Below are 44,522 nucleotides of genomic sequence, written 5' to 3'. Positions count from 1 at the left end.
TTTTTTTTTTAGGAAATATGATATGATAATTTCATAAATAAAAGGAGATTCTATTAATGAATAATGTAAAAAAAGTTTGTCGTTTAGCTTTACTATGTCTGTCCGTTTCTACTCTAGTTGCTTGTAGTTCTCTGTCTGAAAAAACAAGTAATTCATCTAGTGATAGTAAAACGGAAAGTTCTGGGAAAAAAGGATTTTTAGATAAAGCAAAAGATAAATTAGGTTCTAGTGACTTTAATCCACAAGATGTCAGTGATGAGACAATTGAATCTATCAAAACTTATGAAGATTATTTGACTATGTATGAGAAAATTGTTAATAATTACTATACCGAAGCAGATGAAGCCTTTAAGGGAACTGTTTTAGAAGATAGTGCTTCTATCCAAGAATTAAAAGATAGTACTAAAAAAGAAATGGAAGAACAGAAAAAACAATATGGTCCATTGAAGAAAGCACCTATTCAAGGAAAAGAGGAAATAATTAAGTTTTTAAAGGAATATCGTGATTCTCTACACGAACAAGTAGAACAATGGAAAGCTAGTCTTTAAAAATAAGAATGGAGTTCGGGATGGACTATCAATTGTTACCTCATGAATACATGGTTATGAATAGTGATCATGTGAGTTTTGGGAAAAATGGTTTGTCTACAGATGAATTAATTTTAACAAATCTACACTTGATACATATCAAAAAAGGTATTTTTGGAGGAAAAAAAGATCAAACTATTATACCAATTAACCAAATTAAGGTTTTTGAGGGGAAACCACAAGTTTCAGTTACAAAATCCAATGGTATGAAACGATTAGAAATCTATTATAATGGTGGACAAGTTATCTTCTCATTCTCTAATACTAAGGATACTGAAAAGTGGGCAACGAATATTATTAAATTAATCTCTGGTGATACAAGCAACTTTGCAACCTTGGGTGATAATAGCTTATTTGGTGTAGAAATTTTAGCAGAGACTCTAAAAGATACGTTTGACACTTTCAAAGCAGGGCTTGGTATTAAGGATTCAGAACCAGAGAAACTATCTACTAAATGCAGTTTTTGTGGAGCTCCTCTATCTGGAACCGTAAAACAAACTGTCAAATGTAGTTTTTGTGATATGGAACAGACCTTGTAGGAGATGAAATATGGGAATAATTAAAGCATTTACAGATTCAATTAGTGGTACTTTTGCAGATCAATGGAAGGAAATTATTACAGTTCAGGCTTTTGATGAACATACAGCTGTAAGTCCGGGTGTTCTTCAAGTCAGTAATAATGGTAGAGGGGTTAATAGTCAGGGGTCTATAGGTGTCATTTCAAATGGGTCTAAGATATTTATTCCTGAAAATACTGCTGCTTTTATTTTTAGTCAGTCTGGAATAGAAGAAATTATCACTGAACCAGGTGGATATGAATATCAAAATGGGGTGAGTAGTGTTTTTAATGGTGATGGGCTAAAAAAATCACTGTTTGATAATGTTGTTAATCGTGTTGGATTTGGCGGACAAAGTGATCAGCAAAAACAGATTTGTTTTGTCAATTTGAGAGAAATTCGCGATATTAGGTTTGGTACTCGTGGTCCGGTTATGTATAACGACTTGTTTTATGGTACAGACTTAGAAGTACGTGCTTTTGGAACTTTTTCTATTCAAATTACAGACGCTATCAAGTTTGTAAAAAATTTCCTTCCTGCAAATGTAACCTACTATAGCTTTGATAGTGCTCAAGCAAGGGCTCAGATAGTCACGGAATTTCTTCAATCCTTTACCGTTGCCCTTAATTCGTTATCAACAACTTATCGTATCTCACAACTACCATCACAAGCATCAGTACTTGCAAAACAAGTATCGAATGATGAACAGTATGCTGGTACTTGGAAAGATCGTTTTGGATTTGAAATTATAAAAGTTGCGATTGCTAATATAGAATTCTCACCAGAATCTAAGGAATTAGTTAAGAACTTTTCATCAAATAAGATGAATTTAAAGGCCTTTGATGATGTATCGCAGAAAGCTTCTAATATTGCTGCACAACAAAAAGTCGCATCAGGGATCGAACAACATGGGCTAGGAGATGGTGCGGGGATGATTTTTGGTATGAATATGGCACAACAGTTAGATGAAAAAGCAACTAAACCAAGTTTATCTTTTGATGAGCAAATCGAAGCTCTTACTAAACTCAAATCACTTTTAGATGCAGATATATTATCTCAGGAAGAGTTTGATCGAAAGAAAAAAGAAATTATGGACTTATAAGATTGACGAGATGCTACGCAATCTGGATAAACATTAAGCAGAAAGAGGGGCAACCCTCTTTTTTGTGGCTATAAGTCGGTCATTGTCTAGTCAGATTATATAAATAGAAATTCAGAAAATAAAATAAATCTTGAAAATATCATTTATTCCATAAATATGATAAGATAAAGCTTGATATGAATGAAAAATGGAGATAGAGATGGCTAAAGAAGATGTGGCGATGCAAGTGTTGCAACAGGTAGTAAAACTTCCTGTTGTCAAAGTGAACCGGTCAAAATTTTTAATGGACAAATTCTCTAAGGAAGTGGCTTCAAAGGATATTCCTAGATTATTGGAAGAAGGGCCGACAGCTTTATTACCTCAGGAAACCTTAGATCGAGTAGCTAATGCATGTATTAGAGATAATGTATTGCTAGCAAGTGGGACATCTGTTTTGGCTGGATTACCTGGAGGTATTGCCATGGCCGTTACAATTCCGACAGATGTAGCCCAGTTTTACGCATTTTCACTGAAACTAGCTCAGGAGCTAGGATATATTTACGGCTATGATGATCTCTGGGCTTCGCGAAATGAGCTGAGCGAAGAAGCTAAAAATACCCTCTTGCTCTATCTGGGAGTGATGTTGGGAGTAAATGGTGCGGGCGCTCTACTTCGTTCTGGTGGTGTTACAGTTGCTAAGCAAGTGATGAAAATCGTGAATAAAAAGGCTTTAACAAAGACTCTTTGGTATCCAATTTTGGAAAAAGTTCTGAAAATCTTTGGAGTGAATCTGACCAAGGGAGGATTGGCTAAGGGGATGGGGAAAGTTATTCCTATCTTAGGTGGAGTCCTATCAGGTGGCTTAACCTTTGCGACCATGAAACCCATGGGAGAAAGATTGCAAAAAGAATTGTCCAAATTGATTAACTACGATGAAGCACAATATCAAAGAGATGTTGCCACTATCCGAAAAGAAGTGGAAATCATAGAAGGAGATTGACATGGGGATCATAACAGTACTGGCTAAAACCTACGGTAATTATCTTCTAACAAGGCAAGCTTTAAAAGTTGCAGAAACCATAAAAAAAGATGAAAACACAGTCGTTAGTTTGGGAAAATTATTTCTCGTAGATAAGCTTATGGATACAGCTACTTGGTTGATGAAGCCGGAGGATAAAGAATGAAATCTTTTTGGAGGTTCTTTACTCTTCTTTTTATAACACCAATTGTTGGTTTGATAAAAATTCTCTGGTTTCTAATCTCTTTCGCCTTCCAATTACTGTTCTATAAGATTCTTTTCAAGATCATAGATTGGTTTTTCAAACTTCTCTGATGATCATGGTAAGGATAAGACTTTGAGGTTTTACTAGGAAAAGTCTATATAATTGGAAATAATGAAATTATACGAAATAAACTAGCAAGTCTTCTACTGCTAGTTTTTTAATCTTTGCCCTTGTGGTATAATAAAAAAGAAAAAACTGTTAGAGAATATGATGGAGGTTATGATGGACAATATCATTGATGTATCTATTCCTGTTGCGGAAGTTGTGGACAAGCATCCAGAAGTTTTAGATATCCTAGTAGAACTCGGTTTTAAACCTCTTGCAAATCCTTTGATGCGAAATACAGTCGGACGAAAAGTATCGCTCAAACAGGGGTCTAAACTGGAGGGAACTCCTATGGATAAGATTGTGCGCACACTTGAAGCAAATGGTTACGAAGTGATTGGAATAGACTAATGGCAGATGAACGTATTCATATCCTACGGGATATTTTATTAGAATTGCATAATGGAGCCTCCCCTGAATCCGTTCAGGAACGCTTTGATGCAACCTTTACAGGTGTATCAGCTATCGAGATTTCTCTCATGGAGCACGAGTTGATGAACTCTGACTCAGGTGTGACATTTGAAGACGTCATGGAGCTCTGTGATGTGCATGCTAATCTCTTTAAGAATGCTGTTAAGGGTGTCGAAGTTGAAGATACCGAGCATCCAGGTCATCCTGTACGTGTTTTTAAGGATGAAAATCTAGCCCTCCGTGCTGCCTTGATTCGTGTTCGAAGATTGTTAGACACATATGAGTCTATGGAAGACGAGGAAATGCTTGCAGAGATGCGTAAGGGGTTGGTTCGTCAGATGGGGCTTGTAGGTCAGTTCGACCGTCACTACCAGCGTAAGGAAGAACTCTTCTTTCCTATCATGGAGCGTTATGGACATGATTCGCCTCCAAAAGTCATGTGGGGAGTCGATGACCAGATTAGGGAACTCTTTCAAACAGCTTTAGCGGCAACTAAGTCGCTCCCAGAAGTGCCAATTTCCGCCGTAAAGGAAGCTTTTGAAGCTTTTGCGACTGAATTTGAGAGTATGATTTTCAAGGAAGAGTCCATCCTCCTCATGATTCTGCTCGAATCCTTCACCCAGGATGACTGGATTCAGATTGCAGAGGAAAGTGATGCTTATGGCTATGCCATTATCCGTCCGTCTGAGAAATGGGTTCCTGAACGTCAAAGTTTTGTTGAGGAAAAAAGTGTAGAAGAACCAACTCAGCCAGAAACTGTAGATGGACAGGTTCAACAAGTGATTGATACGCCAGAAGGTCAGTTTACTATCACCTTCACACCTAAGGAAAAGGAAGCGGTAGTAGATCGCCATAGTCAACAGGCTTTTGGTAATGGCTATCTCTCAGTCGAGCAGGCTAATCTTATTCTCAACCATCTGCCAATGGAAATTACCTTTGTTAATAAGGATGATATTTTCCAGTATTACAATGACAATACGCCAGCAGATGAGATGATTTTCAAGCGGACACCTTCTCAAGTCGGGCGCAATGTTGAGCTTTGTCACCCGCCCAAGTACCTTGATAAGGTAAAGACCATTATGAAAGGTCTTCGTGACGGGGTCAAGGACAAGTATGAGATGTGGTTCAAGTCCGAGTCACGAGGTAAGTTTGTCCATATCACCTATGCTGCAGTACACGATGAAAATGGAGAATTTCAAGGTGTATTGGAGTATGTTTAGGATATCCAGCCTTACCGTGAGATTGATACAGACTATTTCCGTTGATTAGAATAAGGAGAAAAAATGAGTTACGAACAAGAATTTATGAAAGAATTTGAAGCCTGGGTTAATACCCAAATCATGATTAATGATATGGCGCTCAAGGAAAGCCAAAAGGTCTATGAAGAAGATCAAGATGATCGTGCTAAAGATGCCATGATTCGCTATGAAAGTCGCTTGGATGCCTACCAGTTCTTGCTAGGCAAGTTTGAAAATTTCAAGACAGGCAAGGGGTTCCATGAATTGCCAGAAGGTTTATTTGGAGAGAGAAACTACTAAGTTTTCAATAATGGTAAAGGGGAGGGGAACTCTCTTTTTCATTGTTCCTTGAGCCTTTTTGTGTTACAATGTTAGCATGAAAACGAAAAATATTATTAAAACAGGTTTAGTCGTGGCAGGGCTTGGAGCACTTGCCTTTGGTGCTAAGAAAGTCGCTGATGATCACAAACTCATGAAGACACAGGAAGAGTTAACTGCTATTGTGCGTGACTATTTCTCAGAAATGGGTGAGATTGGGACTCTCTATGTCCAAGTGTACGAAAGTAGTCTAGAACGTCTTGTTGGTGGTGTCATTTTTGAAGATGGTCATCACTATACCTTTGTCTATGAAGATGAAGATCTCATCTACGAGGAGGAAGCCATATGATTTCTCCTAAGAGTATAGAAGAATTAGCAAATCTAGTAGAACAGGATGGCAAGAAGGTCTTCCTTTTTGTTGCGGATTGGTGTGGCGATTGTCGCTATATCTATCCAGCTCTACCAGAGATTGAAGAGACCAATCCAGAGTTTACCTTTATACGAGTAGACCGAGATGAGTACATGGAACTTGCAAAACTATGGGATGTATATGGGATTCCAAGTCTTGTTGTCTTAGATAAGGACAAGGAGATTGGACGCTTTGTTAATCGTGACCGTAAAACCAAGGCACAAATAAACGACTTTTTAGCAGAATTAAAATAGGAGAAAAGAAAGAATGATTTTTACATATAACAAAGAACATGTCGGTGATGTCCTTATGGTCATCGTGAAAAACAGTGGCGATGCCAAACTAGATGTTGAGCGTAAAGGCAATGTGGCACGTGTTTTCCTAAAGGAAACTGGTGAAACTGTTGCTTGGAATATTTTTGAAGTTTCTCATTTATTTGAGATTGAGAAGCGAGGCCAAGTATTCTTAACAGATGACCAAGTAGCTCGTTTGAACCAAGAATTGCAAGCTCAAGATTTTACCGAAAAGATTATCAATGACAAGGAACCGAAATTTGTCGTTGGTGAAATCGTAGAAATGGTGGCACATCCAGATAGTGATCATCTCAATATCTGCCAAGTGGCAGTTGCGAGTGATAAGACAGTGCAAATCGTTGCAGGAGCTCCTAATGCGCGTGTCGGTTTAAAAACCATTGTAGCTCTTCCAGGAGCTATGATGCCAAAAGGGAATCTCATTTTCCCAGGGGAACTTCGTGGTGAAAAGAGCTTTGGGATGATGTGCAGTCCTCGTGAACTTGCCTTACCAAATGCTCCACAAAAGCGTGGTGTCATTGAATTGTCAGAAGACCAAGTTGTCGGAACACCATTTGACCCAGCAAAACACTGGATAGCTTAAATTTGTTAAGTTAGATAGGAGAAAGTAAGATGGCAAAAAATGTTGTGATCACAGGTGCAACATCAGGTATTGGTGAAGCTATTGCGCGTGCCTATCTAGAAAAAGGTGAAAGTATCGTTCTTATAGGGCGTCGAACAGAAAGACTCGAATCTCTTAAAACTGAGTTTGCAGAAGCCTTTCCAAATCAAAAAGTTTGGACCTTTCCCCTTGATGTGACCGATATGACAATGGTTAAAACTGTTTGTTCAGAAATTCTTGAAGCAGTAGGTTCAATTGATATTTTAGTTAATAATGCTGGGCTGGCTCTTGGTTTAGCACCCTATCAGGACTATGAAGAGTTGGATATGCTGACCATGCTGGATACCAATGTCAAGGGCCTGATGGCTGTTACTCGTTGTCTCTTGCCTTCTATGGTGACTGCAAATCAAGGCCATATCATTAATATGGGTTCAACCGCAGGTATTTACGCTTACGCTGGTGCAGCAGTCTATTCAGCAACCAAGGCTGCAGTCAAAACCTTTTCAGATGGACTACGGATTGATACCATCGCAACGGATATCAAGGTGACAACCATTCAGCCAGGAATCGTAGAGACTGACTTTTCTAAGGTCCGTTTCCATGGAGATGAGGAACGGGCGGCGACGGTCTATCAGGGACTCGAAGCCTTGCAGGCACAAGACATCGCAGATGCTGTAGTTTATGTGACCAGTCAGCCACGTCGTGTGCAAATTACAGATATGACCATCATGGCCAATCAACAAGCAACTGGATTTATGATTCATAGAGAATAACATTATTTTTAAAAAAGTTACAAATTTTGTAACTTTTTTCTTTTACCTTCGAATAGATAAGTAGGAGGATGAAAAAATGTATAATAAAGTTATTATGATCGGACGTTTGACGTCTACACCAGAGTTGCACAAAACCAACAATGATAAGTCTGTTGCACGAGCAACTATCGCAGTGAATCGCCGTTATAAAGATCAAAATGGGGAACGTGAAGCAGACTTCATCAATATTGTGGTCTGGGGAAAATTGGCTGAAACCTTGGCTAGTTATGGAAGCAAGGGTAGTCTCATTTCTGTGGATGGGGAACTTCGTACCCGTAAGTTTGAGAAGAATGGCCAGACCAACTATGTAACAGAAGTTCTCTGTACAGGTTTCCAACTCTTAGAAAGCCGTGCCCAACGTGCTATGCGTGAAAATAATGCAGGACAAGACTTAGCAGATTTGGTCTTGGAAGAAGAGGAACTTCCATTTTAATATCAATCAAATAGAAGAGCTGGTTCGCCTATAGACCAGCTTTTTCTATTGTTTTTGTGCTATTGTTCGGAAATTAATTCTTAAATAGGTCAAATAAATGCACTTGTACAATAAAATCAAGCACTTTTTTTGAAAAAGTAGTAGAATAAAGTAATATATATTCAAAATTTTCAGAAAAGGAATGAAATTTGACGAAAAATAAAGAGAAAATAGAATTGTTGAAATGGCTGATAAAGCGTCTATTACTGCTGATTCCAGTGGTCTGTGTTCTCTTATGGGTTTTCGGCCGTTGTCAAACAAGTGGCATCAAGGATCAGACTAAAATTGGTGTCACCTATATGACCATGAACAATGGGTTCTATAAAAGTATTCATTCGGAAATTAGTCGAATTGCCGATGAAAGAGGAGCTCTTGTTTATGTCCGAGATCCAGAATTGGACGAAGAAAGACAGAGCCAACAGATTGATGATTTTTGTGCTCAAAAAGTTGATATGATAGTGATCAATCCGATCAAGGGGGATAGCCAGTCAATTTTAACTGCTCTTGAAAAAGCTAGAAAACAAGGAATTAAAATCATTGCGGTCGATACCCAACTGAAGAATTTTAAGCCAGATGCAAGTATTGTATCCGATAACTACCAAGCGGGAGTATTGATTGCTAAAGAGTTGATGAAACGTTCTTCTAGTGCTCGGGTCCTCCTTTTGGAACATAAGGGGACTGTTTCAGCAGATACGCGGATTCAGGGCTTTAAAGACACTATTGAGGGGCACAGTTCTTATCAGATTGTATCGGAACTGGAAACCAAGGGGCAAACGGAAATCGCCATGCCGGCTGTCCAGAATTTTTTACAATCAGGGGTTGAAATTGATACCTTGGTTGCCTTAAATGATCGCTCAGCTATAGGAGCTCTGGCTGCAATTAAGGAGCAAGGAATAACTTACCCCATTGCGATTTATGGAATCGATGGTTCACCAGATATGAAATCTTTGTTGCACTCGACGGATGATGTTGTGGGAACCGTTGCTCAGTCTCCTTTGAAAATGGGAGACCGCGTGATGGAGGTCATTCAAGATATTGCTGAAGGGAAGAGCTATACCAAAGAGGTGAGCATTCCAGTTGAAATGATGACAAAGGAAAACATTGATCAGTTTGATGTGAATGGGTGGCAGTAATGAGAAAGTTTAGAGGTGTTCGATACAGTTTGGCCATTCTTATGGTCGTCAATTTTATCGCTGTTATGCTAAACAGTATCATCTATCTTCAAGCAACCAACTATATCATAGCTCAACGCCAAGCCTCTCTATTATTAGAGCGTCTAGAGCGTATTCCCTTTGCTCCATCTACGACTTTTTGGTTGTCTGCAGTTTTGTTTGCTGGAATTGCTTTGATATCGATGAGTCGATATCGGCCTCAAACGAGTCGATGGTCTATTTTTGATAAGAGGAATATTCTGGAGATTCTCCTGATGCTGCTTCTGATGTGGGTTCAAAATGTAGCTTATAACGGGCTCATTCTCTTGGTTTTTGCGGATATCTTCTATGGTTCCAAAGAGTTGAATACCAAGAGAGATCGGAAGTATTGGTTTGCCTTTATCCTAGTGAGCTTCTTGATGCTCCTTGTGACAAATTCAGATGTCTTTTCGCTTTTCTTCCCGATTCCGTCCTTAGATGTCTATATTCATTTTTATCCTGAATCTATCCGCATTCTGGCCTTTTTCTTAAAGAATTCCCTTTATGCCTCGAATATGGTACTCTTCATTATTTCACTTTTGTTTTATATTATGAACGTCCTTGCGGAAAACCACGAAGTAGAGGAAGAATTGGCTATGGTGTCCAAGGTTAATACGGAGTTGAACAATTATATGGCCTTGTCTGAGAAGATTGCAGAGGATCGGGAGCGTAAGCGGATTGCTCGTGAGATTCATGATACTCTGGGGCACGCACTAACAGGCATCTCAGCAGGTTTAGATGCTGTTGGGGTCTTGATCGATATCGATCCAAATCGGGCAAAAGAGCAGGTGAAAAACGTATCAGAAGTGGTCCGTGAAGGAATCCAAGATGTGAGAGGTTCTCTTAATCGTCTTCGTCCGGGAGCCCTTGAGGGACGAACTCTCAAAGATGCTTTAGAAAAGACCATCCGCGAGTATCAAATTCTTTCCAACTTACAAGTTGATCTAAACTATGAATGGGTAGATGTCGATATGGATGTCATGATTGAAGATACGATCTTTCGTGTGATTCAAGAGTCTATGACCAATGCGGTTCGCCACGGTCACGCCAGCCAACTAAAACTCCATTTTTTTGAGGATAAAGAGAATTATTTGATCGCTTTGCAAGATAATGGAGTTGGGTTTAAAACCTTAACTTATGGTTATGGACTCAAACAGATGATGGAGCGTATTTCCATACTAGGAGGACAGCTTCAATTTGAAAGTCGCGATGGATTTTTCACACGTGTCAGTTTACCAAAATATAAAGAAGGGAGATAAGATATGGTGATAAAAGTAATGGTGGCAGATGACCAAGCCTTGATTCGAGAATCTTTGAAAATTATTTTGTCGGCTCACTCCGACATCGAAGTGGTAGCTACAGTGGAAGATGGGAATCATGTCTTGTCCAGCATTCCACAGACGCATCCGGATCTGATTCTGATGGATATTCGGATGCCAGGCATGGATGGGGTTTTGGCTACAAAAGAAGTAAAAGGACACTATCCGGATATCAAAATTATTATTTTAACAACCTTTGACGATGATGAATTTATCTATAGTGCACTCAAGTATGGTGCTTCAGGATATCTTTTAAAGGGAGCCTCGACAGAAGAGCTCTATGAGGCTATTAAGGTGGTGCATCAGGGTGGAGCTATGATCAACCCCAATATCGCAAGCAAGGTCTTTCAGATCTTCTCTCAAATGGCCAAATCGAATTTCTCTATTGCTGTGGATGAGGACAACGTCAAGGATTTGAGCACGACAGAATGGCGAATTATTCAAGAAGTCGGTTATGGCGAGTCAAACAAAGAAATTGCTGCAAAACTCTTCTTATCAGAAGGAACTGTGCGCAATTACTTATCAACGATTTTGGCGAAATTAAACCTAAGAGATCGAACGCAATTAGCAATTTGGTCAGTTCAAACAGGAGTGACTAGACGCGATTTTTCAAAAGGAAATACGGAATGAAATTAAACCGAAAGCATCTTTGTTGGGGAATCGTTCTCCTTTTTGTGCTCTCTGTGAGTACTGGTTTTTATTGGTGGAAACAACAACCGATCGTGCTCCATATAGGCGTTTATGCAGGATCTAGTTGGGATGTACCGACCAGTCAACGCTCCCATGCTTTGGATCTTGCGATTCAAAAATTTGAAAAGTCCCATCCTAATGTCCGTGTGGAATATGAAAATGGGATTCCACAGTCGGATTATTCAGACTGGCTCTCAGAAAAGATTGTTTCAGGAAAGACGCCGGATGTGTTTATGGTTTCTGAGCAAGATCTGTCCTTATTGGCGGCACGTGGCGTTCTAGAAAAGTTAAATGGCTATATGAATCAAGAAGACCAAGCTGCTTTTTATCCTGTTGCATTTGAATCAGGCGTCTATCAGGGGCAATCCTATGCCTTACCTTATGAAAGTAATCCTATTTTGATGTGTGTCAATAAAGATTTGCTAGACAAAGAAGGCATTGAGGTTCCCAAGGAAGGTTGGAGCTTGGAAGAGTTCTATACAATTTGTAAAAAACTAACCAAAGATACCAATGGAGATGGTCAATTGGATCAGTTTGGGAGTACAGAATATACATGGAAAGAAGCTTTGGCAGCAAATGGGGGTAGTCTTTTTCAAGGAGGGATGCTTAAACTTACGGCTCCAGAAGTCAAAGAGTCTTTGACTTTTTTACAAAAATTGGAAGAGTTGAATAAGAACTATAAGGTGAGTTCCAAAGATTTTGACCAGGGGAAAGTCGCTTTTTATCCCATGACTTTGGCTCAATATAGAACCTATAAACCTTATCCTTACCATGTTTCAAAATATTCAAACTTCACCTGGACCTGTATTCCTATGCCTGCTAAGTCAAAAACTACCAAGGCGACTTTGGTTACGACGACTTCTTTTGCCATGTCTGCTCGGACTCCTCATTCCAAGTTAGCTTGGAAATTGATGCAATTGTTGACAGAAGATCCAGAAATTCAACAACTCCTCTTTGCTCAATCTCAAGGGATTTCCGTTATGCCACAGGTGGTCCAAAGTCAATCTAGTAAAGATCTTCTACAGGTAGATGATTTTGGCACGGATTCCTTGACCAATCAGACCTTGAATCGTATCATGGAACAAGCTGTTGAAAGTAGTCCCAAGAATGTCTCTAAAGAAATGTTGGAAAAGCTGGACTACTTGATTGGCAATGCTTTGCGCGATCAAGATGTCGAGAATCGCTTGCCTCAAATTCAGAGGGAAATTGAAAGTAGTCTTCAGGTAGGAGTTTAAAGAAAAATAAGATGACATTGTGTCAAGTGACAGATGTCATTTTTTTGTTGCTAAATGTCATGTTTATCATGTGACATTTGACAATATAAAAGCGCTTCCAAATATTCTACAATAGAGTCAAATAAAGGAGGTGTAGCAAAATGAAATATCTCATTTTAGTCAGTCATGGTGGATTGGCAGAAGGACTAAAAACATCGCTAGCTATGTTTGCTGGTGACAAGATAAATCAGGTCATTGCAGTTGGACTTAAAGAAGGAAAATCGGTCGATGACTTTGCAGTTGACTTTAGAGAGAGCATTTCAGAATTGACAGCAGATGATTCTGTGCTGGTCTTGGCAGATATTGTAGGTGGTAGTCCATTAACCACGGCAGCCACTGTCCTAGAAGAAGCTGGAAAGCTAGATGGAGCTTTGATCCTTGGTGGGATGAACCTGACCATGGCCTTGACAGCAGTTGTGATGAAGGATGTGTTGGATGGAGACGATTTGTCAGCAACTATCTTATCAGAAGCACAATCTGCACTACAACCTTTTGAAGTTTCAGCCACTAGTGCTGAAGAAGATGATGACGATATTTAATAGGGAGGTACCTTATGGTAGTAACATTTGTACGGATTGATGACCGCATGATTCACGGTCAAACAGTCACACGCTGGGCAAAAGAAAAACCATGTGATGGTTTGATTGCCGTAAACGATGCAGCAGCATCAAACAAGGTTTTGATCCAAGCTTACAAAGGCGCATCAGACAAGAAAACCTTTGTATGGACAAAAGAAGCCTTTAAAGAAAAGTCAGCAAAAGTAACGGAATCTGACAGTCGGTACTTCTTGATTACCAAAAACCCAATCGATATGAAGGAAATTTTGGTGGATCAAGGTTTTGTCCCAGGTGATGTCAGAGAAATCATCGTTGGCCCTGCAAATGATAGACCTGGTGCAGTGAAATTGGGCAATAACCAATCCATCACCCAGGAAGAAGCAGAAGCCTTTCAGGCTATTCAAGCAGCAGGATATAAGGTGAAATTCCAATTGTTGCCGGATGTTTCAATTGGTTACTGGGATGATTTCAAATCTAAATTTGGTTTTTAAACCTAACAGTTTTATTAGTTAGGTAAATAAATTTACAAACAAAAGGAGCGTTTGTTATGACAATTTCATGGATTCAAGCAATCTTGCTTGCAGTTTTCGCCAGCTTGTCTTCAATGCCTGGTATGGGAGGTTCCAGTATCGGGAACTATACACTCGGTCGTCCCTTGATCGGTGGGTTGATCTCAGGTTTAATTCTTGGAGATGTGACAACCGGTATTATGGTCGGGGTTGCCCTTCAAGTCGTTTATATCGCCTTGGTAACACCTGGTGGAACCGTATCTGCTGATGTTCGTGCAATCTCTTATATCGGTGTTCCTCTTGCTATCTTGTTTGTGCATGCAAATCACATCACAGACGAAGCTGGAATTGCAGCAGCTGCAGCCCCAATCGGTGCAGCCGTTGGGACAATCGGTACTGTTCTTTTCTACGGTACAGCTACAATGAACTTGCTTTGGCAACACATTGGTTGGAAAGCCGTTGAAGAAGGAAACTTCAAAAAACTCTACGCAGTTGACTGGGTTTATCCTTGGATCTCTCACTTCCTCTTCTCTTTCCTTCCAACTATGATTATCACCAAATATGGTGAAAACATGGTTGATTTGATGAAACTTTACCTTCCTATGGATGGTTTCTGGATGAAAGCCCTCTTTACAGTTGGAGCCCTTCTCCCATGTGTCGGTATTGCTATCTTGTTGAAACAAATTGTTACAAAAGCAACTGACTTCATTCCATTCTTTGTTGGATTTACCTTGGCTAAATCTCTAGGATTGAACTTGGTAGCGAGTGCAGTTGTTTCATTGATCTTTGCAGTAATCTACTATGAACTTGAAGTAATCAAATCTATGAAAGCTGCTCCAGCTGGGGTTGTTTACGTAGACGATGATGAGGAGGATATTTAAAATGGCTGATAGAAAGAAAATTTCAAAGAAAACATTAGCAAAAGCATTTCATCATTGGTATTATGGTCATTTGACTTGTTTCTCTCAAGAACACATGCAAACCTTTGGGTACTTGACTTCTATGCTTCCAATCGTAGAAGAAATGTATGATACAAAAGAAGAACAAAAAGATGCTATGCAAACCTATACTGCCTTCTTCAATACTGAACCACAACTTGGCTCTCTCGTTGTAGGGATTACAGCTGGTTTGGAAGAAGCGCGCGCAAACGGAGATGCAGTGGATGGTGAAACCATAAATGGTATGCGTGCCGGTTTGATGGGTCCAATCGCTGGTATCGGTGACTCTTTGGTCGTTGGGACCTTGATTCCAGTTCTTTTGGGGATTGCCCTTGGTCTCTCTAAAGGTGGTAACATCGCTGGTGCTATCTTCTACATCGTCGTATGGAACCTCTTAGTATACTTTGGTATGCGCTTTGCCTTCTTTAAAGGGTATCAATTAGGGGATAAAGCCGTTGAATTCCTAGTAGGACCAAAAGGACAAGCACTTCGTAAAGCAATCAGCGTTGTCGGCGGTATGGTTATCGGTGCGGTAGCAGCAACTTGGGTATCTGTTACAACAGCTCTTCAATTCGAGAATTCTGAAGGAAAAGTCTTCTTAAATATCCAAGAAAAGATTGATGGTGTTTATCCAGGTCTCTTGACAGCAACTTTCATCACTATTTGCTGGTGGTTAATGTCTAAGAAAAAAGTTTCACCAAACAAAGTTATGTTGCTTCTAGTTGTTGTCGCTTTGGTCGGTGTTGCTCTAGGTATCTTTGACCCACATCTTAATTACTAAGCTCAAGAAAAGCACATATTTACTAGTAGAGAATTTTGAGAATGAAGTAGACTAACCTCCTTCTCTTACACTTCATTCTCAATTTTTGTCAGGAGGATACTCATGGTTACAAAACAAGAACTTGTTAATGGATATGAAACAGAAATTAAGTATCAACGTCACATGATTGAAAATCTTGGCCGTTGGTTTAGCTTACTCTTTATCATTGCCAGTGTAGGTATGGTCTTGATTTATCTCTTTCATAAAAGCTTCCTCCCACTCTTACTTTTCGGAATTTTACTTGCCTTGGTTGGAATATTGGGAATGGTGGTTTTTGGATATGGTATCTATCGAGGACGGATCAATCTCCAAAAAGTCGTCGATGATTTTAATCGAAAGTTAATAATTCTAAAGTGATCTTTAAGGAACATCTCATTCATTTTGAGGTGTTTTTTTCTTGACTATTTCTGACTAAGTGATACAATAGAACTATGGTTTAGCACTCGTTTGTAAAGAGTGCTAACAATATGATTATGTTATGGAGGAAAACAGATGTTGAAACCATTAGGGGACCGTGTGGTATTGAAAATTGAAGAGAAAGAACAAACAGTCGGAGGCTTTGTCCTCGCAAAATCAGCCCAAGAAGAAACGAAAACAGCTACAGTAGTGGCTACTGGACAAGGTGTTCGCACCTTGAGTGGTGAACTAGTCGCTCCAAGTGTAAAAGTTGGAGATCAAGTTTTAGTCGAAGCTCATGCAGGTATCGAGGTCAAAGATGGTGACGAAAAATATGTCATCGTGGGTGAAGCTAACATCTTAGCAATCGTTGAAGAATAATAGGAGGAAGTAAGTATGTCAAAAGAGATTAAATTTTCATCTGATGCACGTTCAGCAATGGTCCGTGGTGTTGATATCCTAGCTGATACTGTTAAAGTAACCTTGGGACCTAAAGGCCGTAACGTCGTTCTTGAAAAATCATTCGGTTCACCATTGATTACCAATGACGGTGTAACCATCGCTAAAGAAATCGAACTAGAAGACCATTTTGAAAATATGGGTGCCAAATTGGTGTCAGAAGTGGCTTCTAAAACCAATGATATTGCTGGTGACGGGACAACTACTGCAACAGTTTTGACCCAAGCTATTGTTCGTGAAGGGATCAAAAACGTTACGGCTGGCGCAAACCCAATCGGTATCCGTCGTGGGATTGAAGCAGCAGTTGCAACTGCTGTAGAAGCCTTGAAGAACAATGCCATTCCAGTATCAAGCAAGGAAGCTATTGCACAAGTCGCTGCCGTATCCTCTCGTTCTGAAAAAGTAGGTGAGTACATCTCTGAAGCCATGGAAAAAGTTGGCAAGGATGGAGTCATCACCATAGAAGAATCACGTGGGATGGAAACAGAGCTTGAAGTTGTAGAAGGAATGCAATTTGACCGTGGTTATCTATCACAGTACATGGTCACTGACAATGAAAAAATGGTTGCAGACCTTGAAAATCCATACATTTTGATTACAGATAAGAAGATTTCAAATATCCAAGAAATCTTGCCACTACTAGAAAGCATCCTTCAAAGCAGTCGTCCCCTCTTGATTATTGCTGATGACGTTGACGGTGAAGCTCTTCCAACTCTTGTTTTGAACAAGATCCGTGGAACCTTCAACGTTGTTGCTGTTAAGGCGCCTGGATTTGGTGACCGTCGTAAGGCTATGCTGGAAGATATCGCGATTTTGACAGGTGGTACAGTCATTACAGAAGATCTTGGTCTTGAGTTGAAAGATGCTACCATTGAAGCGCTTGGTCAAGCAGCTAAAGTGTCTGTTGATAAAGATAGTACAGTCATTGTAGAAGGTGCAGGTAATCCTGAAGCAATTGCTAACCGTGTTGCTGTCATCAAATCACAAATTGAAACAACAATTTCAGAATTTGACCGTGAAAAACTCCAAGAACGCTTGGCTAAATTGTCAGGTGGAGTTGCTGTTATCAAGGTCGGTGCTGCAACAGAGACAGAATTGAAAGAAATGAAACTCCGCATCGAAGACGCCCTCAATGCGACTCGCGCAGCTGTTGAAGAAGGAATCGTTGCAGGTGGTGGTACTGCCCTTGTTAATGTTATCTCTGCTGTTGCTGCCTTGGAGTTAGAAGGTGATGAAGCAACAGGACGTAACATTGTTCTTCGTGCCTTGGAAGAACCTGTACGTCAAATCGCCTACAATGCAGGTTATGAAGGTTCAATCGTAATTGATCGTTTGAAGAATGCAGAAGCTGGTACAGGCTTCAACGCTGCAACAGGTGAATGGGTCAACATGATTGAAGCAGGGATTATCGATCCTGTTAAGGTTAGCCGTTCAGCCCTTCAGAACGCAGCTTCAGTAGCAAGCTTGATTCTAACAACAGAAGCAGTCGTAGCTAACAAACCAGAACCCGCTGCACCAGCTCCAGCTATGGATCCATCTATGATGGGTGGTTACTAAGAAATAAAAACAACAGGTAGAATGAAAGATTTCTACCTGTTTCTTTTGAATCACTTAAAAAGAGGGAGCTTAGCTTCCTCTTTTTTTATCTGAAAATATTATGGTTTGATGACTTCAGCTCCACCCATGTATGGACGAAGAACTTCAGGAATAGTTACAGAACCATCTTCATTTTGATAGTTTTCAAGAATAGCAGCGACAGTACGTCCAACAGCAAGTCCAGAACCATTCAAGGTATGAAGAAGTTTAACTTTACCATCTGCTTCATCACGGTAACGGATTTGCGCACGACGTGCTTGGAAATCTTCTGTATTTGAACAGCTTGAGATTTCTCGGTAGGTATTTTGCGCTGGGATCCAAACTTCCAAGTCGTAAGTCTTGGCAGCTGAGAAGCCCATATCTCCTGTAGAAAGAGCAACTACACGGTATGGCAAGTTGAGTTTTTGAAGGATGTTTTCAGCGTTGGCGGTCATCTTTTCTAATTCTTCGTATGATTCTTCAGGTTTGGCAAATTTCACCATTTCAACCTTGTGGAATTGGTGCAAACGAATCAAGCCACGTGTATCGCGACCAGCAGAACCAGCTTCAGAACGGAAAGATGGACTCATAGCAGTAAAGTAGATTGGCAAGTCTTTTCCGTCAAGGATTTCATCACGATAGTAGTTTGTCAGAGGAACTTCAGCGGTAGGAATGAGGACGTAGTTCGTATCTTTCAATTCAAACGTATCTTCTTTGAATTTTGGATATTGTCCTGTACCAAACATTGAGTCATGGTTAACCATGTAAGGTGTGATGACTTCAGTATAACCTTCTTTTCCATGCTCATCCAACATAAAGTTGTAGATAGCACGTTCCAAACGAGCCCCAAGTCCTTTGTAGAATAGGAAGCGCGCTCCAGTTACCTTTCCACCGCGTTCCCAGTCAAGGATACCGAGGTCTTCACCAAGATCCCAGTGGGCTTTTGGTTCAAAGTCAAACTCACGAGGAGTTCCCCAACGGCGAACTTCTACGTTATCGTCTTCGTCTGCTCCAATAGGAACACTGTCAGCTGGGATGTTTGGAAGAGTAGTGGTAAATTCTGTCAATTTAGCATCAATCTCCGCCAACTCAGCATCAAGAGCTTTTACCTCGGCAGATAGGGTTTGCATGGCAGCAATCTTATCATCGGCATTTTCCTTGTTGCGCTTAGCTTGAGCAATTTCAGCAGAAACCGTGTTACGCTCTGCTTTGAGGGTTTCAACCTTAACCAAGATGTCACGACGTTTAGCATCGATTTCTTTCATCTCGTTCAAGATAGCAGCATCTACACCACGTGTAGCCAATTTTTCTGCGACAGCATCAAAGTCTGTACGAATACGTTTGATATCTAGCATATAAACTCCTTTATGAAAAAAGCACACCTGACAAAGCGTTGGAGTGGCAGGGCCACGGTTCCATCCAACTTCACAGGTGTGCACTTGATTCTGTATTTGATTTAAAACAACGGTAGAATTTCGATTAAATCTTCTATCTGCTCGCAGCATCCGCAGACTTTCTGAAAGAAGGAAGTAACCTACTTATCCGTTGCTATGATTATACTAAACTTTTTATTTTTTTGCAAATAGATTTTTAATTTTTCGACCAATGATTTGGACTAAGGTAGGAAGTTTGACTACCTTGTCATTTCCCAATTTTTCACGAGCAATCTTAAGGATTTTTCCAGAGTCTTTTGAGGCGAAGAGAAATTTTCCTTGATCTGTAAAGACTTCAAAATGCCGACTAACCTTGCGACCTGAAACATTGGCTCCAATTTGATTAACGCTGGACCATGGAATTTGAATATAGTCCTCGACATTACGGTCTGCGTAAAATTCTAAGGCATGATCTCCGACCAGAAATTTTCCAACCTTTCCTGTAATGGAGAGATAGGAGGTTCCAGTTGTTTGCAAGTCGACGACCTTGTTGAGGGATTGTGCCATATTTAGTCTTCCTTATTTTCACCGAAAAATGCTTGATAGAGAGCTTTAAGAGCGGCTTTTTCTTGGTCTTTATGGACAACAAACATGATAGAAACTTCACTAGAACCTTGTGACATCATTTGGATGTTGATGTTGTTCTCAGATAAGGCACGAGTGGCTGTAGCAGTTACCCCGATATGACGCTTCATTTTTTCCCCAACAATCATAATGATAGAGAGGTCGTGTTCGATTTCAGCGTGGTCTACTTCTGCTTTATGGACTAATTGACGAAGGATTTCTTCTTCCTTAATCGGAGTCAATTCTCGTGAACGTAAAATGATAGACAGGTCATCGATACCAGTTGGCATGTGTTCCCAACCAATATTAAGGTCCTCAAGAATCTGAAGAACTTTACGACCAAAACCGATTTCGCGGTTCATCAAATACTTAGACATATTGATGCTGACAAAGCCAGAATCCCCAGCAATTCCTACAACTGGAAATTCATCACTACTGTGTTTTAGAACGATACGAGTACCTGGATGGTCTGGATTGTTGGTATTTTTAATGACAAGAGGAATTTTCCCACGGTAGGCAGGTAGAAGTGCTTCATCGTGTAGTACAGAGAATCCTGCATAGGCCAACTCACGCATTTCACGGTAGGTCAATTCAGGGATAGAGTGTGGCTTATGGATAATACCAGGGTGAGCTGCAAAGATTCCATCTACATCAGTAAAGTTCTCATAGAGGTCAGCTTTGACACCAGCAGCAATGATAGAACCAGTAATATCTGATCCCCCACGTGAGAAGGTACAAATTTGATCTTCTTTAGTAACACCGAAGAAACCAGGGATAACAAGAACTTCAGTTGAATTTGTCAATTCCTCGATTTTATCATAACTTGATGGGATGATTCGCGCATTTCCAGGTTCGCTCGTAACGACGATACCAGCTTCTCTAGGATGAACATAACGCGCCTCCAAGCCATTTTGGTTGAAGTAGGCTGCAATCAACTTGGCATTGTTATTTTCTCCAGCTGCTAGGAAGGTATCATAGAGGAACTTATTATCTTCAATTGGAAGAGTAGCTAGAGAGCGAATGCTTTTTGAAATTTTGTCTAAAACGGCTGGTTTAAGACCTAATTCGCTAACCATAGCAGCATAGCGATCAATAATCCAGTTTTGGCTTTTGCTAATGTCATTTCCAGCTACATAGTCACGGTAGTATTTAATCAAGGCATCCGTAACCTTAGTGTCTTCAGAATTACGTTTACCAGGTGCAGATACAACCACAAAACGACGTTCTGGATCACTTTTGACAATATTTAAAACTTTTTCTAACTGACTAGCAGAGGCAAGCGAGCTTCCACCAAATTTAACAACCTTCATAAGAACTCCTAAAGTAAGTATTTTATACGATTATAGCAGAAAGAGGGGCTTTTTTCAATCTGGAAAATTACCTATATAATTGTTTGAAAGTCTCATCAGGAAAGCTTATAATAAAGGTGTAGGAGGAAAGACTCTTCTAATGAAAGGAGTTGGGGGAAGATGATTAAAAGAGTAGTTTGTTTAATCTTACTAGTCCTTACCTTCGTGATGATTCCTACAAATATCGGAGCAAGTTCTCAACCTCTTCCCAGTGGTCGTTTGACCGGAGAAGAATTAGCGATAGAATATGCTCAGGAAGGTCAGATTTCAGTTGAGAGGGCTAAAATTATCTTATCTATCAGCTTGTCAGATAGTAAGGCAAGGACCTATCGAATTCTCTCTGAAAAGATTATCGTCAATCCTGACTATGAAGCTAGAGTCAAGTTTTATTGTCGAACAGATGAAAGTGGACAATTTAGAGGAATCACGAAGCTCTTAGCTACAAGTCTGGTCACCAAGGACGGGGATAAGGAAGCTCCTTTTACAGGAAATCTTTTTGCCTACCTTGAAGATCCAAATCGTGTTTTTTACATGATTTCAGGAGAATTCTACTATAAAGGCTCCAACAAAGAACAGCTTTATCAGAGAGAAGGAGGACGAATGCTTGAAGTGATTTATGATTTCATGGATGATACAAGTACTGGTTTTCCTGTATTTTTAGAGACCAAACTAAGATTTTAAAATCGGCCGAGACACTTTCGGTCGATTTTTCTCTTGTTTAAAAAGTTAGAAAAAGATATAATTTGAAAATAAAATAATTTATTCTTCGTTGTAAATTAAAAGGAGTGCCTATGAATCATATTCTCTATCAAGTTCAAGACGATTTAGCGATACTAACTTTAAATCGTCCTGAGGTGGCCAATGGTTTTCATATTCCTATGTGTCAAGAAATTCTAGAAGCATTGGAATTGGCTGAAAAAGATGCTTCGGTTTCGTTTATTCTCATTAATGCTGCTGGCAAAGTATTCTCCGTTGGAGGGGATTTAGTAGAAATGAAACGTGCAGTCGATGAGGATGATATTGCCTCCCTTACCCAAATTGCGGAGTTGGTAAATACGATTTCCTATAAGATTAAACAAATTCCTAAACCAGTCATTATGGAGGTGGATGGAGCAGCTGCTGGAGCTGCGGCTAATATGGCTTTAGCGGTTGATTTCTGTATTGCTTCTGACAAAGCTAAATTCATTCAGGCCTTTGTAGGTGTGGGCTTAGCTCCTGATGCGGGTGGCTTATTCTTGCTTACACGATCACTAGGTGCGACTCGGGCAACGCAATTAGCTATGACTGGAGAAGCTTTCACAGCAGAAAAAGCACTTGAAGCTGGAGCTGTCTATCGTCTGTGTGCTAGTGATCAACTGGAAAAGACAAGAGAACAACTGTTGAAGAAGTTGAGAAGAGGATCCTCTAACTCTTATGCTGCTATTAAGAAGTTAGTCTGGGAGAGCGAGTTTAAGCAGTGGCACGAGTACGCACAGCTAGAACTGGAATTGCAAAAATCTCTATCTTATACGGAAGATTTTAAAGAAGGTGTTCGTGCACATTCTGAAAGACGACGTCCAAAATTTATCGGAAAGTAAAAAAATACTTGCACAATTCTTTGAAGTTTGATATACTTTTTTTGTCAAATGTTTTGATAGTTAAACTTTTTTGATAAGGGAGGGAAGAGAATTGGACTACCAACGGATCAATGACTATTTAACATCTATTTTTAATAACGTCCTGGTGATTGAGGAAGTGAGTTTGCGAGGTAGTCGTTTCAAGGACATCTCTATCAAGGAAATGCACACGATTGATGTGATTGGTAAGTTTCCAGATGTGACACCAAGTCAAGTGTCCAAAGAATTGATGGTAACTCTAGGAACAGTGACAACTAGTCTGAACAACTTGGAACGAAAAGGTTACATCGAACGCTTACGTTCAGATCAGGATCGTCGTGTAGTACATCTGCATTTGACCAAGAAAGGTCGACTCGTACATCGTCTCCATAAACGTTTCCATAAGGCCATGGTCGAAAGAATTATCGAAGGCATGAGCCCAGAGGAAATGGATGTTATGAGTAAAGGTTTGACCAATCTTTATCAATTTTTGGAGGATTTGAAATAATGGCTTTTGCAAAAATAAGCCAGGTTGCTCATTATGTACCCGAGCAGATTGTCACAAATGAGGATTTAGCTCAGGTCATGGATACGAGTGATGAATGGATTTCAAGTCGAACTGGGATTAAGGAACGTCGCATTTCTAAGACAGAATCAACAGGAGATTTGGCAACGGCAGTTGCAAAACAACTCCTAGAGAAGTCAGGGATTTCTGCTGAAGAGTTGGATTTTATCATTCTAGCTACGATGACACCTGACTCGATGATGCCTTCAACAGCCGCTCGTGTTCAGGCTAAAATCGGCGCTCACAAGGCTTTTGCCTATGACTTAACAGCTGCCTGTAGTGGATTTATCTTTGCTCTATCAACTGCAGAGAAGTTCATCTCTTCAGGTGTTTATCGTAAGGGTCTGGTCATCGGAAGTGAAACCATGTCAAAAGCTTTAGACTGGTCAGATCGCTCAACTGCTGTCCTATTTGGAGATGGAGCTGGGGGCATCTTGTTAGAAGCAAGCGAAGAGCCACATTTCCTAGCGGAGAGTCTCAATAGCGATGGTTCGCGAAGTGAGTGTTTGACATATGGGCAGACTGGTTTAACTTCACCATTTTCAAATCAAGAAAAGCCTGATGCTTTCTTGAGAATGGATGGTCGAGCAGTTTTTGACTTTGCGATTCGAGACGTGGCTAAATCCATTAAACAGACCATCGAAAAAAGTCCAATATCAGCAGATGAACTCGATTATCTCGTGCTTCATCAAGCTAATATCCGCATTTTAGATAAGATGGCTAGAAAGATTGGTGTAGATCGAGACAAGTTTCCTGCCAATATGACCAAGTATGGAAATACCAGTGCGGCAAGTATTCCGATCCTACTTTCTGAGTGTGTAGAAGAGGGGCTCATCCGCTTGGATGGGAGTCAAAAAATTCTCTTGTCAGGCTTCGGTGGAGGTTTGACATGGGGCACGCTTATTGTTACAATTTAGGTAATCATGTGGTGAACACATTGTTATAAAAACTATTTATTTTAAAGGAGTCTATCATGGCAGTATTTGAAAAAGTACAAGAAATTATCGTTGAAGAACTTGGAAAAGATGCATCAGAAGTAACACTTGAATCTACTTTTGATGATTTGGATGCAGATTCATTGGACTTGTTCCAAGTGATCTCAGAAATTGAAGATGCTTTTGATATCCAAATCGAAGCTGAAGATAACTTGAAAACAGTTGGCGACTTGGTTGCTTACGTTGAAGAGCAAACAAAATAATTAAAATAAAAGAAGAAGGAGTAGGGGGAACCCGCTCCCTCTTGTTTAGGTAATAGTTTGACTGTCAAATTATAATGTAGTCGAACTATTACGTAAGCAAGACATACGGAGGCACTATGAAAACACGTATTACAGAATTATTGAATATTAAATATCCTATCTTCCAAGGTGGAATGGCCTGGGTTGCAGATGGTGACCTTGCTGGAGCTGTTTCAAAAGCAGGTGGTCTCGGTATCATTGGTGGAGGAAATGCTCCTAAAGAAGTGGTTAAGGCTAATATTGATAAGATTAAATCATTAACAGACAAACCTTTTGGTGTCAACATTATGCTCTTGTCTCCATTCGTTGAAGATATTGTCGACCTTGTCATTGAAGAAGGGGTTAAGGTAGTCACTACTGGTGCAGGGAATCCAAGTAAATATATGGAACGATTCCATGAAGCAGGAATCACCGTTATTCCTGTAGTACCTAGCGTGGCTTTGGCTAAACGCATGGAAAAAATTGGAGCGGATGCCGTCATTGCCGAAGGTATGGAAGCTGGTGGACACATTGGGAAATTAACAACCATGACCTTGGTTCGTCAAGTTGCAGCTGCTGTTTCAATTCCTGTTATCGCTGCTGGTGGTATTGCAGACGGTGAGGGAGCTGCAGCTGGATTTATGCTTGGTGCAGAAGCTGTGCAAGTAGGAACTCGTTTTGTAGTTGCCAAGGAATCAAATGCTCATCCAAACTATAAAGCTAAAATTTTAAAAGCCCGTGATATTGACACAACTATCTCAGCACAACATTTTGGACACGCAGTTCGTGCCATTAAAAACAAATTGACTCGTGATTTCGAGCAAGCTGAAAAAGATGCCTTCAAACAAGAAAATCCAGATTTAGAAATTTTTGAACAAATGGGCGCAGGAGCCTTAGCTAAGGCTGTTGTTCATGGTGATGTGGATGGCGGTTCAGTGATGGCTGGTCAGATTGCAGGTCTAGTTTCGAAAGAAGAAACTGTTGAAGAAATCTTAAAAGATATTTATTACGGTGCAGCTGAAAAGATTCAAGCAGAAGCTGCTCGTTGGGCAGGAGTTACAAGAAATGACTAAAACAGCCTTTCTATTTGCAGGTCAAGGAGCCCAGTACCTAGGAATGGGACGTGAGCTATACGACCAATATGCTATCGTCAAGGAAACAATCGACCAAGCTAGCCAAGTCTTGGGGTATGACCTTCGTGACTTGATTGATAATGATGAAACAAAGCTAAATCAGACTCGTTACACGCAACCAGCTATTTTAGCTACATCCGTTGCTATTTACCGACTACTAAAGGAGAAAGGTTATCAGCCTGATATGGTGGCAGGTTTGTCTCTTGGTGAATATTCTGCCCTGGTAGCTAGTGGTGCACTGGATTTTGAAGATGCGGTGGCTCTAGTTGCTAAGCGTGGAGCTTATATGGAAGAAGCGGCACCTGCTGGGTCTGGTAAAATGGTAGCCGTACTCAATACTCCAGTTGAAGTTATTGAACAAGCTTGTCAAGAAGCTTCTCAACTTGGTGTTGTAACTCCAGCTAACTACAATACGCCGAGTCAGATTGTTATTGGTGGTGAGGTAGTGGCGGTAGATCGTGCAGTTGAACTTTTGCAAGAGGCAGGAGCAAAACGCTTGCTTCCTCTAAATGTTTCGGGTCCTTTCCATACAGCTTTATTGGACCCTGCTAGTCAAAAATTAGCTCAAGCCCTAGAAGATGTTGAGTTTAGTGACTTTGCTTGTTCACTTGTTGGCAATACAGAAGCAAAGGTCGTGGAAAAAGAACGAATTGCAGAACTTTTGACTCGTCAAGTTAAGGAACCCGTTCGCTTTTATGAAAGTATTGCAGTCATGCAAGAGGCGGGTGTCACTCGTTTTATCGAGATTGGACCTGGTAAAGTTTTGTCAGGATTCGTCAAAAAGATTGATAAAACAGCTCAACTTGCTAATGTGGAAGATCAAGCAAGTTTACTAGCACTCTTAGAAAATTAGACCAAACTGGTAGAAGTTCTGAAAGGAGAAAAATGAAACTAGAACAGAAAAATGTCTTTATTACAGGCTCAAGTCGAGGAATTGGTCTTGCCATTGCTCATAAATTTGCCAGCTTGGGAGCCAATGTTGTCTTGAATAGTCGTGGTGAAATCTCCGAGGAGCTTCTAGCCGAATTTAAATCCTACGGAGTGAAGGTCCTTGCTATTTCAGGTGATGTTTCTGATTTTGCGGACGCAAAGCGTATGGTGGACCAAGCCATTGAAGAGCTGGGTTCAGTTGATGTCCTCGTTAATAATGCTGGGATTACTCAAGACACTCTCATGCTTAAGATGACAGAAGAAGATTTTGAGAAGGTTTTAAAAGTCAATTTGACAGGTGCCTTCAATATGACACAATCAGTCTTGAAACCGATGATAAAAGCTCGCGAAGGTGCTATCATCAATATGTCTAGTGTCGTTGGTTTGATGGGAAATATCGGTCAAGCAAACTACGCTGCTTCCAAGGCTGGTTTGATTGGATTTACCAAATCGGTAGCACGTGAGGTTGCCAATCGCAATGTGCGTGTCAATGCCATTGCTCCGGGAATGATTGAATCAGATATGACTGCAGTTCTATCTGATAAGGTGAAAGAAGCTATGTTGGCACAAATTCCGATGAAACAATTTGGTCAAGCTGAGCAAGTCGCAGAGGTAACAGCCTTTCTTGCAAGTCAAGATTATCTAACGGGACAAGTCATCGCAATTGATGGTGGACTAACCATGCAATAAGAGTTAAAATAGAGGTATAAAAATGAAACTAAATCGAGTAGTAGTAACAGGTTATGGATTAACATCTCCGATTGGGAACACACCAGAGGAATTTTGGAACAGTCTAAAAAATGGAAAGATTGGAATCGGTGAAATCACTAAGTTTGATCATAGTGCTTTTGATGTTCATAATGCGGCAGAAATCCAGGATTTTCCTTTTGACAAATATTTTGTAAAAAAAGATACCAACCGTTTTGATGACTATTCTTTGTATGCCTTGTATGCAGCTCAAGAAGCAGTGAACAATGCAAATCTTGACCTTGAAGCACTTGATAAAGATCGCTTTGGTGTCATTGTGGCATCAGGTATCGGTGGTATCAAAGAAATCGAAGACCAAGTGCTTCGACTTCATGATAAGGGACCAAAACGTGTAAAACCATTGACACTTCCAAAAGCCTTGCCAAACATGGCTGCAGGGAATGTTGCTATGCGATTTGGGGCAAATGGGATTTGTAAATCTATCAATACAGCTTGTGCTTCATCAAATGATGCTATCGGAGATGCCTTCCGTTCTATCAAATTTGGTTTCCAAGACATCATGCTAGTTGGTGGTTCAGAATCTTCTATTACTCCATTTGCCATTGCTGGTTTCCAAGCCTTAACAGCTCTTTCAACAACAGAGGACCCAACTCGTGCTTCTATTCCATTTGATAAGGATCGTAATGGATTTGTCATGGGTGAAGGATCAGGTATGTTGGTTCTTGAAAGTTTAGAGCATGCTGAAAAACGCGGTGCAACTATCCTAGCTGAAGTTGTCGGATACGGGAACACTTGTGACGCCTACCATATGACTTCACCACATCCAGAAGGCCAAGGTGCTATTAAAGCTATCAAACTTGCCTTGGACGAAGCTGAGATTACACCAGACCAAGTAGCCTATGTCAATGCTCATGGCACATCAACTCCTGCTAATGAAAAAGGAGAGAGTGGTGCTATCGTAGCAGTTCTTGGTAAGGAAGTACCTGTATCTTCAACCAAGTCATTTACTGGACACTTGCTCGGTGCAGCTGGTGCAGTTGAAGCCATTGCAACAATTGAAGCCATCCGTAACAACTATGTACCAATGACAGCCGGAACAACAGAATTATCAGACTACATTGAAGCAAATGTTATTTATGGACAAGGCGTGGAACGTGAAATTCCTTATGCTATCTCAAACACTTTTGGGTTTGGTGGGCATAATGCAGTTCTTGCTTTCAAACGTTGGGAGAATAAGTAAAGATGAATTTAAATGAAATCAAAGACTTGATGGCGCAATTTGACCAGTCAAGTTTGAGAGAATTTTCTTATAAAAATGGAACGGATGAGTTACTCTTCAGCAAGAATGAAGCAAAACTTGTTGCAGAAACAAGTCCAGCACCTCAACCTGTGGTTCCAGTAGTTGGAACTACAGTAGCACCTCAAGCTCCAACTTCAACACCAGCTGTAGAAGTAGTTTCAGAAACAAGCGCTACTGAATCTGTAGCTGAAGGAGATCTAGTAGAGAGTCCACTTGTCGGAGTTGCTTACTTGGCTGCGGGACCAGACAAACCTAATTTTGTTTCAGTCGGTGATACTGTTAAAAAAGGCCAAACCTTGGTCATCATCGAAGCCATGAAGGTCATGAACGAAATTCCAGCACCTAAAGACGGTGTCGTAACAGAAGTTCTTGTTGCTAATGAAGAAATGGTTGAGTTCGGGAAAGGCTTGGTACGTATCAAATGATTGATATTCAAGGAATTAAAGAAGCTTTGCCTCACCGCTATCCTATGCTCTTAGTGGATCGTGTTTTGGAAGTCAGCGAAGATACAATCGTTGCTATTAAAAATGTAACGATTAACGAACCTTTCTTCAACGGTCATTTTCCTCAATACCCAGTTATGCCAGGAGTCCTCATTATGGAAGCCTTGGCACAAACGGCAGGTGTTTTGGAATTGTCTAAACCTGAAAACAAAGGGAACCTTGTCTTCTATGCTGGTATGGATAAGGTTAAGTTTAAGAAACAAGTTGTTCCTGGTGATCAGCTTGTCATGACAGCAACTTTTGTCAAACGTCGTGGCACAATCGCCGTAGTAGAAGCGAAGGCAGAAGTAGATGGTAAGCTTGCAGCAAGCGGTACTCTGACCTTTGCTATTGGAAACTAGGGAGGTTTTCCATGTTTCGTAAGATTTTAATTGCCAATCGTGGTGAAATTGCTGTTCGTATTATTCGTGCGGCACGAGAGTTAGGAATTGCAACAGTCGCTGTCTATTCGACTGCTGACAAGGAAGCTCTCCACACGCTTTTGGCTGATGAGGCTATCTGTATCGGCCCTGGGAAGGCTACAGAATCTTATCTGAACATCAATGCCATCCTATCAGCTGCGGTCTTGACTGAAGCTGAAGCCATTCACCCTGGATTTGGTTTTTTAAGTGAAAATTCCAAATTTGCCACCATGTGTGAAGAAGTCGGTATCAAATTTATCGGACCATCAGCTCGTGTCATGGATATCATGGGGGATAAAATTAACGCCCGTGCTCAAATGATTAAGGCTAATGTGCCCGTCATTCCAGGATCAGATGGTGAAGTTCATACTGCAGAAGAGGCTCTGGCTGTTGCCGAAAAAATTGGTTATCCAGTTATGCTGAAAGCTTCAGCTGGAGGTGGTGGTAAAGGGATTCGTAAGGTTGAAAAAGCAGAAGATCTTGTTTCAGCCTTTGAAACAGCCTCTAGTGAAGCTAAAGCCAACTTTGGTAATGGAGCTATGTACCTAGAGCGTGTGATTTATCCTGCTCGACATATTGAAGTACAGATTCTTGCTGACCAGATGGGTCATGTTATTCACCTAGGTGAGCGTGACTGTTCGCTTCAACGGAATAACCAAAAAGTTTTAGAAGAAAGTCCTTCAATTGCTATCGGGAAAACACTTCGTAATGAAATTGGTGCTGCAGCTGTTCGTGCAGCGGAGTCTGTAGGCTACGAAAATGCTGGTACTATTGAATTCCTACTAGATGAAGCAAGTGGGAAATTCTACTTTATGGAGATGAATACGCGTGTCCAAGTGGAACACCCAGTAACCGAATTTGTATCTGGTGTGGATATTGTTAAGGAACAAATCCGTATCGCAGCAGGTCAACCATTGACTTTGAAGCAAGAAGATATTGTTCTAAAAGGACACGCCATTGAGTGTCGAATTAACGCAGAAAATCCAGCCTTTAATTTTGCACCAAGTCCAGGTAAGATTACCAATCTTTATCTACCGAGTGGTGGTGTCGGCTTGCGTGTTGACTCTGCAGTTTATCCAGGTTATACCATTCCGCCATACTATGATAGCATGATTGCTAAAATTATTGTTCATGGCGAAAATCGTTTTGATGCTCTCATGAAAATGCAACGAGCTCTTTATGAACTCGAAATTGAAGGGGTTGTCACCAATGCTGATTTCCAACTCGATTTGATTTCAGATCGTCGAGTGATAGCAGGGGACTACGATACTTCATTCTTGATGGAGACCTTCTTACCACACTATCAAGAAAAAGAATAATGTAATACTCTTCGAAAATCTCTTCAAACTGCGTCAACGTCGCCTTGGATTATATATGTGACTGACTTCGTCAGTCTTATCTACAACCTCAAAGCAGTGCTTTGAGCAACCTGCGGCTAGCTTCCTAGTTTGCTCTTTGATTTTCATTGAGTATAAAAATAGTATAAGACTGAAAAGGGGGATGTATGGCTCTATTTAGTAAAAAAGATAAATATATTCGAATCAATCCCAATCGTTCGACTGTAAATCAACCTCAGATCAAGCCAGAGGTTCCAGATGAGCTCTTCTCCCAATGTCCAGGTTGTAAATATACGATTTACCAAAAGGACTTGGGGAGTGAGCGTATATGCCCTCACTGTGGCTATACCTTCCGTATTTCAGCTCAAGAGCGTTTAGCTTTAACCATTGATATGGGTACGTTTTTGGAAATGTTTAAAGGGATTGAGACTCAGGATCCTTTGAATTTTCCAGGCTATCGTAAAAAATTGACTTTGATGCGTGAAAAGACAGGTCTTGATGAGGCTGTTGTAACAGGAACAGCTTTGATTAAGGGAGAGAAGGTTGCCCTTGGCATCATGGATTCTAACTTTATTATGGCGTCAATGGGGACAGTTGTTGGTGAGAAAATCACTCGCTTATTCGAATATGCGACCGCTGAAAAATTACCTGTCGTACTTTTTACAGCTTCTGGCGGAGCACGCATGCAGGAAGGAATCATGAGCTTGATGCAGATGGCCAAAATCTCTGCCGCAGTCAAACGTCATTCCAATGCAGGTCTCTTTTATCTGACAATCCTTACAGACCCGACGACTGGCGGAGTAACAGCTTCCTTCGCTATGGAAGGGGATATCATCTTGGCAGAACCCCAAAGTTTGGTAGGTTTTGCTGGACGCCGTGTGATTGAAAATACAGTAAGAGAAGACCTACCAGAAGACTTCCAGAAAGCAGAGTTTTTACTGGAACATGGTTTTGTAGATGCAATTATTAAACGGCGAGAATTGCCAGATACGATTGCTCGATTAGTAAGACTACACAGGAGGGAGAGTTGATGAATATTGCGAAAATCGTTAGAGAAGCTCGTGAACAAACTCGCCTAACAGCCTTGGACTTCGCAACAGGAATTTTTGATGATTTTATTGAGTTGCATGGGGATCGCTCCTTCCGTGATGATGGTGCTATTATTGGTGGTATCGGTTGGTTAGGAGACCAAGCAGTGACTGTTGTTGGAATCCAAAAAGGTAAAAGTTTACAAGATAATCTTAACCGTAACTTTGGTCAACCTCATCCTGAAGGTTACCGAAAAGCCCTTCGTTTGATGAAGCAAGCAGAAAAGTTTGGTCGTCCAGTTGTAACCTTTATCAATACTGCGGGTGCCTATCCTGGTGTCGGAGCAGAGGAGCGTGGTCAAGGTGAAGCCATTGCTCGTAACCTCATGGAGATGAGCGACCTCAAAGTGCCAATTATTGCCATTATTATAGGAGAAGGTGGCTCTGGTGGAGCTCTAGCTCTAGCAGTGGCTGACCGTGTTTGGATGCTAGAAAACTCTATCTATGCAGTTCTCAGTCCTGAAGGCTTTGCTTCTATCTTGTGGAAAGATGGTACGCGTGCCATGGAAGCAGCTGAGTTGATGAAAATCACTTCACATGAACTTTTGGAGATGGAAGTCGTAGATAAGGTTATTTCAGAGAGAGGCCTCTCTGCCAAAGAGCTGCTAGCTCGTGTAAAAAATGAACTTCAAACAGAAATTGAACAATTAAAACAATTATCGTCGGAGAAACTTTTGGAAGAGCGTTATCAACGCTTTAGAAAATATTAAAAAGACAGCTAGAACTAAAAAAGGTTCTAGCTTTTTGCTTTCTCTCAAAAATTCATTTCAGGATTAAAAATTGACAGTTGAGGAAATAGAACTGAGAGTCATAAAAAAAGATGTATATTATATAATAAGGAATGATCATCTATAAGTGCTACAGAGAATAGACTAAGTTTTTATAGATTTTATGCTGTGTTTGGTCAGTATGTAACTGATAAACTGAATAAGGGGGTGTTATTTTTTTCCTCCATCAAGGTATTTTTAATTTTTTAAGGAGTGAGTATGAAAAAACTAGGGCATTTGGGAGTCTTTATCTTACTAGTATTTTTATCGGTTTATCTAACAGAGTTAGGAGTTGTGCATCTGACTAAGTTTTTAGGATGGGGGATAGATGGCTATTCTATTATTTTAGCAGTAAAGCAACTAGCTCTTTTAGGATTATTTATCTATTGGCTCAAAAAGAAAAAGATGCTATACATTTTTGAAAAAAATGCTTGGAGTTGGTCAACTCTCTTTTTCCTTGTAATCAGTCTAGTAGCTATTTATTGTCTTCGTCAGTTGGTGGATGCTTTTGACTTACGATTTCACTACTTAACTGACAATAAGTATATCTTTCAAGACCTTCTTTCGGTCCTATACTCCAATGGACAACCAACTTTTCTATCAACTATTCTTAAGTTTAGTTTAATAGTAGTCGTCGCACCTATATTGGAGGAGATAGTTTTTAGAGGGTATTTCATGAATACCTTCTTTCCAAACTCCAAGTATTATCTGGATGTTATCTTATCAGCCCTTATATTTGGAATCAGTCATTTGGTATTTTCCCATCGCGATCCCATCAGTTTGATCATTTATAGTTTAGGCGGTCTCTTCTTTGCTCTTGTCTACCGTTGGACTAAGAATCTAAAAATCACAATCCTGTGCCATAGTTTTTTCAACTTTCTCACTTATGCCAAGCCCATCTGGATATTTGTTTATAATTATGTCTATTACCACTTTTTTAGATAGTGGAAGGGAAAGAAAAAAGTGTTTGATAACTGTCAAACACTTTTTCTATATTATTTAATCTTCTTCTGTCACAAATTGACTGAGGAGTCCATTGATGAAACGGGCTGACTTTTGATCTGAAAAGCTCTTAGCAAGTTCAATAGCTTCGTTAACAGCTACGAGTTGAGGAGTATCAAATGAAGTGATTTCAAAAACTCCTAGGCGTAGTAAATTCTTTTCTACCAAAGTCAGACGATCGATGGTCCAACCAGTTTTCAAATGTTGTGTGATTTGTTTGTCCAGATCATCCTTTTTAGCTTGGACACCAGAAACGAGCTCTACAAGGAAGTTAGGAAGTTGTACGTCTGTATCTTCGCGATCATGTGTGTAGGCGAAGCGACAAGCAGTTTCTAGATCTGAACCAAATTCAAGACTCATCAAGGCTTGGAAGGCACACTTACGTAGTTCACGTCTAGATTCTAATAATGGACTAGTCATTGAGGAAGTCCTCGTCGAATAAGTCTTTCAATTCTGGTTTTGGTGTTTTATCTGGAACGATACCTGCAACGTGAATGTTGACAGCAGAGATTTCAACATCAGCCATGTTACGGACAGCATCCTTAACAGCTTTCTGGATAGCCATAGCAACCTTAGGAACTTTGACACCGTACTCTAGGTAGAGGTAGATATCAGCTGTGAGCTCATCGTTTGCTTCTTTTAGATATACGCCACGACCAAGAGAAAGTTTTGAAAGGGTGTCAGATACTGATTTGTTTGAAAAAGAGTGTACGCCTTCAACTTTCGCAGTTGCAATAGCAATGATTTTTTCAAGTACACGTGGGGCGATGACGATTTCGCCAAGTTGTTCTTCAATTCCCATAGAATGACCTCTTTCTAGTTTCTAGAGATTAGGCGCGAGAAACGTAAGTTCCTTCTGCAGTGTTGATAATCAATTTTTGACCTGCTTCGATGAAGTCTGGAACGTTTACGACAAGACCAGTTTCCATTGTTGCTGGTTTACCAGAACCTGTAACAGTAGCACCTTTGATAGATGGTTGTGTTTCAGCAACTGTCAATTCAACAGTAGTTGGTACAGTCACACCGATTACTTCAGTTCCGTAGAATTGGATTTTTACATCTGAGTTTTCAAGGATGTAAAGCAATTCGTTTTCAACATTCACAACAGGAATTTCGTATTGGTCATAAGTTTCTGTGTTCATGAAGTAAGCTGTGTCGTCCATTTTGTACAAGTATTGAGCTGGAACTGTTTCGATGATCGCTTGCTCAAATTTTTCTTCTGGGCGGTAGCTTGTTTCAAAAGTTGAACCAGTGCGGACATCACGCAATTTCATACGCATGATAGTGTTTCCTTTACCTGGTTTGTGGTGGCTAGCTTCCAAAACACGGATCAATTTTCCTTCAGCTGTTTCAAAAGTCATACCAGCCTTTAGTTTACTTGCTTCAATCATGATTTTACCTCTTTAATAAATAGTTTACTCTTTATTGTACCATAAAATGCAATAATTCTCAAATATCAGATGAGCTTGAATTAGTTGACTGGTACGATATTTCCTTCTTCATCTTTGGTTACGAGAACATACTTACCGTCTACCTCGATGTAAAAGTTCTTGCTTGCAGTTTGCCCGTTATTTTGAACAGGTGCTTGAGTTTGGGCTTGTTGGTTGAGTTGATTGCCAAGTGTTTGTCCTAGATTCATTCCCATAATCATGTTCATACCATTGCCATTGCCTTCATTGTTAGCAGCAGCGATGAGAGCTTCATTACGAGCACGACGTTCTTCAATCTCAATCGTATTGTACTTCATAGCGACAAGCTCGCTATCAAGCTTACGGACAATATCTAAGCTTTCTTGATCATAGCTCAAATCTTCAAGTAGAATGTTGGTTGTTTCAATTCCATAAAGTCCTGCCCATACCTTATTAACTTCTTGTTTTGCTAGCTCATTGAAAGTATCCTGATTGGCATTAAGGCTATAGATATCTACCTTGTTTTCATTGGTAAATTTAGCAATTGCAATGGCAATCTTTGGTGCGATATTTTGTCGAAGTGTTCCTTGAGCTACATTTTGTAATGTAAAGGCTTTATGGTCTTCAATCTGTTGACTAATGGAGCTAACATAGAATAGGACTGGATCAGCAACTTTGATATCAAATAAGCCGTAGAAGCGGATGTTAAGTAATTGTTGATAACGTTCACTGAAGTATTCTACAGCATTCTGTGTACCGAATTTATTTCCGGCAACGGGTTGCATACGAATAAAGATGATTTCTTGTTGGGTAATGACTTGACCACCAAACGAGAAGCGGTTTTTGAAATTTTCCCAAGTACCCTTTAGGCCACCTTTTTCAAGAAGCCAAGCATTGTCTCCAGAACGCCATTCGTGGCTACCAGCTTCTAAGACGTCTCCAAGGAAGGTACCGTTGTTCACTAGAATAGCGACATAGCCTTGAGGAACAATAACGACACTACCATCTGTTAGTAGTCCAGTGTTTTGATTGCTTTGTCTAGATTTGCCGTCTGGATCTTTTGAAAGAAGTTGGCCTTTAATGGCCAAAGCATCGGCTGTTAGGTTATTTGGAAGTACGATCGCTTCTTTAAATTTGCTATCGTTGAAACTATTAAGCCCTGAAGATAGGGCGGCACGAATAAATCCCATAATTTCCTCCTAATTATAAAGTTCGTCTTCATCCACAACATCGTAGGTATCGAGTACCCATTGGTTTGGACTACGTGTGAGCTCAGCTCCGCAGTATTCACATTGGCTAATAGCTGAGATTTTAAGTGGAGCGCCACAGTTTGGACAGTGGTCGCTAACAGCCTCATCTTGAACATTGTTTTCGGTTTGGCTACCATGTTTGCGGATAAAGTTCATTTGATAAACTGTAAATAGATCTTGTTGAGGGTCTCCTTCGATAACCTTACGAGTCTCATCATCGATAACATAGTCTCTGAGTGTAGATGACAAGATAACAACAAGGGTATCGTTACCATCAGGATTTTCATAGAAATCTTTGATGCGGATATTTTCAACATAGACTTTTTCTAAAACATTGGTTGTTTTTGCCCGAATATGATCTTCGAGTTGAGTACTATGTTGGGAATAGAGACTAGTACTTTCGAGAGAACGAACCAAATTCCAATCCTTTTTAGTCCAGGCTGCCTGTAACTGAATATAGACTTCTTTAACCCATGAAGCGAAGGCATCAGCATCAAAGTTTGGATCACCATATTTGACACGACTAACAGCTAGTGTGTTGTGTTCAACTCGGCGATGGCTAGGTGGATTATATCCAGTTGAACTACCGTAAGACTTGCCAGAAGATGAATTCTGGTCGCTTAGATATTTGATGAACATGTAGAGTAAGAATCCTCCGACACCAAACATGATAAGCATGTTCATACCAGTACCTAAAGAGCCACCTGAACTAGAGGAGCTGCTTCCAGAGCGATTGCTACTTCTATAAGAAGAGCTACGACTTGAGCTACTGCGGCTGCTACTTCTTGAACTACTTCGGCTAGAGCTACCACTTCGCGAATGGCCAACGCCAGCATCAATTGAGTTAAATGGTGTGAAGAAGAACAACAATAAACAAGTGGCGAGAAGAGTATATAACTTTTTCATATGTCTCCTAACTATGTGAGTACAAAGTGCAAGGCATCAAGCAATGACTGATGTCATCAACTTGTGACAGTTATATTGAGATTGATTATTGATCGTTTTTCAACTTCGCTAATTCTTGGGCAAGTAGTTTAAGGGCTACTTGTGGGTTGGCTTGACCCTTGGTTGCTTTCATGAGGAATCCTGTGAAGGCCTTGTCAGCGTTACGTTTTCCTGACTTGAAGTCGGCAACAGCGGCTTCGTTATCCGCAAAGACTTGGTGGATAATTGGAATCAAAACATCGGGATCTGAGATTTGAACCATACCTGCTTTTTCCACGTATTCACGTGCTCCACCACCATTTTTAGCTAGGTGAACAAAGACTTTCTTGGCAATCTTAGACGAGATAGTACCGTCTTCGATGATAGCAATCATTTCAACCAAGTTTTCAGGTGTCAATTCGATTTGTTCCAGTGTCTTACCTTCGGCATTCAAGAATTGAGCGACTTCACCTTGGAGCCAGTTAGAAACTTGTTTAGCATCACCACCGAGGGCGACAGCTTTTTCAAAGAAATCAGAAGTGACTTTATTGGCAGTCAACTGGCTAGCATCGTAGTCTGATAGACCAAGTTGAGATACGTAGCGAGCACGGCGTTCTTTTGGAAACTCTGGCAATTCAGTACGCATTTCCTCAATCCACTCATCAGAGATTTCAAAGAGTGTTAGGTCTGGCTCTGGGAAGTAGCGGTAGTCTGCAGCCCCTTCCTTGACACGCATGAGGATAGTTGCCTTGTTCGCTTCGTCATAACGGCGTGTTTCTTGGCGGATTTGACCACCTGAGCGAAGGATTTCAGCCTGACGTTGCACTTCGTATTCAAGACCTTTACGAACGTTTGAGAAGGAGTTGAGGTTTTTCAACTCTGTCTTGGTACCGAATTTCTCTTGACCATAAGGACGAAGGGAGATGTTGGCATCTACACGCATAGAACCTTCTTCCATCTTAACGTCAGAGATACCAGCGTATTGGATCACTTCCTTGAGGGCTGTTAGATAAGCGTAGGCTTCTTCTGGTGAGCGCATGTCGGCTTCAGATACAATCTCAATCAATGGCACGCCTTGACGATTAAGGTCGACATAAGAGAAACCATCCGTACCGTGGGTGTTCTTACCAGCGTCCTCCTCTAGGTGAGCACGCTCGATACCGATTTTCTTAGTTGTTCCGTCTTCTAGTTCCACTTCAATCCATCCATTGTACCCAATTGGCTCATCAAATTGAGAAATTTGATAGGCTTTAGGATTATCAGGATAGAAGTAGTTTTTGCGATCAAAGTGCATCTTCTTGTGGATGTCCATGTTGAGGGCAAGAGCTGCCTTGATACCAGCATCGACAACACCCTTATTGAGAACTGGCAGTACGCCAGGGAAAGACCAGTCAATCACGTTAGTGTTGGCATTTTGGTCATTTCCGAAGTGGGCAGAAGTAGGTGAGAAGATTTTTGAATTGGTGTTAAGCTCTACGTGGACTTCAAGTCCAATGACTGTTTCAAAGTTCATTAGTTATCACCTCCAAAAATCACGGGTTGTTGTTTGTGGTAGTCTGTTGTTGCTTCAAAAGCAGCAGCAGCTTGGTAGATAGTCTCTTCTGAGTATTTAGGACCAATCAATTGGAGCCCGACAGGTAGACCTTGGGCAAATCCTGCAGGAATTGAAATTCCTGGAAGTCCAGCCAAGTTGACTGGGATGGTCAAGAGGTCAGCCAAGTACATGGCAACTGGATCGTGGTTGAGTGAATCCAAATCAAAGGCCACGCTTGGAGCTGTTGGACCAAGGATGAGATCGTAATCTGCAAAGACTTTTTCAAAATCTTGGATGATGAGGGTACGAACTTGACCAGCCTTCTTGTAGTAGGCATCGTAATAACCTGATGAAAGGCTGAAAGTTCCAAGCATGATACGACGTTTCACTTCATCACCAAATCCTTGGCTGCGAGTATTAACGTAAATCTCGTCCAAGTTTTTAGCGTCTTCAGCACGGAAACCATAGCGGATACCGTCAAAACGTTGTAAGTTTGATGAAGCTTCTGATGAAGCGATGATGTAGTAGACTGCTACACCGTATTTAGAGTGAGGAAGGCTCACTTCTTCAACGATAGCACCAAGTTTTTCAAAGTGTTTAGCAGCGTTCAGAATGGTTTCCTTAACTTCTGGGTCAATCCCTTCGCCAAGGTATTCCTTAGGCAAAGCAATTTTCATGCCCTTGATGTCTTGACCGATTTTTGAAGTAAAGTCAGCAATGCGGACTGGAGCAGAAGTAGAGTCTTTTGCATCTTCGCTGGCAATAGCGTTTAGTAAGAGGGCATTTTCCTTAACAGTTGGTGCAAAAGGACCAATTTGGTCTAATGAGCTACCAAAGGCAATGAGACCGAAACGTGAAACTGTTCCGTAAGTTGGTTTGAGACCAACAATCCCGTTAAAGGCAGCAGGTTGGCGGATAGAACCACCAGTATCAGAACCGAGTGATAAACGGACTTGTCCAGAAGCTACAGCTGCAGCTGAACCACTTGATGATCCACCTGGAACCTTGCTGTGGTCCCAAGCATTTTTAGTAGCACCGTAGTAAGAAGTCTCACCTGATCCACCCATGGCAAACTCGTCCATGTTAGTTTTTCCAACAACGATCATGCCCTTAGATTTTGCATTGGCAACAGCTGTCGCATCAAAGATGGGCTCGTAGTTGTAGAGCATTTTTGAGGCTGCAGTTGTTAGGATACCGTCTGTAGAGATATTATCCTTAACAGCTAGCGGAATTCCTGAAAGGACATTGTCAGCGTCAATTCCAGTTTCGTCAATAACTTTAGCTTGAGCAAGAGCTTGATCTTCAGCGATAGTGACAAAGGCATTGATAGCCTCTTCACGCGCCTTGATATCTTCAATGGTTGCTTGCGTTAGTTCGGTTGCAGAAATTTCCTTAGATACAAGGAGGTTGTGCAACTCTTCAATCGTTTTATTGTTAAAAGTCATTAGGCATCTCCTCCATCATCCAGGATAGCTGGTACCTTGATATAGTAGTTATCTTTTTCAGGTACATTTTTAAATAAGCGATCACGGTCAGTTCCTTCTTCGGCTACGTCTGGGCGAAGAACGGTCTTACGATCTGCCATGGTAGTCGTTGGTTCAACACCAGTAGTGTCGACTTCACCGAGCAATTCGACCATATCAACAATCTTAGACAAGGTTGTCGCAAACTCAGCAGTTTCTTCTTCTGAGAATTTTAATTTTGAAAGATTGGCAACGTGAGTTACCTCTTCTTGCGTAATTTTCATCTGGTATCCTTTCGTGAAATGATGATTATTTATCTGTTCTATTTTACCATATTTTCCTATAAATAAGGTGAGCTAAGCTAAAAAGAAATAGAAATTGAAAAATGGTTTTTAATTCGATATAATGGTTGAAGTTAGAAGCAAGAACAGCATTGGTTTTTAGTCGGCAAACAAGATGCAGACATTGACCGATTCGAACAAGTTAAGGAGGACATATGAAAATTTGGGATTTGCTTTTTACCAGTAAAAAAACAGTCCCTCCTCATTTGGGGACGTGGTACTTCTTATTACCTACTTCTTTAGTAATCATAGCTGTTTTATCGATTCGTTTCGCATCATCTAAAGGTTACAGAAACTTTTGGTATTGGGGACAATTGATTCAGTTACTGATTATCAACGCTTGGTATATTTCGGCACGCCTGCCCTTGTCTGAGGCTCTCCCTTTTTACCATAGTCGCATGGCTATGTGGATGATTCTTTTTGCTCCTAACAAGACCTTTTTCAAACAATATTTTGCCTTAGTGGGAGTTTTTGGTTCTATCATGGCCTTGGTTTATCCAGTTTTTTATCCTTTTCCTTTCCCTCACGTTTCGTCCCTGAACAATGTTTTCGGCCACTGGGCCCTCTTAGCAAATTGCTTGATTTATCTTGTTAGATATTATAAAGTTGAAAATAGGGATATTTGGAAGATTTGCCAGATGACCTTTGGCGTCAATGCTATTATCTTTCTAGCTAATCTTGCAACAGGAGGGAATTATGGCTTCATGAGCAAGCCTCCTGTGATTGGGGATCATGGTAGTTTGCTTAACTATTTGATAGTAACCAGTTTGATGACAGGTATTCTCGTCCTTATCAATCAACTCGTCAAATATAAACATAAGAATAGTTAGCGAACAAATGAATTAATTATTCTAAGGAGATTTTATGCATCATTTTATTACAAGAACCCAAACCACACCACCGCCTATTCCGATTTTTTGGTACGGTGTCATGATAGGCCTTCTTGCCTTGTCTATTTATGCTTCTTTTACTTACTACAAAAATCCCAAATTTGTTCGATTATTTAAGTGGATTCAAATAGCGCAACTGCTAGCTCTTTACACTTGGTATATTGGTTTTAGCATTCCATTTTCAAATAGTCTGCCTCTTTACCATTGCCGTTTGGCCATGTTTGCAGTAGTTTTCTTGCCAGATAAATGGAAAACCAAGCAGTATTTTGCCCTTATGGGAGCTAGTGGGGCAGTATTTGCTTTGGGCTATCCGGTTTTTGATCCATATGATTTCCCGCATATTACCAGTTTTTCATTCCTGATTGGGCATTATGCTCTCTTGGTCAATTCCTTGGTCTATCTCATGAACCACTACGATAAGACCTTGCTGAAAAAGTATCGTATTATCGCCTACACTTTTGTTCTCAACCTTTTCCTAGTTGGAGTTAATCAAGTCACAGGTGGAAATTACGGGCTTTTAAATACCACGCCTTTTATCACAGATGCCCCTATATGGATAAAGTATCTTCTGGTTTCAATCATTCTATCTGCAGCTCTAGTACTCTTTGATATCTTGTTTAAGAAACGTTGGCAAAAGAAAATTGCTCTAGAAACGATTCATCTGTGAAGCGATATTAAGAGTGATAGATATAAATAATCAACAAAAGAATCTGAAGAGCAGGTCTACTATCTTGACCTGCTTTTTCTTGTGTAAGCAATTGAAAAACTCCCTAAAATCCGATATAATGGAGTGTTGAAAGGAATGTTAGAGTCCGATGTAACAAAGAACGATTATAAATTGAAATTATTAAAAAAGTAGAAAGAAAGAGAACTTATGAACATTCAAGAAGAAATTAAAAAACGCCGTACCTTTGCCATCATCTCTCACCCGGACGCGGGTAAAACGACTATTACAGAGCAATTGCTATATTTTGGGGGAGAGATTCGTGAGGCAGGTACTGTAAAAGGAAAGAAAACAGGAAACTTTGCCAAGTCTGACTGGATGGATATAGAGAAACAACGTGGGATTTCGGTAACGTCATCTGTGATGCAATTTGACTACGAAGGCAAACGCGTGAACATCCTAGATACTCCAGGGCACGAGGATTTCTCAGAAGATACCTATCGTACATTGATGGCGGTGGATGCGGCTGTCATGGTTGTGGACTCTGCCAAGGGTATCGAGGCCCAAACCAAAAAGTTATTTGAGGTTGTCAAACACCGTGGAATTCCAGTCTTTACCTTTATGAACAAGTTAGACCGAGACGGTCGTGAGCCACTGGATCTCTTGCAAGAATTGGAAGAAGTTCTAGGTATTGCGAGCTACCCGATGAACTGGCCAATCGGGATGGGGAAAGCCTTTGAAGGCTTGTATGACCTCTATAACCAACGTTTGGAACTCTACAAAGGGGATGAACGTTTTGCCAGCCTAGAAGATGGCGATAAACTCTTTGCTAGCAACCCTTTCTATGAGCAAGTCAAGGATGACATCGAGCTCTTGCAAGAAGCTGGAAATGAATTCTCAGAAGAAGCCATCCTTGCGGGTGAATTGACTCCGGTATTCTTTGGATCAGCCTTGACTAATTTTGGTGTGCAGACTTTCTTAGAAACCTTCCTCAAGTTTGCTCCAGAACCACACGGTCATAAGAAGACAGATGGAGAAATTGTCGATCCTTACGACAAAGACTTCTCAGGATTTGTCTTTAAAATTCAAGCCAACATGGACCCTCGTCACCGTGACCGTATCGCCTTTGTCCGTATCGTATCGGGTGAATTCGAGCGTGGTATGAGTGTTAATCTCCCTCGTACTGGTAAGGGAGCTAAGCTGTCAAATGTTACTCAGTTTATGGCTGAAAGTCGTGAGAATGTCACTAATGCCGTAGCTGGAGATATCATCGGGGTTTACGATACCGGTACTTATCAGGTTGGGGATACACTAACTGTTGGAAAAAATAAGTTTGAGTTTGAACCACTGCCAACCTTTACACCTGAGATTTTCATGAAAGTTTCTGCTAAGAACGTCATGAAGCAAAAATCTTTCCACAAGGGAATTGAGCAATTGGTGCAAGAAGGAGCTATTCAGCTTTATACCAACTACCAAACAGGTGAATACATGTTGGGTGCCGTTGGTCAATTGCAGTTTGAAGTCTTCAAACACCGTATGGAAAATGAGTACAATGCAGAAGTGGTTATGAGCCCAATGGGTAAAAAGACGGTTCGCTGGATCAAACCTGAAGATCTGGATGAGCGTATGTCTTCAAGTCGAAATATCTTGGCTAAAGACCGCTTTGACCAGCCTGTATTCCTTTTTGAAAACGACTTTGCCCTCCGATGGTTTGCAGATAAGTATCCGGATGTAGAGTTAGAGGAAAAGATGTGATTCAGTAAGTCTACTTGATTGCAAAGCAATCTAAGTAGACTACGGCAAGTTCTATAAGACTTGCCTAACTGCCTCACTAACTTAGTTTTACAAATGGAATCGATTTGTAAAACTAAGTGTCGTAATCTAATAAACGGCAAACACTATGGCGGATTACAAAAACGCTTCACTAGGCAAAGTCCACGAATGGTATCGATTCGTGGGCTTTTCTGTCGTAACAGAAAGGAAGCGGACTAGCTACCTGTCTTACTAACTGCGTTTGGCAAATAAAATCGATTTGTAAAACTCAGTGTTGTAGTAAAAAAGTACTTGCTTTGGAACCTTAAATCTATTGAAAAAGGCCAAGAAAAATATCTTCTTGGCTTTTCTTGTAGGCTGGTTTTAACAAAATTCCTAAACTCTGCCCTGGTGAGGGACGGAGTTTAGGAGGTCTTTTAGGTCGCTAATCGGTAAATAACTTCAGTATAGATATCCATTTTTAAACTTTAT

Annotated in this window: 53 protein-coding genes; 42 read left to right on the top strand and 11 right to left on the bottom strand. The window is 40.6% G+C overall.

The genetic code is table 11. From position 1 onward, the window contains the following. The first annotated feature begins 56 nt into the window (after nucleotides 1-56). The 24 genes from HMPREF2619_RS06580 to groL all read left to right on the top strand — a co-directional run bounded on the left by HMPREF2619_RS06580 (nucleotide 57) and on the right by groL (nucleotide 17,894). Nucleotides 57-548 (top strand): hypothetical protein, encoded by a 492-nt coding sequence (locus HMPREF2619_RS06580; protein WP_001067002.1) that lies wholly within the window; start codon nucleotides 57-59, stop codon nucleotides 546-548. Nucleotides 549-568: 20 nt separating this feature from the next. Beyond that, nucleotides 569-1,126 (top strand): hypothetical protein, encoded by a 558-nt coding sequence (locus HMPREF2619_RS10830; protein ID WP_083279611.1) that lies wholly within the window; start codon nucleotides 569-571, stop codon nucleotides 1,124-1,126. 10 nt (nucleotides 1,127-1,136) lie between these two features. Then, entirely contained in the window at nucleotides 1,137-2,246 is a 1,110-nt protein-coding gene (locus tag HMPREF2619_RS06570) for an SPFH domain-containing protein (RefSeq protein WP_070460200.1), read from the top strand. Nucleotides 2,247-2,445: 199 nt separating this feature from the next. After that, a complete protein-coding gene (locus tag HMPREF2619_RS06565) occupies nucleotides 2,446-3,225 on the top strand; it encodes a hypothetical protein (protein WP_070460198.1) in 780 nt (259 codons plus the stop codon). Between the two features lies 1 nt (nucleotide 3,226). Continuing rightward, on the top strand, nucleotides 3,227-3,409 hold the full coding sequence (locus HMPREF2619_RS06560; RefSeq protein WP_049504271.1) for a hypothetical protein: 183 nt from the start codon (nucleotides 3,227-3,229) through the stop codon (nucleotides 3,407-3,409). Nucleotides 3,410-3,730: 321 nt separating this feature from the next. Continuing rightward, nucleotides 3,731-3,964, top strand: coding sequence for a DUF1858 domain-containing protein (locus tag HMPREF2619_RS06555; protein WP_000368731.1), 234 nt, complete (start codon nucleotides 3,731-3,733; stop codon nucleotides 3,962-3,964). Continuing rightward, on the top strand, nucleotides 3,964-5,244 hold the full coding sequence (locus HMPREF2619_RS06550) for a DUF438 domain-containing protein (RefSeq protein ID WP_070460196.1): 1,281 nt from the start codon (nucleotides 3,964-3,966) through the stop codon (nucleotides 5,242-5,244). The genes HMPREF2619_RS06555 and HMPREF2619_RS06550 overlap by 1 nt, the downstream gene beginning before the upstream one ends. 63 nt (nucleotides 5,245-5,307) lie before the next feature. Continuing rightward, complete coding sequence (locus HMPREF2619_RS06545) at nucleotides 5,308-5,562, top strand: DUF1912 family protein (protein WP_070460194.1); 255 nt, start codon at nucleotides 5,308-5,310, stop codon at nucleotides 5,560-5,562. A 76-nt stretch (nucleotides 5,563-5,638) separates the two neighbouring features. Beyond that, on the top strand, nucleotides 5,639-5,929 hold the full coding sequence (locus HMPREF2619_RS06540; protein ID WP_070460192.1) for a DUF4651 domain-containing protein: 291 nt from the start codon (nucleotides 5,639-5,641) through the stop codon (nucleotides 5,927-5,929). Then, the gene (locus HMPREF2619_RS06535; RefSeq protein ID WP_070460190.1) at nucleotides 5,926-6,243 is read left to right on the top strand and encodes a thioredoxin family protein; all 318 of its coding nucleotides are present in this window, start codon (nucleotides 5,926-5,928) and stop codon (nucleotides 6,241-6,243) included. Before HMPREF2619_RS06540 ends, HMPREF2619_RS06535 begins: the two co-directional genes overlap by 4 nt. Nucleotides 6,244-6,256: 13 nt before the next feature. Beyond that, nucleotides 6,257-6,883: a YtpR family tRNA-binding protein gene (gene ytpR / locus HMPREF2619_RS06530; protein ID WP_070460188.1), complete on the top strand. Its 627-nt coding sequence runs from the start codon at nucleotides 6,257-6,259 to the stop codon at nucleotides 6,881-6,883. Between the two features lie 29 nt (nucleotides 6,884-6,912). After that, nucleotides 6,913-7,674, top strand: a complete 762-nt coding sequence (locus HMPREF2619_RS06525; RefSeq protein ID WP_070460186.1) for an SDR family NAD(P)-dependent oxidoreductase — start codon at nucleotides 6,913-6,915, stop codon at nucleotides 7,672-7,674. Nucleotides 7,675-7,750: 76 nt separating this feature from the next. Then, entirely contained in the window at nucleotides 7,751-8,146 is a 396-nt protein-coding gene (locus HMPREF2619_RS06520) for a single-stranded DNA-binding protein (RefSeq protein ID WP_000282453.1), read from the top strand. A gap of 188 nt (nucleotides 8,147-8,334) precedes the next feature. Beyond that, entirely contained in the window at nucleotides 8,335-9,318 is a 984-nt protein-coding gene (locus tag HMPREF2619_RS06515) for a substrate-binding domain-containing protein (protein ID WP_070460184.1), read from the top strand. Further along, nucleotides 9,318-10,634, top strand: a complete 1,317-nt coding sequence (locus tag HMPREF2619_RS06510; RefSeq protein WP_070460182.1) for a sensor histidine kinase — start codon at nucleotides 9,318-9,320, stop codon at nucleotides 10,632-10,634. Before HMPREF2619_RS06515 ends, HMPREF2619_RS06510 begins: the two co-directional genes overlap by 1 nt. A 6-nt stretch (nucleotides 10,635-10,640) precedes the next feature. Beyond that, a complete protein-coding gene (locus HMPREF2619_RS06505) occupies nucleotides 10,641-11,324 on the top strand; it encodes a response regulator transcription factor (RefSeq protein ID WP_070460279.1) in 684 nt (227 codons plus the stop codon). Beyond that, complete coding sequence (locus HMPREF2619_RS06500) at nucleotides 11,321-12,619, top strand: ABC transporter substrate-binding protein (protein WP_070460180.1); 1,299 nt, start codon at nucleotides 11,321-11,323, stop codon at nucleotides 12,617-12,619. The genes HMPREF2619_RS06505 and HMPREF2619_RS06500 overlap by 4 nt, the downstream gene beginning before the upstream one ends. A gap of 140 nt (nucleotides 12,620-12,759) precedes the next feature. After that, on the top strand, nucleotides 12,760-13,197 hold the full coding sequence (locus HMPREF2619_RS06495) for a PTS sugar transporter subunit IIA (protein WP_000876218.1): 438 nt from the start codon (nucleotides 12,760-12,762) through the stop codon (nucleotides 13,195-13,197). 14 nt (nucleotides 13,198-13,211) lie between these two features. After that, nucleotides 13,212-13,706 (top strand): PTS sugar transporter subunit IIB, encoded by a 495-nt coding sequence (locus HMPREF2619_RS06490; protein WP_070460178.1) that lies wholly within the window; start codon nucleotides 13,212-13,214, stop codon nucleotides 13,704-13,706. A gap of 56 nt (nucleotides 13,707-13,762) precedes the next feature. Beyond that, a complete protein-coding gene (locus tag HMPREF2619_RS06485) occupies nucleotides 13,763-14,605 on the top strand; it encodes a PTS mannose/fructose/sorbose/N-acetylgalactosamine transporter subunit IIC (RefSeq protein WP_006151610.1) in 843 nt (280 codons plus the stop codon). After that, nucleotides 14,589-15,443: a PTS system mannose/fructose/sorbose family transporter subunit IID gene (locus HMPREF2619_RS06480; protein ID WP_033586897.1), complete on the top strand. Its 855-nt coding sequence runs from the start codon at nucleotides 14,589-14,591 to the stop codon at nucleotides 15,441-15,443. Before HMPREF2619_RS06485 ends, HMPREF2619_RS06480 begins: the two co-directional genes overlap by 17 nt. Before the next feature lie 102 nt (nucleotides 15,444-15,545). After that, entirely contained in the window at nucleotides 15,546-15,839 is a 294-nt protein-coding gene (locus tag HMPREF2619_RS06475; RefSeq protein WP_070460176.1) for a PTS fructose transporter subunit IA, read from the top strand. A gap of 135 nt (nucleotides 15,840-15,974) precedes the next feature. Continuing rightward, the gene (gene groES, locus HMPREF2619_RS06470) at nucleotides 15,975-16,259 is read left to right on the top strand and encodes a co-chaperone GroES (protein ID WP_049527054.1); all 285 of its coding nucleotides are present in this window, start codon (nucleotides 15,975-15,977) and stop codon (nucleotides 16,257-16,259) included. Between the two features lie 15 nt (nucleotides 16,260-16,274). Further along, a complete protein-coding gene (gene groL, locus HMPREF2619_RS06465; RefSeq protein ID WP_070460174.1) occupies nucleotides 16,275-17,894 on the top strand; it encodes a chaperonin GroEL in 1,620 nt (539 codons plus the stop codon). A gap of 98 nt (nucleotides 17,895-17,992) precedes the next feature. Here the strand turns inward: groL and serS are convergent, their stop codons facing one another. From serS to HMPREF2619_RS06450, 3 genes are all read right to left on the bottom strand, one after another. Beyond that, a complete protein-coding gene (gene serS / locus HMPREF2619_RS06460; RefSeq protein WP_000884217.1) occupies nucleotides 17,993-19,267 on the bottom strand; it encodes a serine--tRNA ligase in 1,275 nt (424 codons plus the stop codon). A gap of 213 nt (nucleotides 19,268-19,480) precedes the next feature. Continuing rightward, entirely contained in the window at nucleotides 19,481-19,852 is a 372-nt protein-coding gene (locus HMPREF2619_RS06455) for a DUF956 family protein (protein ID WP_070460172.1), read from the bottom strand. Between the two features lie 2 nt (nucleotides 19,853-19,854). Further along, nucleotides 19,855-21,219 (bottom strand): aspartate kinase, encoded by a 1,365-nt coding sequence (locus tag HMPREF2619_RS06450; RefSeq protein WP_070460170.1) that lies wholly within the window; start codon nucleotides 21,217-21,219, stop codon nucleotides 19,855-19,857. A gap of 159 nt (nucleotides 21,220-21,378) precedes the next feature. On the opposite strand from HMPREF2619_RS06450, the gene HMPREF2619_RS06445 reads away from it, so the two are divergent. The 15 genes from HMPREF2619_RS06445 (at nucleotide 21,379) to HMPREF2619_RS06375 (ending at nucleotide 33,746) form a co-directional block, all read left to right on the top strand. Beyond that, the gene (locus HMPREF2619_RS06445) at nucleotides 21,379-21,939 is read left to right on the top strand and encodes a hypothetical protein (protein WP_070460168.1); all 561 of its coding nucleotides are present in this window, start codon (nucleotides 21,379-21,381) and stop codon (nucleotides 21,937-21,939) included. Nucleotides 21,940-22,049: 110 nt separating this feature from the next. Next, nucleotides 22,050-22,835, top strand: a complete 786-nt coding sequence (locus tag HMPREF2619_RS06440; protein WP_070460166.1) for an enoyl-CoA hydratase — start codon at nucleotides 22,050-22,052, stop codon at nucleotides 22,833-22,835. A gap of 91 nt (nucleotides 22,836-22,926) precedes the next feature. Continuing rightward, on the top strand, nucleotides 22,927-23,361 hold the full coding sequence (locus HMPREF2619_RS06435) for a fatty acid biosynthesis transcriptional regulator FabT (protein ID WP_000386343.1): 435 nt from the start codon (nucleotides 22,927-22,929) through the stop codon (nucleotides 23,359-23,361). After that, a complete protein-coding gene (locus HMPREF2619_RS06430) occupies nucleotides 23,361-24,335 on the top strand; it encodes a beta-ketoacyl-ACP synthase III (RefSeq protein ID WP_070460163.1) in 975 nt (324 codons plus the stop codon). The genes HMPREF2619_RS06435 and HMPREF2619_RS06430 overlap by 1 nt, the downstream gene beginning before the upstream one ends. A gap of 56 nt (nucleotides 24,336-24,391) precedes the next feature. Then, nucleotides 24,392-24,616, top strand: a complete 225-nt coding sequence (locus tag HMPREF2619_RS06425) for an acyl carrier protein (RefSeq protein WP_000257840.1) — start codon at nucleotides 24,392-24,394, stop codon at nucleotides 24,614-24,616. A gap of 116 nt (nucleotides 24,617-24,732) precedes the next feature. Further along, the gene (gene fabK, locus HMPREF2619_RS06420; protein ID WP_049503073.1) at nucleotides 24,733-25,707 is read left to right on the top strand and encodes an enoyl-[acyl-carrier-protein] reductase FabK; all 975 of its coding nucleotides are present in this window, start codon (nucleotides 24,733-24,735) and stop codon (nucleotides 25,705-25,707) included. Beyond that, the gene (gene fabD / locus HMPREF2619_RS06415; RefSeq protein ID WP_070460160.1) at nucleotides 25,700-26,620 is read left to right on the top strand and encodes an ACP S-malonyltransferase; all 921 of its coding nucleotides are present in this window, start codon (nucleotides 25,700-25,702) and stop codon (nucleotides 26,618-26,620) included. The genes fabK and fabD overlap by 8 nt, the downstream gene beginning before the upstream one ends. Nucleotides 26,621-26,652: 32 nt before the next feature. Continuing rightward, nucleotides 26,653-27,387, top strand: coding sequence for a 3-oxoacyl-[acyl-carrier-protein] reductase (fabG, locus tag HMPREF2619_RS06410; protein ID WP_070460157.1), 735 nt, complete (start codon nucleotides 26,653-26,655; stop codon nucleotides 27,385-27,387). A gap of 22 nt (nucleotides 27,388-27,409) precedes the next feature. Then, nucleotides 27,410-28,645: a beta-ketoacyl-ACP synthase II gene (gene fabF / locus HMPREF2619_RS06405; RefSeq protein WP_070460154.1), complete on the top strand. Its 1,236-nt coding sequence runs from the start codon at nucleotides 27,410-27,412 to the stop codon at nucleotides 28,643-28,645. Nucleotides 28,646-28,647: 2 nt separating this feature from the next. Next, nucleotides 28,648-29,130 (top strand): acetyl-CoA carboxylase biotin carboxyl carrier protein, encoded by a 483-nt coding sequence (accB, locus tag HMPREF2619_RS06400; RefSeq protein ID WP_070460151.1) that lies wholly within the window; start codon nucleotides 28,648-28,650, stop codon nucleotides 29,128-29,130. Then, entirely contained in the window at nucleotides 29,127-29,549 is a 423-nt protein-coding gene (gene fabZ, locus HMPREF2619_RS06395) for a 3-hydroxyacyl-ACP dehydratase FabZ (protein WP_070460148.1), read from the top strand. Before accB ends, fabZ begins: the two co-directional genes overlap by 4 nt. 11 nt (nucleotides 29,550-29,560) lie before the next feature. Then, nucleotides 29,561-30,928, top strand: a complete 1,368-nt coding sequence (gene accC / locus HMPREF2619_RS06390) for an acetyl-CoA carboxylase biotin carboxylase subunit (protein ID WP_070460145.1) — start codon at nucleotides 29,561-29,563, stop codon at nucleotides 30,926-30,928. A 185-nt stretch (nucleotides 30,929-31,113) separates the two neighbouring features. Then, nucleotides 31,114-31,977, top strand: a complete 864-nt coding sequence (accD, locus tag HMPREF2619_RS06385) for an acetyl-CoA carboxylase, carboxyltransferase subunit beta (protein WP_049503080.1) — start codon at nucleotides 31,114-31,116, stop codon at nucleotides 31,975-31,977. Beyond that, a complete protein-coding gene (locus tag HMPREF2619_RS06380; RefSeq protein WP_070460142.1) occupies nucleotides 31,977-32,744 on the top strand; it encodes an acetyl-CoA carboxylase carboxyl transferase subunit alpha in 768 nt (255 codons plus the stop codon). Before accD ends, HMPREF2619_RS06380 begins: the two co-directional genes overlap by 1 nt. A gap of 276 nt (nucleotides 32,745-33,020) precedes the next feature. Beyond that, the gene (locus HMPREF2619_RS06375) at nucleotides 33,021-33,746 is read left to right on the top strand and encodes a CPBP family intramembrane glutamic endopeptidase (RefSeq protein ID WP_070460139.1); all 726 of its coding nucleotides are present in this window, start codon (nucleotides 33,021-33,023) and stop codon (nucleotides 33,744-33,746) included. 54 nt (nucleotides 33,747-33,800) lie between these two features. Here HMPREF2619_RS06375 and nusB read toward each other — a convergent pair whose 3' ends face one another. From nusB to gatC, 8 genes are all read right to left on the bottom strand, one after another. Then, on the bottom strand, nucleotides 33,801-34,223 hold the full coding sequence (gene nusB / locus HMPREF2619_RS06370; RefSeq protein WP_049503062.1) for a transcription antitermination factor NusB: 423 nt from the start codon (nucleotides 34,221-34,223) through the stop codon (nucleotides 33,801-33,803). Next, nucleotides 34,216-34,605: an Asp23/Gls24 family envelope stress response protein gene (locus tag HMPREF2619_RS06365; protein ID WP_049503061.1), complete on the bottom strand. Its 390-nt coding sequence runs from the start codon at nucleotides 34,603-34,605 to the stop codon at nucleotides 34,216-34,218. The genes nusB and HMPREF2619_RS06365 overlap by 8 nt, the downstream gene beginning before the upstream one ends. A 28-nt stretch (nucleotides 34,606-34,633) precedes the next feature. Further along, nucleotides 34,634-35,194, bottom strand: coding sequence for an elongation factor P (efp, locus tag HMPREF2619_RS06360; protein WP_000568646.1), 561 nt, complete (start codon nucleotides 35,192-35,194; stop codon nucleotides 34,634-34,636). Between the two features lie 80 nt (nucleotides 35,195-35,274). Further along, nucleotides 35,275-36,402 carry an SPFH domain-containing protein gene (locus tag HMPREF2619_RS06355; protein WP_049508934.1) on the bottom strand — a complete coding sequence of 376 codons (1,128 nt, stop codon included), beginning with the start codon at nucleotides 36,400-36,402 and terminating at the stop codon, nucleotides 35,275-35,277. Between the two features lie 9 nt (nucleotides 36,403-36,411). Continuing rightward, entirely contained in the window at nucleotides 36,412-37,368 is a 957-nt protein-coding gene (locus tag HMPREF2619_RS06350) for a zinc-ribbon domain-containing transport protein (RefSeq protein WP_070460136.1), read from the bottom strand. Between the two features lie 85 nt (nucleotides 37,369-37,453). After that, complete coding sequence (gene gatB, locus HMPREF2619_RS06345; RefSeq protein WP_070460133.1) at nucleotides 37,454-38,899, bottom strand: Asp-tRNA(Asn)/Glu-tRNA(Gln) amidotransferase subunit GatB; 1,446 nt, start codon at nucleotides 38,897-38,899, stop codon at nucleotides 37,454-37,456. After that, on the bottom strand, nucleotides 38,899-40,365 hold the full coding sequence (gene gatA / locus HMPREF2619_RS06340) for an Asp-tRNA(Asn)/Glu-tRNA(Gln) amidotransferase subunit GatA (protein ID WP_070460130.1): 1,467 nt from the start codon (nucleotides 40,363-40,365) through the stop codon (nucleotides 38,899-38,901). The genes gatB and gatA overlap by 1 nt, the downstream gene beginning before the upstream one ends. Further along, nucleotides 40,365-40,667, bottom strand: coding sequence for an Asp-tRNA(Asn)/Glu-tRNA(Gln) amidotransferase subunit GatC (gene gatC, locus HMPREF2619_RS06335; RefSeq protein WP_004251926.1), 303 nt, complete (start codon nucleotides 40,665-40,667; stop codon nucleotides 40,365-40,367). The genes gatA and gatC overlap by 1 nt, the downstream gene beginning before the upstream one ends. A 212-nt stretch (nucleotides 40,668-40,879) precedes the next feature. On the opposite strand from gatC, the gene HMPREF2619_RS06330 reads away from it, so the two are divergent. From HMPREF2619_RS06330 to HMPREF2619_RS06320, 3 genes are all read left to right on the top strand, one after another. After that, nucleotides 40,880-41,554 (top strand): YwaF family protein, encoded by a 675-nt coding sequence (locus HMPREF2619_RS06330; protein WP_070460127.1) that lies wholly within the window; start codon nucleotides 40,880-40,882, stop codon nucleotides 41,552-41,554. 34 nt (nucleotides 41,555-41,588) lie between these two features. Then, on the top strand, nucleotides 41,589-42,281 hold the full coding sequence (locus HMPREF2619_RS06325; RefSeq protein ID WP_070460124.1) for a YwaF family protein: 693 nt from the start codon (nucleotides 41,589-41,591) through the stop codon (nucleotides 42,279-42,281). A 207-nt stretch (nucleotides 42,282-42,488) separates the two neighbouring features. After that, nucleotides 42,489-44,033 (top strand): peptide chain release factor 3, encoded by a 1,545-nt coding sequence (locus HMPREF2619_RS06320; protein WP_070460122.1) that lies wholly within the window; start codon nucleotides 42,489-42,491, stop codon nucleotides 44,031-44,033. The last annotated feature ends 489 nt before the right edge of the window (nucleotides 44,034-44,522 follow it).

The sequence above is a fragment of the Streptococcus sp. HMSC074B11 genome (assembly GCF_001808705.1).
Classification (GTDB): Bacteria; Bacillota; Bacilli; order Lactobacillales; family Streptococcaceae; genus Streptococcus.
The sequence above is the reverse complement of the archived record's forward strand: the minus strand, read 5'-3'. Positions and strand labels throughout refer to the sequence as shown.

What these genes read in the sequence shown, in the direction of transcription:
- HMPREF2619_RS06580 (WP_001067002.1), top strand. Translation starts at nt 57, where the DNA reads ATGAATAATGTAAAAAAAGTTTGTCGTTTAGCTTTACTATGTCTGTCC.
- HMPREF2619_RS10830 (WP_083279611.1), top strand. Translation starts at nt 569, where the DNA reads ATGGACTATCAATTGTTACCTCATGAATACATGGTTATGAATAGTGAT.
- HMPREF2619_RS06570 (WP_070460200.1), top strand. Translation starts at nt 1,137, where the DNA reads ATGGGAATAATTAAAGCATTTACAGATTCAATTAGTGGTACTTTTGCA.
- HMPREF2619_RS06565 (WP_070460198.1), top strand. Translation starts at nt 2,446, where the DNA reads ATGGCTAAAGAAGATGTGGCGATGCAAGTGTTGCAACAGGTAGTAAAA.
- HMPREF2619_RS06560 (WP_049504271.1), top strand. Translation starts at nt 3,227, where the DNA reads ATGGGGATCATAACAGTACTGGCTAAAACCTACGGTAATTATCTTCTA.
- HMPREF2619_RS06555 (WP_000368731.1), top strand. Translation starts at nt 3,731, where the DNA reads ATGGACAATATCATTGATGTATCTATTCCTGTTGCGGAAGTTGTGGAC.
- HMPREF2619_RS06550 (WP_070460196.1), top strand. Translation starts at nt 3,964, where the DNA reads ATGGCAGATGAACGTATTCATATCCTACGGGATATTTTATTAGAATTG.
- HMPREF2619_RS06545 (WP_070460194.1), top strand. Translation starts at nt 5,308, where the DNA reads ATGAGTTACGAACAAGAATTTATGAAAGAATTTGAAGCCTGGGTTAAT.
- HMPREF2619_RS06540 (WP_070460192.1), top strand. Translation starts at nt 5,639, where the DNA reads ATGAAAACGAAAAATATTATTAAAACAGGTTTAGTCGTGGCAGGGCTT.
- HMPREF2619_RS06535 (WP_070460190.1), top strand. Translation starts at nt 5,926, where the DNA reads ATGATTTCTCCTAAGAGTATAGAAGAATTAGCAAATCTAGTAGAACAG.
- ytpR (WP_070460188.1), top strand. Translation starts at nt 6,257, where the DNA reads ATGATTTTTACATATAACAAAGAACATGTCGGTGATGTCCTTATGGTC.
- HMPREF2619_RS06525 (WP_070460186.1), top strand. Translation starts at nt 6,913, where the DNA reads ATGGCAAAAAATGTTGTGATCACAGGTGCAACATCAGGTATTGGTGAA.
- HMPREF2619_RS06520 (WP_000282453.1), top strand. Translation starts at nt 7,751, where the DNA reads ATGTATAATAAAGTTATTATGATCGGACGTTTGACGTCTACACCAGAG.
- HMPREF2619_RS06510 (WP_070460182.1), top strand. Translation starts at nt 9,318, where the DNA reads ATGAGAAAGTTTAGAGGTGTTCGATACAGTTTGGCCATTCTTATGGTC.
- HMPREF2619_RS06500 (WP_070460180.1), top strand. Translation starts at nt 11,321, where the DNA reads ATGAAATTAAACCGAAAGCATCTTTGTTGGGGAATCGTTCTCCTTTTT.
- HMPREF2619_RS06495 (WP_000876218.1), top strand. Translation starts at nt 12,760, where the DNA reads ATGAAATATCTCATTTTAGTCAGTCATGGTGGATTGGCAGAAGGACTA.
- HMPREF2619_RS06490 (WP_070460178.1), top strand. Translation starts at nt 13,212, where the DNA reads ATGGTAGTAACATTTGTACGGATTGATGACCGCATGATTCACGGTCAA.
- HMPREF2619_RS06485 (WP_006151610.1), top strand. Translation starts at nt 13,763, where the DNA reads ATGACAATTTCATGGATTCAAGCAATCTTGCTTGCAGTTTTCGCCAGC.
- HMPREF2619_RS06480 (WP_033586897.1), top strand. Translation starts at nt 14,589, where the DNA reads ATGAGGAGGATATTTAAAATGGCTGATAGAAAGAAAATTTCAAAGAAA.
- HMPREF2619_RS06475 (WP_070460176.1), top strand. Translation starts at nt 15,546, where the DNA reads ATGGTTACAAAACAAGAACTTGTTAATGGATATGAAACAGAAATTAAG.
- groES (WP_049527054.1), top strand. Translation starts at nt 15,975, where the DNA reads ATGTTGAAACCATTAGGGGACCGTGTGGTATTGAAAATTGAAGAGAAA.
- groL (WP_070460174.1), top strand. Translation starts at nt 16,275, where the DNA reads ATGTCAAAAGAGATTAAATTTTCATCTGATGCACGTTCAGCAATGGTC.
- serS (WP_000884217.1), bottom strand. Translation starts at nt 19,267, where the DNA reads ATGCTAGATATCAAACGTATTCGTACAGACTTTGATGCTGTCGCAGAA.
- HMPREF2619_RS06455 (WP_070460172.1), bottom strand. Translation starts at nt 19,852, where the DNA reads ATGGCACAATCCCTCAACAAGGTCGTCGACTTGCAAACAACTGGAACC.
- HMPREF2619_RS06450 (WP_070460170.1), bottom strand. Translation starts at nt 21,219, where the DNA reads ATGAAGGTTGTTAAATTTGGTGGAAGCTCGCTTGCCTCTGCTAGTCAG.
- HMPREF2619_RS06445 (WP_070460168.1), top strand. Translation starts at nt 21,379, where the DNA reads ATGATTAAAAGAGTAGTTTGTTTAATCTTACTAGTCCTTACCTTCGTG.
- HMPREF2619_RS06440 (WP_070460166.1), top strand. Translation starts at nt 22,050, where the DNA reads ATGAATCATATTCTCTATCAAGTTCAAGACGATTTAGCGATACTAACT.
- HMPREF2619_RS06430 (WP_070460163.1), top strand. Translation starts at nt 23,361, where the DNA reads ATGGCTTTTGCAAAAATAAGCCAGGTTGCTCATTATGTACCCGAGCAG.
- HMPREF2619_RS06425 (WP_000257840.1), top strand. Translation starts at nt 24,392, where the DNA reads ATGGCAGTATTTGAAAAAGTACAAGAAATTATCGTTGAAGAACTTGGA.
- fabK (WP_049503073.1), top strand. Translation starts at nt 24,733, where the DNA reads ATGAAAACACGTATTACAGAATTATTGAATATTAAATATCCTATCTTC.
- fabD (WP_070460160.1), top strand. Translation starts at nt 25,700, where the DNA reads ATGACTAAAACAGCCTTTCTATTTGCAGGTCAAGGAGCCCAGTACCTA.
- fabG (WP_070460157.1), top strand. Translation starts at nt 26,653, where the DNA reads ATGAAACTAGAACAGAAAAATGTCTTTATTACAGGCTCAAGTCGAGGA.
- fabF (WP_070460154.1), top strand. Translation starts at nt 27,410, where the DNA reads ATGAAACTAAATCGAGTAGTAGTAACAGGTTATGGATTAACATCTCCG.
- accB (WP_070460151.1), top strand. Translation starts at nt 28,648, where the DNA reads ATGAATTTAAATGAAATCAAAGACTTGATGGCGCAATTTGACCAGTCA.
- fabZ (WP_070460148.1), top strand. Translation starts at nt 29,127, where the DNA reads ATGATTGATATTCAAGGAATTAAAGAAGCTTTGCCTCACCGCTATCCT.
- accC (WP_070460145.1), top strand. Translation starts at nt 29,561, where the DNA reads ATGTTTCGTAAGATTTTAATTGCCAATCGTGGTGAAATTGCTGTTCGT.
- accD (WP_049503080.1), top strand. Translation starts at nt 31,114, where the DNA reads ATGGCTCTATTTAGTAAAAAAGATAAATATATTCGAATCAATCCCAAT.
- HMPREF2619_RS06380 (WP_070460142.1), top strand. Translation starts at nt 31,977, where the DNA reads ATGAATATTGCGAAAATCGTTAGAGAAGCTCGTGAACAAACTCGCCTA.
- HMPREF2619_RS06375 (WP_070460139.1), top strand. Translation starts at nt 33,021, where the DNA reads ATGAAAAAACTAGGGCATTTGGGAGTCTTTATCTTACTAGTATTTTTA.
- nusB (WP_049503062.1), bottom strand. Translation starts at nt 34,223, where the DNA reads ATGACTAGTCCATTATTAGAATCTAGACGTGAACTACGTAAGTGTGCC.
- HMPREF2619_RS06365 (WP_049503061.1), bottom strand. Translation starts at nt 34,605, where the DNA reads ATGGGAATTGAAGAACAACTTGGCGAAATCGTCATCGCCCCACGTGTA.
- efp (WP_000568646.1), bottom strand. Translation starts at nt 35,194, where the DNA reads ATGATTGAAGCAAGTAAACTAAAGGCTGGTATGACTTTTGAAACAGCT.
- HMPREF2619_RS06355 (WP_049508934.1), bottom strand. Translation starts at nt 36,402, where the DNA reads ATGGGATTTATTCGTGCCGCCCTATCTTCAGGGCTTAATAGTTTCAAC.
- HMPREF2619_RS06350 (WP_070460136.1), bottom strand. Translation starts at nt 37,368, where the DNA reads ATGAAAAAGTTATATACTCTTCTCGCCACTTGTTTATTGTTGTTCTTC.
- gatB (WP_070460133.1), bottom strand. Translation starts at nt 38,899, where the DNA reads ATGAACTTTGAAACAGTCATTGGACTTGAAGTCCACGTAGAGCTTAAC.
- gatA (WP_070460130.1), bottom strand. Translation starts at nt 40,365, where the DNA reads ATGACTTTTAACAATAAAACGATTGAAGAGTTGCACAACCTCCTTGTA.
- gatC (WP_004251926.1), bottom strand. Translation starts at nt 40,667, where the DNA reads ATGAAAATTACGCAAGAAGAGGTAACTCACGTTGCCAATCTTTCAAAA.
- HMPREF2619_RS06330 (WP_070460127.1), top strand. Translation starts at nt 40,880, where the DNA reads ATGAAAATTTGGGATTTGCTTTTTACCAGTAAAAAAACAGTCCCTCCT.
- HMPREF2619_RS06325 (WP_070460124.1), top strand. Translation starts at nt 41,589, where the DNA reads ATGCATCATTTTATTACAAGAACCCAAACCACACCACCGCCTATTCCG.
- HMPREF2619_RS06320 (WP_070460122.1), top strand. Translation starts at nt 42,489, where the DNA reads ATGAACATTCAAGAAGAAATTAAAAAACGCCGTACCTTTGCCATCATC.